A 57,671-nucleotide genomic window follows, 5' to 3' on the forward strand; every position below is an offset into this window, starting at 1 on the left:
AAAAGCGGTTGTTCCAAAAAATCTGCAAAGTTAGCTCCTACAAAGGATACACTAAACACCATGATACCCTTGCCTAAAGTAACAGCAAGTAAATAGGATTGAATATGCATCCTTGCTATGCCTGCGGCCATGTTGACCGCTACAAAGGGACCTACCGGAAGAATTCCAAGTATAAATACATAACTAAACCCATTACGCTGAATCCACCTCATCCCTTTCTGGACCTTCGGCTTCGAAGCCCATTTATCCAGATAACGAGAGCTGGATATTTTGCGTACCACAAGAAACGTTACCAGGCATCCGCTTACCAGACCGAACCAAGAATATATAAACCCGGGCCAGAAGCCATATACCGCAGCGTTGACACCAACAATTAGAGCTGTTGGTAGCGGTGGTATAAACGACTTTAGAAAGGTAAGAAGAATTCCGGGCAAAGGTCCGAATGATCTGAATTTCTCCAGAAACCACTCGAGATTTTCTTCTGTAAATAATGACATGATGTCCATCACATCGTGCAACCCATTTCACCCACTTTATTATTCAGTTAAACATAGTGTAACGGATTAGCGGCGATCATTCATTAATAATTGTTTACAGAATATCGACCATTATTGATTATTCAATAGAGGCTGAATTTGCTTCATATGATGCTGATCATGCCAGATGAAATCCTTCATGAACACGGCTGTTTGGAATGGATGACCGTCCGCATCCGTATATTCCTTATCATATTGATCGTCCGACAACGATTGAATGTGGTCTATCAGAGTTTGACGATTTGTCTTTGTTTGCTCTACCAGCTCTTGAATAGAGCAGGTTCGTCCGTACTGCTTGGCCTGCTCGTTAAACACATTATAATCCAAATGTTTAACTGTCAGTTCCTCTCCCTCGCTAACTTTACGAATGGCTTCTTCAAAGAAGTACTTATCCCATTTCATGATATGGCTAACGACATCGCGCACAGACCATTTTCCTTCTCCGAGCGGTTGATTCCAAAACTCCTCTTTCTGCTCTTCCAAAACCTTTATAAAATTAATCCATGCCGAGTACTGCTCTATGAGCTGATTTTTCTCATTCATATCCTGTAAGCCTCCAATAATCTTGTTATTTAAAAATGTTCTTAATTCATCATCACACCAATCGGATAACAAAAGCAGTTGTTGAAAAGGATCTCCTTCGATGCCAAGCAGCTTCGCAAATGCCGGTTCCGTTTTCACACCCGACTGTTTAAGGGAAATAATACTTTGACGTGCCTCATCACCGAGGATATTTAATATTCGGTGCTCCACCACCATATGCCTAAAGCCGTTCTGCAAGACAGTCGGAACTGGCTGGGCAAACAACTCAAAGAGCCAATCTTTATATGTAAATTGTACGACGAGGCTCTCTGCAGCCTCTGCCTTACCCGGTTCGCAAGAAAATTTTAAGGTAGATATACTTCCTAAACGTTCTGTTATCACTTCTTGGTATTCTTTAAAGTCTGAAACGCAGCATATGATATCCAGATCGCTCTCCGGCAGATCAATTCCAATCGGAATCGTTCCAACTAAAATAGGATCAAATTCCCGAAGTCTATCCATGATCTGCAATTCTGCCAACACGTCATACACAGCCTGTTGCCTGTAATTTCCATGCTTTAAATAGGAAAGATCTCTGAAATCCATAAGGGTATTTATAATACCAACACCTTTCATTTGACCATAAATCAGCAGCGGTTAAATTTGTTATCTCTCCGTCCAAGCTATTCTCACGTATCCAAGCTTCATTCCGACACGTTCCATATTACGATGGCTTGGGGATATAAATGAACACTGACTTACCACCATACGGCAGCTCTCCCTTGCAGCCTCTGCGATCCGTCTTCTGAGTAGTCCTTGCTGCAGCCCTTGCCGCCGGTATTCTGGTAACGTAGCGGCAAACGTTAAAGAAGCGATATCCCCCTTGACATACATTACGCCTGCTGCAGCCGGATTATCGTTGATATAAGCCATAAAAAATCTCCATCCCGGACGGTCATACAGCACTTCGTTGTTTCGTGCTACAGAGGGTATACCCTGCTGAGGCAATCCTGTTCCGATGCAGTGAACCATCGCGTATTTCTCAAACTCATCCCGCATTAGCGGTTTAATATCAATTGCAGCCCAATCGGATTCATCAGTCAGAGACTCCGGGTTAATATACATAGAAGTATGAAATCCGGACTGATACATTCCTTTATCAGCAAGCGTTTTCAACAGTTTCTGGTCAACCAGCGAAGGAACAACTTCGATCTGAAATTTACGATCTCTCGACCGGTAGAAGTACATTATGTCATCGATGTATGGGATATCTTCAGACCGTATCCCTTTTACCGTGTTAAATGATGGCCACGGCATACTCTTACTAAACAAACAAACTGCATGGCCAATACGCGTTATTTCAACGCCTTCCGGATTACCGTCCCGTTCCTCAATGGCCTTCATCCGATCTGTCATATAATCAACTTCAGATGACTCGATGTCAACGATTAACGGCTCTGATGGGAACGATGGAATCATAAAATATAAACGCCTCCTTGGTTTGATCATCAAATCTGCCAAATGAATCTACGGTATACTCTCAGAACGAAATATTCCGATAATCACTATTTTAGAACGCAGGTTCCCATAATTCAATAGTTATTTACAATTTCTTCATTCCATATAAAAAAGCACCCTGCCATCATGTTCATGAAAGCCGGGTGCTTCTGAAACTGTATTTATTTACCGTTCGTAGGAATGTCACATGAACCGTCTGTGCAAGCACCAGCGGCATTGTCATCATCATTCACGAGAATCAATGGCTTTTCTTCACCATAGGCTTTTTGTAGGGCATCCTTAAATACCTCCAACGGTTGAGCCCCTGATACGGCGTATTTGCCATCCAACACGAAGAATGGAACACCGCGAACCCCAATCCGGTTCGCTGCTTCTTCATCAGCCCGCACTTCTGCGGAAAATGCATCTCCAGCCAGTACGGCGGCGGCTTCATCACGGGATAGACCTATTTCCTCTGCCAAATCAGCCAGAAGATCTTTGTCCTCCAGATTACGTGTTTCTGTGAAATAGGCTTGGAAAAGCCGCTCGGTCATTTCTTTCATTTTGCCATGCTGTGATGCAAAGTGAATGAGCCGATGGGCGTCAAAGGAGTTTGCCGGAAGGATTTTATCCAGATGATAAGTAAGTCCATCTTGGGCAGCCTGTTTTGTAATATTATCGTTAGAAGCCTGAGCTTGTTCGATGCTCATGCCATATTTGGCAGCTAGTAGTTCGTTTATGGATACGCCCGGCTTATAAGAGGCATTCGGATCAAGTTCAAAACTGCGGTAAACAACCTCAACATCTTCTTTATGCGGAAAATCGTTAAGTGCCGTCTCAATACGGCGTTTTCCAATATAACAGAACGGACACATAATGTCCGACCAGATCTCAACCTTCATCAAACACAACCCCCTAAGGTAATAATTGCTACTTACTTATTGTAACTTACATTCGAGTTTTCCGCAAGTTTTTTACGTATCACGAGAATACAGAAGGAGATCTCTCCGGCGATTCCAGCCCGCTGCAGACCAATACCGACCACCTGCTGTGTTATCCGCTAAAACCATACATTGACACCTCAGTATACCTCGTTGCTTAAGCTGCTCAAGACAAGATGAAACTAATGCCGATCCGATTCCCTGCCCCCGATATGAACTCTTCACGGCAACATGATACAAGAAACCTCTTCTTCCATCATGGCCGCATAAGGCCGTTCCGACAATCTGACCTTCATCCTCACATACAAAGCTCAGTCCTTGATTTCGATCTAAAAATGCTCTAATTGAGGGCTCTGAATCGGATTCACTGATTACAACTCCTGCTGTATTTCTCCACAGATCCAGAATCTGTTCATAGTCTTCAATAACCAGATCTCTAAATAGATGCATTTAGTATCCTCCTAAAAGCAATACTTTACCCCGTAACCTGTTTCACTCCATGGCATTCAATAACTGCGGCTCCATGAGCCTGAATACCTCCGTTGTGATAGCCTTAGACAGCTTCTAATGTAGAATTTACGGTAAAGTCCGCTCTCCTCTTTCACAATCTACTTGAAATTTGAATAAATTTCTGATTGTCTTTCCCCGCACGATTCAGCCACACTGCAGTATTCCATAATTATACATCGGATAAGAAGCCGAGGGATACTAGAGAATTGGATTAGAGAAAAGGCAAGTCTGAATAACAAAAAAACACGATCCGCCATAGCCAAAAGGCCAGCTGACTCGTGTTGTAAATTTAGTTACCAAGTAGAGCAAGTTAGTACATCAAATGAGGTATAAGTACAAAAAAACAGACGGCTAAAGCCGCCTGTTCATTTGTACTTGCGCCAATCCATCCCACTATTTTCCAGCAGATGCTCAAAATCATTATCCAATCGTTTCTGCTCTGCTTTACGTGCTGCTTCCCGCTTGAGACGCTCTTCTTCAAGTCTCTTTGCTTCATCAGCTTTCAGAGAATCAGCCTGGGCTTTTAGGCGTTCGATCACCTGCGGATTTAACAAATCCTTAAGAGTTGCCGGCTTATCTGTAGATTCAGTTCTAGGCGTCTCTTTTCTACCCTTTTTTTTCGCCATATCGCATCACCTCGGTTCCTCATCATTATAACAGTTTCGACCTTTCACAGCATCCGGTCCTTATGTATCAAGCAAAAGCATAGCTAATATATACCATGATCAGGAGTCCTATTATAAACGAATAGGTTGAAGGACGCTCATACCCATGTCCGTGACTCTCAGGAATCAGTTCCTTATACACGATAAACATCATGGCCCCAGCTGCAAATGCTAATCCATAACCAATCAAAAATTCAATATAACTAGCTGCAAAATAACCAACGACAGCGGAAACAAGCTCCATCATTCCGGTTATGAACACGATCATAAATGCTTTGAATCTGCTCACTCGGGAGTTAATCAGGAATACGGCTAAGATGAGTCCCTCCGGCATATTTTGTGCTCCGATCGAGATTGCAACCATGGGCCCCAGTCCAACATTTTGACTCGCATAACTGAATCCCGTGCTAAGCCCTTCCGGAATGTTATGAAGGAACAAAGCAATAATGACCAGCAATGATGAAGAATCAAAAGACCGTATACGCGACTGGTTCTCCACATCGATGTGGGGAATGTTTTTTTCAATCAGATCCAAGACCACAATACCCAGCAGCAATCCGACTGTAAGCGGTATGATCCCGCCTTCCTGCAAGGATTGAGGCATTAGGCCAAAGGTCGAAGCAGAAACCATAATTCCTGCAGTAAAAGCGATGAGGATATCTTTCCATTTCTCGGACAATGTTTTTACGAATAATAACGGCACCGCTCCAAACACGGTTGCCATAGCTGAAATAAAGCTACCTATGAGAGCCGATTCCATATCATGCTGTCCCCTTTATTTTTCTGTGTTAATCGTCAACTTCTTGATGCTAGCTATCATTATATAAACATTGATTTGCGAATATGAAAATGGGAAGGACTTCCAACTAAACTGTAAAACGATAATCTGCTATACAAATTTGACAAAAAATCCGCCCCAACTGGAACGGATTTTCGAATAAATGTAGTATCTTTGTTCTTGTTTTACTTTATTCGTTCAACTGACTCACTACTTATATAAGTCCCCCTTATACACAACCTAGACTAAAGTCTAGGTTGTGTATTTACCCTCAGACGGAGGACACTCTTTTCAATTCGTGATATGCTCACTTTATTGAGTACATATGAAAGGAGATGATTTACATAATGAAACGAACCATTCTTGCGCCGCTGCTGATCTTACTGGGTGCCTATCTGTTATTCAATCAGGGAGGCATGATAAGTACAGGATCCATCTTCGCAACGTTTTGGCCTACACTGTTTGTCATTCCACTCGGACTGTTCTTCCATTGGATGTACTTTTCCATGGTTGGACGCAAAGGGGTCGGACTTCTTATTCCGGGAGGAATTCTGCTCACAGCGGGTATTGTCAGCCAAATTGCTTCCTTATTTGATAATTGGGGAACCATGTGGCCGGGATTCATTCTAGCCGTTGCTGCAGGCCTGTTCGAATTTTACTGGTTTGGCTCCCGCAACAAGTGGATGCTTATTCCGATCAATATTTTGACCGTGCTGTCGCTGTTATTCTTTGTCGTTTTCTCAATCGGACCGGTTCTGAGTTATTTGTCAATTGTACAGCCTTTAATTGCAATCTTGCTTGTCCTCGGCGGTGCTTGGCTAATCCTCGGACAAAAAAAGCACGGATAAATTGTTCTTACGCGCCAAATCGGGAACATATATTTTCGTTGCTATCCAAAAATACATAACAAACATAAAAGGAGAACCCGAGGGCTCTCCTTTTATGTTGACTATTAAGTTTGCTTTATAAGGGCGATCGATGGGACTTGAACCCACGAATGCCGGAGCCACAGACCGGTGCGTTAACCCCTTCGCCACGACCGCCATATCAATCAGTGATTTATAATTTAACATATGAGTAGGAATCTTTGCAAGTTGTAACTTTTTCCAATCCGCTTTTTCACTTACTTGTACCCATAACAACAGCTTCAAATTGTTGCTGGCTATCGTCATTAAAGGTATAGTCACATTAAAACAAACACATCCATTTCAACAAAGAACAAAGGCGGTTTAAGCATGATCTATCGATTAACATACTTATCAGATGATCTCCAAGTTAAAGGCTATTTATGCATGCCGACAAACTTTACGCATTACAAAGGTACCCCTCTGAAGCAATACATAAACCAGTCCGTTTCCGATATTTCAGGGGTCGAGATAATAGTGTCACCACTGGATATAGATGGAGAGGGTACGTCCACTCTTCAAAAAGACAAGCTCCCTCTCCTTATCTATTGCCGTGGGGGTATCGGTAAATATGGTGCCGTCAAACTGGATTGGCTTCGCCAATTCGCAGCTAGAGGATATGCTGTATTCGCTCCTGCCTATCGAGGAAATGAAGGAAGCCAAGGCCGGGACGAGTTCGGCGGTCGGGATGTCATGGATGTTCTGTCCGCAATGACTTGGCTTTCCAAGCTGTCATTTGTAGATACGGAGTCCATCTATATGCTCGGTTTCTCCCGGGGATCAATCAATGCAGCTAAAGCGGCCGCAGAAACTTCCGCGATATCCAAATTGATCCTTTGGAGCGGGGTATCGGACATGATGCTGACGTATGAGGAACGCATTGATCTCCGCAGAATGCTGAAGAGAGTGATCGGGGGCACACCAACAAAATATCCCGAGCGTTACCTTGAACGATCCCCTCTTCACTTTGCAGACAAAATTCAATGCCCTGTGCTTATCGTGCATGGTACCCTAGATGAACAAGTATCTGTCCGTCATGGACTTCAAATGTACGAGCGGCTATTTGAAACAAGAAAGGATGTAAGCTTGCATCTGTATGAAGACCTTGGGCACCACTTTCCTGCTGCCTGGCATGAGACTGCCGTTAACCGAATATTTGATTGGCTGGACAAGCCCGTTACCTCTTAAGTTAGGTCATAATCCAGTATTTACAGCTTCCGTCATGTATGTCTTTTAGCCTGCCCCCGTTGCTCTCAATAATGCGGCGGGATGCAGCATTATCCTCATCACATGTCAATAGTACCTCAGAGATTTGTTTCTCCTTGGCCTTATCCAGCAGCTCTTTCAACAGAAGCCTGCCATAGCCTTTGCTTCTCTCCGACGGACGGATAACATAACCGATATGACCACCATGTTCCAGCAGCTTGTCGGTTAAGTAATGTCTTAATTTTCCGTAGCCAACGGGTATTCCATTGACATATAACCAGTACAAGGTCTGAGGTACATAACCTTCAGGTAGATCCATACCTTGTGCCGTTTTATGATTACGCATAAGTTTAAACTGAAAATCTTCCAACTGCTCACTGTACAAACTGTTTACAAATCCATTTTCTCCGCTGCCGATTTCAAGGATCATTTCATAAATATCTCGGCTTTCAGCCGTATTTAGCTCTCTCAACTCCACAATGTATCATTCCTCCACCTGAAAAATAGAATCTACGATAACGGGCAGGTCATCCCGGACCGAGACAGCACCCAATACGGAACGGGCATGAACACCAGCTTCACCGAATACATCCATCAGAAGGTCTGAGTACCCGTTTAACACCTTGTGGTGTTCTTCGAAGCTGGATACTGCATTCACGAATCCTTGAATTTTCACAACCCTCTTTACCTTTTCCAGCGATCCAAGTATTTCCTTAAGTACAGCTAGCACTTCGATCCCAGCTTGACGTGCAAATTCGTATCCCTGTTCAGTTGTAAAAGCCTCTCCAAGCTTCCCACGTGGCTGCCCCGCAGGACCTTTGCCTGAAACAAACATAAGGCCGTTCACCGTTACAGCGTTTGCGTACTTCGCAGCAGGCCCGCTAGCTTCAGGAAGTGTTATACCGAGTACCGCCAATCGTTCATCGATAGAATCAACCATGCTAACCCCTCCTAATTCCTTGTTATCTGAAATCATTAGTGATACCAAGCTGTCATTTGCGGTCCATTGTATCATGAAAAAGCGCTTCTGTATGAACAAACACTTCCGTATAAAGAAACTTTTTCGTTGTGAGACGCTGCGTGTACGAACCGTCCCTCCAATCGCTGTTGTCTCCGGAGACAAAGCGTTTGCTTCCGAAGTAGTTTTCCTTTGGAAAACTTTTAGCCGACCGCTCTCGCTTCTCCGGGATCGCTTCGTCCACTCCGCTGATACGTGAATCAATGAACACGCGATGAAAGAAGCCTTCGATCCTGTAAAGTAACGGAGGTAGAAAGCCTGTAGGCTCAATACGACACAATGTATTACTAAAAAAACGTGCCGACCAAAGGTAAACCCTTGGCTGGCACGTTTTACTTCTGCTTTATAAAGTATTAAATATCAAATGAATAGCTCTTATATCGTTTCATATTCATGATGGCCTGCCATACATCCGGGGTCTCTGAGCCCGGAAACCAATAAGCGAATCCGGCAGTATGCCGATCTTCTACCATGCTGTGCTTCACTGATAAGGATCGAGCGTCCTCCGTCCAGATTTTGCGCTGCACTTCGCTACGTATATACCCCGCTTCATATTGTCCAACAACATCATTCCATACCATTGAAGCTGATTGCTGTCGTATTCGTCTTCCCTGCTCGATTAAACTGATATCCTCTGAGCCAACTGTTGGGTAAAATCTCCACTCCCGGGTATACAGCGGAAGAGCGATCACCGCCTTCGAAGCTGGAACTTGAGTCAAAAATTTATCCACTGCGGATGATAACCAAGGCAATGAAGAAACCGATCCGGCTTTCGGCGCTCCTCCCCAATGTTCGTCATACCCCATAAGCACCAAATAATCGGCGGATTTACCCAGGGCAGCATAATCAAAAGCGGCTGTCCAATCTGTTCCTAAGTCCGGAGAAACGTCGATCGAGGTCACAGCACCCCGGCGCCCTAGCTCGGCAGATAACTCACGAATAAAGGCTGTCAAATTATAGCGGTCCTCAGGCAGAACATTTTCAAAATCCACATTAATACCGTTTAGCTTATACTTCACCACATATCCAGCCAGTGTGTTCACCACGGAACGCCTTGAATTGGCATCACTCAGCATTTGATGGGTTGCTTCTGCATTAGAACGATTTCCCAGCATCCCCCACACCTTTCGGCCGTTAAGCTGAGCCCAATTAAGCAGCTTCTGGTCTGTCTTGTCAGAGACTGCCCCAGTGCTCTCGATATAATACCACCGAGGCACGAGTGTATTCAGGCCGGCTGTTTTGGCATAGGAGATATACTGCTCCGTAGATCCGTTGTACATCCATCCCATTTGGATACCGGACGCTAATGAGTTATATCCTGAGTCCAGAACATCCGATACATTACCGGAACGCAGAACACGGTCCAACAGCATGGCCGTTTCTTCTCTGGTAATAGCATCATATGGACGGAAGAATCCATCACTTCCCTGCATCCAACCTTTTGTTGTAGCAGTTCCCACCTCTGACCGTGCCCAGGACGCCAGATCCTCTGAATCTTTGTAACGGTCTGCCACAGCCATATCATCACGGCTGCTGTCCAGCTTCATGGCACGGACCATCATTACCGCCGCTTCCTGCCTAGACACGCGATCCATGGGATTAAATAGCCGCTCTCCTTTACCATTAACAATCCCGAGATTCGTTCCACTGTGAACCCATCCGTAATACCAAGCCTTTATCGGAACGTCCCGAAATGCAGGCAGATCATTCATTACCGGATTCATCCCCAAGAGCCTGCCAAGCATCGCCGTAAACTCTGCGCGTGTAACCTTGCCTCGCGGTAGAAAAGCCCCGGTTCCATCTCCGTCTACGATCCCTCTCTTGGCCAAGCGAAGAATGGCTTCTTTCGCATAACTTCCTGAGATATCATTAAATACGGGTTGACTCGGGGCTTGCTTAGCCTCTACAGGGGTGAATCCGCTTGGGATTAACATCAAACACACCATCAGAGACAATATATATTTTTTCACAAGTACGCCTCAATTCTTTCGTCAGATTCATTCACCAGCATATCAGACGAAAGATATTTCAGGCATTAATCATTTCTTGGTAATTTCCAGCTTTCATAACGACTATCTACGGCTTGCAGGCGAGAACGACCGTGCCAATCCCGTTGACTTTTAACATATTATCACATAGATTTTCAACACATCCCTCTCCAAACAACAGATGCCAGGAGCCAAGATCCGGAAGCTTAATTTCAGCCGCTGTTCTGCCAGCATAGTGAAGCACATACAAATGCTTCTCAGGATCTCCGTTCGCATGATCACGAATACTGTAAGCCACCGCATGCTCTGGTGCTTCTTCGAAGAACAGATGATTTCGTATCGCACCAGCATCTTTCATCCGGAAAGCTGGATGTTCCTTGCGAAGCTTGATGAGCTGGCGCATAAACAGCGTGCCGTCCTTGTGCTCGGCTGCCTGATCCCAGTTCAGCTGGTTCACTTCATCCCCAGATTTGTAACTGTTCTCTTCGCCACCTTTGGTACGGTAATATTCCTGCCCCGCATGAATGAATGAAATCCCTTGGCTGGTCAGAACCATAGAAGAAGCCAATCGGTGCATAGCGCGCCGGAGATCATCGCTTTCTCCCTCGGTGGACAGTACAATTTTATCCCACAGGGTATGATTGTCATGACATTCCACAAAGTTCACCGTCTGATCGGGCTCAACTGCGAATGAAGCAAATTCATCACTGTAGGAAATACCTGCAACAATTCCTTTCTTCACATGGGATTCGAAGGACTTTCCGGTGCTGATAAATCCTTTCTTATCAAAAACAAAAATATCTCCTTTTACAGCATCCCTGAATCCATCATTAAAATGTGCGATTCTTGGCATTTCCGCAGCTTGAAGCTGATTCGCCCGTTTCTCCTGTGCCAGCTCGGTTTCCATGTTCCAGCCTTCACCGATCATAATGATCGATGGATCGATCTTATCCAGCTGTCTGCGGATTTCGTTCATGGTATCTGTATCCATAAGCCCCATGAGATCAAAGCGGAAACCATCAATATGATATGCCTGAACCCAATGCAGTATTGAATCAACGATAAATTTGCGCATCATCGGTCTTTCGGTTGCATTATCATTTCCGCATCCGGAGCCGTTAGAGAACTTGCCTTCCGCTGTATAGCGAAGATAATAGCCGGGAACCAGCTTCGTAAAGTTCACAAGATACCCGTCATACACATGGTTGTACACGACATCCATAACAACCCGGATCCCTTCGTCATGGAACGTCTGGATCATCTGTTTCAACTCTCGGATACGGGTATCCGGCCGGTACGGATCGCTCGCATAAGATCCTTCTGGCACATTATAGTTCTTGGGATCATATCCCCAGTTATATTGCGGCTCATCCAAGCGCGTCTCATCTACACTTTCAGTAGCGTAATCATAGATAGGCAGTAGTTGAACATGTGTCACGCCAAGATCCTTGATATGGTCCAGCCCTGTAACAATTTGGTCCGTTCCGCGGGTTCCTTTCTCAGTCAGACCGAGATATTTCCCCTTATTCCGCACACCACTGCCAGCATGAATCGTATAATCCCGAATATGCAGCTCATAAATAATAGCGTCCACCGCATTCACAAAACTTGGTTTATCTGAGGTCCACCGATCAGGATGCGTTTCTGTAAGGTCCATAATTGCACCTCGGTCTCCATTTACGCCAACAGCTTTAGCATAAGGGTCAACAGCCTCATTCCACTGGTTTCCGATCCGAACAAGGTATGTATAATACTGTCCTGCCAAATCACCATCGATCTGAACGGTCCATGTGCCTTTCACATCACGATTCATAGGGATTTTTTTGCCGGAAGTGCTGTTCCAGTCCTCGTAGAGCATGAGAAAGGCCTCACTGGATGTAGGGGCCCATAAACGGAACTTTGAGCCGGCAAGCGAATAAGTAAGTCCAAGATCTTCACCATCATAATAAAAGGCTTTATCAAACTCCTTGGAGAATACCGAAATTCCTCCGGTTACGGAGAGATCTCCATAATCAATAATAACATTGCTTTCTTTCTGTACTGACATGCTGTCCACTCCTTATTTACGATTAAATTTCTTAAGATTGTTGTGTAGCTCATCATCACGAATCGAGCGATCGCCGTATCTGGCTTGTTCATACAGACTGATAAAACCTTCTGTCATGGACTCCTCCGCTTCTTTCCATGCTTTCAGATCCTGTTCGGTTTCTCTTGGTGTGCGGGACGGCTGCCATTTGTATCCTTCCCGTATTTTACGGGTCAGTATCCTTCTGTATATCTGTCTTATTTTTGCCGCATTGTCACCTGACTCATCGTTTTTATGAAAGGGTCTGTTAACACCCAGCCCTTTGAGCAAACGTTTGAACAGCTTGCTAGCCTTCTCATGCTCGATTTCTATTTCCTCGTCCTCGTAGCCCAATACTGCTACGTTCTGCGGCGAGCGAGACATCAAGCGGTTCAGCCAGGCAGACATTTGTCTGAGCAAGCCTGGAAGAGCTTTGGCGAAGCGGTACAGCAGGAATACAATCAAAGCTGCAGCCAAAATGTAAAAAGCGTAAAATGCGAGCTGCTCTATGAATTTAATCCATGCAGGCGGTGACGATATTTCTTCGGGGAAAGGCATGTTGTTCTCTCCCGGAAGATTCTGCTGAAGAGGTTCACTTTCTTCTGGAGATGTACTCAGAAGGCCCGAGATCCAGGACGCGATGCTTCTTCCTAACGCAGCCAGCCATTGCTGCAGTTGTGAGAAAAGAACGATCACACCAATGATCAGCAACAAAATAATTATCATCCCTCTGTTATACCTGAGCACACGCTGCTCAATAACTGGCACCTCTGATCCAGGAAGGGTCTGTTCTTCAACAGATTTGCGATTCACAATGAATAAGGTAACGATTAGTGCCAAAGCTCCAGCCAGTGTTAAGACAGATAAAAAAGGCTTAAATGAAACAATAAAGCTCAAGACGAAACTACTTACGCCATATACGATCAAGCCAATCAAGAAGTATTGTCCCGGAAACATGATGAACCAGCTGATCTGTTCCATTCGAGCTCCCCGATAGCACGCAACAATTAAACTGGGAACGGTTACGAGAAGAGCGAGTGAAGTACCAAGCAATGAAATAGATACCACAATGGCTAGAACGCAAGCCCACAATCCTGATTTTAGAAATGTGTTTAAATTGAACTGTCGACTGCCTGCAAAACCTGCAGCATATCCAAGAATGAGCACCACCGACCATATGATCATAAATGATTTCGGAAGAAGATACACCATCGGTATGTATAATACCGGAAAAAACAGTAAACATTCAACCATTCCCTGCCCAATAGCTCGAGGCAAATCCTGCAGCATGGATTTCATGATAATATCTCCTTCCTTGATAAACCTGACTCTTCAAGAAGAGTTACCTGAACACGGTGTCCCTCCTCTTTGAACCGGTTCAACATGGACTGCAAACGATCGTTCACATACGTGCTTAGCACTAAAATATCATGTGATCCCTCCAAACGATAAAGCTCTTGTTCCATATAATCATGAAAAGAGATCGCACGATTTAACTCCAACCTTGCGAGTGATTCATAAATAAGGTTCAGCTGTTCTCTCCCGCCAGAAATGGGTATGTCAATGAGTTCATTGGGCTCTTCTTCAAGACTTCCGTTAGAGCCTAAACCTAGCTCCATACCATGCGACAGAAGATGAGATGCAACACCTGCCGCTAAACGAATCCCGTATTCAACAGGTTCTGGCCGGGTTGCCTTACTCCACATGAGTTCATGATCTTCAATGTTCAAATAAAGTTTTATTCGGCAGTCTGCTGTTGCATCCCGCCTGTGAACCTGCAGAGATCCGCTCCGGGCACTGGCCTTCCAATGAATATTTTTCAAAGAATCACCATCCCGGTATTCCCTGATTCCTGAAATAAGAAACGGATCCTCCACAATCCATCTTCGAACGATCATATCTCCCATCCAGGTCTGGACCGGCAAACTCATTTCAGATACATCTAACGGCTCAGGATAAACTACCACCTTACCTTGAAGAGGAACGCTCCTCACAACGAAGTTACTTCCCAGAAGGTCACCGGAAGTCATCGACACGGTACCTAAACGGTAAATTCCTCGATGAGCTGCTGTCACGTAATGTCTTCTGACGATCTTAGTCCATGGCATCAGACTGAAAAAGCTTTTGTGGTTCTGGTTATACTGCCCTTCACTGATGTCCAGATTCTGTTGTCCCCGAAAGACAAGTCCCATCCGGAATTGAGATTCCACCCGAAGCCAGGGTACAGGAAGAACCTTGCGGTTCTCGATCGTTTCAATCAATTCCAGCGCCTCACCTTCAAAACATGATGAAACCTTAAATGATCGGTTATATGTAATCTTACTCAGAGCAAGACGTCGAAATAGGCCTGCCTGCATTGCAATGACAACGGCTGCAACAAGAAGTATCCAGTATGCTCCCATAAGTTTTCCTCCTATGGTAAGATACTTTCTTCTGACGGAACCGGTATCTCCTGCAGAATACGTAGGATTACCTCTTCTGCAGTCCCCACTCTGCCGCGTGTATGGGCAGTTCCCCGGAGGAGCATGCGATGTGCCCAGGCCGCAGGTGCCAACTGCTTAACGTCATCTGGTGTGACGAAATCCCGTCCCTGCAAAATAGCCTGTACCTGCGCCGCCTTAAGCAGAGCCTGACAGCCCCTCGGACTGACTCCGGAAGCCACAAGTTCATCCTTACGGGTTCGCTCGGCCAGGTCCACGATGTATTTCAGCACATCATCGCTAATAAATACTTTGGCAGCAGTCTCTCTCGCATGTAACAGTTCGTGGATAGAAGCTGCAGCTGTAAGCAGTTCAAGCGGCTGTGCCTCTTTAAAGCGCTTTAATATATGCACACTCTCTTCAGAGCTCGGATACCCCATACTGAGCTTAAACAGGAAACGGTCCAACTGGGCCTCCGGAAGCGGGAAAGTGCCTTGTTGTTCCAGCGGATTTTGGGTAGCAATGACAAGAAAAGGATTCTCCAGCATGTGGGTGACACCATCGATACTAATTTGACGTTCCTCCATACACTCAAGCAGACTGGACTGGGTACGCGGTGTTGCCCGGTTAATTTCATCAGCAAGCAAAATGTGAGTAAACAGTGGACCAGGACGGAATTCAAACTCGGAACTCTTCTGGTTAAAATAATAAATGCCGCTTAAATCGGACGGCAGCAGGTCGGGTGTAAACTGAACTCTTTTAAACGTGCAAGCGACCGATTTCGCCAGTGATTTAGCTAGCAATGTCTTGCCCGTGCCTGGTACATCCTCCAGTAGGACATGACCTGAAGTTACTAAAGCTATAAACAATTTATCTATCAAATCCTCTTTACCTACAATAACTTTACCGACGCTTTTCCGGACCTGTCCGGCCAACTCGCGAACTGCATTATAATCTGTGATAGGAACCACTCCTTATGTAGATCTGCTGTACAAGTATAAAATTCGGCATCTTGCTTAAAAAACCTGTTTATCCGATATCACTAGTTGATATGAAATTATAAAAAAACTCCAATTCCATCATGGAACCGGAGCTTTGAGTCATAGCTTCAGAAGCCAGGCATACACGGCTTCATTAAATTCATCAGGCCGTTCCAAATTTGGAAGATGACCACAATGGGGAAGACGAACCAATTCTGATTGCGAAATACCTTTCTGGAGCCTTTGGCAAGTTTTTATATTAAATTTCAGATCGTCACCGGGCTCGATAATAAGCGTTGGCATACGGATTTCTGATATTCGGGCTGCTGCTGGAGGGGATAAACTCTTGTTCAACTTCAAGTCCCATGTGTAGAAAGCTTCGTTAGTCCGAAAAATATCCATAAATCTTTTTCTTCTGTCAGCTTGCTTCGGAATAAAATACTTCCAGTACCGGTTTCGCTCAAATTGATCCGCAGCCGTATGTATACCTTTGCTTTTAACCGCAACGTAACTCTTAATACTTTCGAGCCGCATTCTCAGAGGTAGCTTGTTACCATTTACAGCTGGCCCAGCGAGCACTAGCGCTTTGACTCTGTCAGGATACGTGAGAGCAAAATCAATCGCTACACTGCCGCCAAAGGAAGCGCCAATTAGAATCGCTCTCTCAATCATATACTCGTCCAAAATATGCTTTAAATCATCTTCATAAGAAAAAGGTTCCGAAGGGATATCTGTATGTCCATAGCCGCGCTGGTCAAAAGCAATAACTCTGAAATACCGGGCAAAAAACGAAATCTGTTCTTCCCAAACATCAAGGTTCGTGTGTCCTCCATGCAGAAATACGACGGTTTCTCCCTGACCACTAACGGTCATTCTATAATTAGTTCCTTGGATGCTGCAAATTTCTGGCGAAATGCTCAAAGTCGCTCACTCCATCTTTATTCGAATTATAATTCATTCTGTCAATTCATCGGCTAGATCATCCTTATTCATCCGTTTCTCACGCTCATATTCCCTTCCCTCTACAGGAATATCTATATAATGTTTCACTTCAGGTTGCGGATCGTAGAATGGTTGAAGTAGTGCGTTCCATTCCTTATACTCAGGAGAATGACGGAGTCCGATCGAACGATCATGAATTGCATTCCAACGGATCAGCAATATATATTCATCTTTGTTCTCGATGCATTTATACAGTTCATGGCCTAGGTAACCTTGCATTTTGGAAATAATACCGTACGCGGAACGAAATACACTCTCAAAATCGTTTATAGCTCCTGGCTTGATATACAATGTGGCTGCTTCTAATATCATTTCGAGCCCCCGCTTTCATCTAGAAATATGTTTGTGCAGTATCCATGTATATGCTGATATAATAGGAAAGAATACTGAAACGGGGATGAAACAAGCATGGCATTTGGCATCTCGAAGAAAGAACTTAAAGAATGGAAAACAGCGGTGAGTCGAGGCGAAATCGCATATCTGACCCACTATTGGTACGATTCCAGATTTCCAGAGTACAAGACGGTAACCAAAGTCGGATGCTCCGATCTAGTCCGCCTGAGACAATGGTGTATGGATCATGACCTCGATCCCATATATATTCATAACCGCATGCCCTATCCACACTTTGACCTCATTGGCCCTAAACAGGCCGAGATCCTTCGTAAGGCTTCTCTGGACAGTCATGTGCGTCGTTTTAACCTCTGAATGACATCCGTGTGGTAAGAACGTTAAAAACCCACCAAGTATCATCTGCAAGGTGATGAAACTTGGTGGGTTTTATAATCCATATTATTACTTAAACGCTTCAATTTGTCTATCTTGAGTCTAACAAACTTTAAGTCGTAGCGGCATCGTCCATTTCCTTTAAAGCTTTGTGAATCCATATCGCAGTAGTCGCCCCATCACCCATCGCTACAGTTGTCTGTTCAGCGTGAACACCAAGATCGCCTGCGACCCATACATTCGTTACGTTGGTCATCTTGGATCTTGGATCAGCCTTTACATGTTTGTTATGCTCAAGCTCCGCTCCGAGCTGCGCTGCTAGTTCGGAATGAACCTTATTTCCGCCAAAAGAGATAAACCCCCGTTCTGCCGAAATCACCGTCCCATCTTCCAGCTTCACACCTTGGATCATTCCATCCCCTTGGCATTCCACCTTCGTGATTGTCTTCTCCACATACGCAATTCCTTTATTCTTTAACTGCCCAATCAAGTCATCATCAACAGCTGTTTTCTCGTGGTTGATATACGTTAAATCATCGGTTCTGTCACGTAGAAGAAGAGCCATGTCTGCACCAGACTTACCAGCTCCCAGTACGACAGTTTTGCGATTTTGGACCTCATAACCGTCGCAATCCGGACATACGTATACCGTACAGCCCAGCGTTGGCACAAGCCCCGGAATATCTGGAAAGCGATCTGTCAGGCCAGTGGCAAGCAAGATCGTCTTCGCGTTGTATTCTTTACCGCTCTCGCCGGTAAGCAAAAATGAGCTGTTCTTCACCTCTACCTTCTTCACCGTGTCATTTGCGAATTGTACTCCTACAGACTCGGCCTGCTGCCTCCCAAGAGAACGAAGCTCTTCTCCCGAAATCCCTTCTGGCCAGCCCAATATATTGTGATAATTCCGGCATAATGTCGACCGCCCACTTCCGTTGTCTATCACTAGAATATCGTGGGCACTATAGCGACCTAATTGAATGGCCGCCTGTAAACCGGCAATCCCTCCGCCGACTATAATACAATCATTCATGCAAAAACCTTCCTTTTTGAGAATCATTCTGTTTTTCAAAACAAGATCATTCTTTACTCCTCCGACTATTCTTTCCATAATTTCATATACATATAAAAACATCTATCGAGGTACCTCATAAAAGACAGACCGCATTTAGCGGTAGTTTCCTACAGCAACAATTGTCCGGCCGCTGCTCCAACAACAACGACAATCCAGGGTGGTGATTTCCAGAACATCAACATAACGAATAAGCCTGCAGCAATGATAAACTCCGATGGAGAGGTAATCGAGGATTTCCAGATGGGATCGTACAGTGCAGCGAATAAAATACCTACCACCGCCGCATTCATTCCAGATATAACTCCCTGCAGTCTAACGTTACTTCTAAACCGATTCCAGAAAGGCATAGCTCCTATGACCAATAGAAATCCTGGAAGAAAAACCGCCAGCACTGCGACAACAGCTCCTGGTACTCCGTTTATAAGTGCTCCTAAATAACCGGCAAACGTAAATAATGGTCCAGGCACAGCCTGAGTTGCCCCATACCCCGCTATAAAATCCTCTTTACTTATCCAACCGTTAAGCATCATCTCTGTTTCCAATAGTGGTAGGACGACATGTCCACCGCCAAATACAAGAGATCCGGTACGGTAGAAGCTGTCAACTATGGCAATCCACTCGTTTCCGCTTATCAGGCGTGCAGTAGGAAGAGCTACTAGCAAAATAACAAACAAAGTTAGACAGAGAATGCCCGTCTTGTGTCCTATCCGAAAAGACTTGAGCAAACCGGATACCGGCTGCTCCTGCCTGAATAGAATTAGTCCAACCATCCCCGTAGCTCCAATGACAGCAACTTGTATCCAAGGGGTCTGCCAGAGCAGTGCAGCAGCCATCGCACTAAATGCCATGCTTGCCTTGAGCCGTCCAACAGCCAACTTGCTGCCCATACCTGCAACGGCATGAGCAACAACCGCAACCGCGACAAGTTTCAATCCATGAAGCCAGCCGAACACACTGGCATCCAGGGTATGTATCATATAGGCAAAGGCAACGAGCAGCAGTACTGATGGTAAGGTGAATCCAACCCAAGCAATAATTGCACCCCAAATGCCTGCCCGCATGGCACCAATGCCGATTCCAACCTGACTGCTGGCCGGACCGGGAAGAAACTGACATAATGCGACGAGATCGGCGAACGATTTATCATCAATCCATTTTTTACGTGTTACATAGACTTCGTGAAAATACCCCAAGTGCGCAATAGGCCCCCCAAATGAGGTCATCCCTAGCTTTAATGAGGTCCACCAGACACTCCATAATTCGCGTCTCTGGCTCGGATTAGAGAAATTCGATTCTAGCTCTTCTGGTTGATTTAAGAACATTTCATCCCTCCTGTACCGTTTCTTGAACCACAATATAATAAATACTAAACATAAGATACAGGTTTGTGTTAACTATATGTAAAAAAAGAGAGCAGTCGCTTCATAGCGGACTGCTCTCTTGCTAACCGTAAATTGTACTTGATCTTCAATAAGCTATTTATTCTGATTTCTCCGTCGCGGCAGAAATATATCCCGGTTTTGCCGCACCGAAACCGAATATAAACAACATGATGACTATTCCTGTCAAGATCATCAACGGAACACTCCAGCCGTGTGTAAAATCATGCATGTAGCCGATCAGCATTGGACCTACGGCTGCAAGCAGGTAACCTAAAGACTGGGCCATACCGGATAAGGCCGCTGCTTCATGCGCCGTCCGGGTCCGAAGCGTGAAGAACATGAGCGACAAGCTAAAGTTCGCACCGCCGGAAATGCCGATCAGAATCACCCACAGCAAGTTCATGGATTGTATGCCCGATAACAGGCCCACATATCCTGCAAACATACATGCTGCAGAGACCAACACAAGAAGACGCTGATTGGGTCTGCGCCCTGCAAGCACAGGGATAATAAAGGAAAACGGTAAGCTAACGAATTGCAGAATAGAAAGCATCCATCCCGCAGCAGTGTAATCCATTCCCTGGCTGTGTAGTATTTCAGGCAGCCAGGAAATATTAACATAGAAGGTGAAAGATTGAAGTCCCATAAATAATGTGATCTGCCAAGCCTTCTTAGACTTCATTACACTTCCGCCTTTGGACACAGAACTAACTTTGCTTATGGAAGCTCGTCCGCGACGTTGCATGATCCATACGATGCTTGCCAGTACAGATAATGCCGACCACACCGCGAGCGATCCCTGCCAGCCCAGTTTCGGCTGTGAAGCCAGAGGTATACTTATTCCTGAGGCAATCGCTGCGAGCATATTCATCGACATGGAATAGGTTCCGGTCATCAGACCGATGCTGCGCGGGAAGTCTCTCTTAATGAGACTTGGAAGCAGAACATTGCCTACCGCAATAGCCATGCCGAGAAGTGCCGTTCCCAGCATCAGAGTCCATGGAGATGATATCGAGCGTACCCAGATGCCGACGGTCAAAACCATCATACTGAGTAGAAGTGCAGATTCAATCCCGAATCTTCTGGCTAATCCGGGTGCAATCGGAGACAGAATCGCAAATGCAAGAAGGGGAAGTGTCGTAAGCATTCCTGCCAATGCATTGGATATACCTGTATCATCACGAATAATTCCAATCAACGGACCTACAGATGTAATACCTGCCCGTAAATTAACCGCAACTAAAATAATTCCAACAAAAAGAAGCCACTTGCGTGTCTCCTGTTGTTGGTCAGGATCTATGGATGTATAACTTGATGCCATGATACAAACTCCTCACTCTAAATAAATATGTAAAAATAAACTTATCACAATTGTAAGCTATACAGCAACCACCTTACCAAGAGGAAAAACCGCATCTTTTCGATGCGGTTCTCCGTTAATGCTGTTATTGCTTGGTTTATCGCAGATTCAGAATACGGTCCGAGTTAACCAAGCATAAGACGGTCATCGGACAACTTATGTCCGCTGATCTGCTCAAACTCACCTAACAGTTGTTCCACTGTCAAGTGCTGTTTGCGCTCCTCGTTCACATCGAGGATGATCCGCCCCTTGTCCATCATAATCAGACGATTTCCAAGACGTATCGCCTGCTCCATATTGTGCGTTACCATAAGCGTTGTCAGCTTGAGTTCGCGAACAATGTCATCAGTTAGCTGGGTTATCAGCTCCGCGCGAGCAGGATCAAGCGCAGCGGTATGCTCATCCAGCAGCAAAATTTGCGGCTGAGTGAAAGTCGCCATGAGCAGGCTTAATGCCTGACGCTCACCGCCGGACAGCATGCCGACCTTTGCTCTCAAACGGTTTTCCAAGCCGATGCCGAGTCGCATCAGCTGCTCACGGAACATTTTTCGCTTGGCTGTAGTCACGCCTATTCTTAATCCACGAGGTTGTCCGCGGCGGTAGGCCATCGCCAGATTCTCTTCAATCGTCATATGTGGTGCTGTACCAGCCATTGGATCCTGAAACACACGCCCAATCCATCGGCTGCGCCTGAATTCCGGCAGGTGACCGATCGAATTCCCATCAATACTGACCTCACCTGCGTCAGGCTTCATCACTCCGGAAATAATATTCATCAGTGTGGATTTGCCTGCACCATTACTACCAATGACGGTTACGAAATCCCCGGGATTTAAATGAAGGTGAATGCCCATGAGAGCAATTTTTTCATCCACGGTACCCGGATTGAACAGCTTGGACACGTTATTCAATTGCAACATCAGAGCGCACCTCCCTCTGTCTTGCCTTGAGCTAGTAGCTGTGCGGAGCGCTTGCGTGCATGAGACCGCTGTTTCATGGATCTGCGAATTGTCGGAACGACCAGAGCAATAATGACAATGACCGCAGTGATTAACTTGAGATCAGAAGCTTCCAGCCATTCAATTTCGTAAGCGGCGGATACCACAATACGATAAATAATGGAGCCCATAATAACCGCTGCTGTTGTACGGAATACAGAACCTGTACCCAAGATTGCTTCTCCGATAATGACGGAAGCCAGACCAATAACAATCATTCCGATCCCTGCACCGATATCCGCAAAGCTTGACTGCTGCGCAACCGCTGCACCGGACAAGGCAACCAGCCCATTAGAAAGACTTAAACCCAACATCGTTGTCGTATCTGTATTCACCCCAAAGCTTCGGATCATCCGCTTGTTGTCACCCGTCGCCCGCAAAGATAAACCGAGATCAGTACGGAAAAATGCATCCAGCAGCAGTTTACCAACAATCACAATAACAGCCATAAGTAAGATCGGGTCAAGTGTCGAAAATATTGTATTTTCTCCACTTAGAGATACATTGGGCTTGCCCAAAATCCTCATGTTAATAGAATAGAGAGCAATCATCATAATAATGCCGGACAATAGTCCATTGATTTTCCCTTTTGTATGCAGTAGGCCGGTACAAGCACCTGCAAGCATCCCTCCGGTGAAAGCGCCTAATGTTGCGAGCCAAGGAGAAACTCCGTTTGTGATCAGGATTGCAGCAATAGCGCCGCCCATCGTAAAGCTGCCATCAACAGTCAAATCAGGGAAATCCAAAATTCTAAATGTTATATACACGCCAAGTGCCATAAGAGCGTATAACAGACCTAATTCGATGGGACCATCCAATTTACTCAGGAATTCAATCATGTCATGCCCTCCTATATGATTAAGCAAGGCGCGGGCAGTCATGTCCGCGCCTTACTGCTACTGAATGATGTTATTATCCGGGTCTTTGACTTCCTGCTTCATGGCGTCTGTTACTTCAATTCCGTAATCAGCTGCTGCCTTGGCATTCAGAATCAAATCCAATTTATCCGGGATCGTAATATTCATATCCGCCGGTTTCTTTCCATTCTTCAGTATTTCTACAGCCATTTGACCTACTTGATACCCATGGTCATAATATTTGAATCCTACTGTGGCGAAAGCCCCCTTCTCGACCGTGTCCCGGTCACTGGAGAAAAACGGAATTTTGTTGGCTTTAGCCGTCTGGATAATCGTGTCTGCGCCGCTTACAACGTTATTATCGAGAGTTATATAAAAAGCATCCACCTTGCCAACAAGCGACTCCGCAGCTTGTTTGACTTCCGAGGTATTCGTTACAGCAGCCTTGACCAACTCGATGCCATGTTCCTTCAAAGCTTCCTCAGCTGTCTTGGACATAACCACAGCGTTCGGTTCTCCTTCATTTATAATGAGACCGACCTTCTTCACGTTAGAAAAATGAGTGCTGATAAATTTCATAAGCTGTTTCGTAGCATCAGGATTCGTATCCGATGCTCCGGAGACGTTGCCGCCCGGCTTTTCCAGATCACTCACCAGCTTGGCGTCAAGCGGATCCGTTACCGCCGCAAATAATACGGGAGTTTCCTTCACTTTATCTGCAATCACCTGAGCCGAAGGTGTAGCAATCGCGATGATCAGGTCATTCTTGGAATCCTTCAGCTTTTGCCCGATTGAAAGGTTATTGGTGGAATCGTTTTGAGCATTGTTATAGTCCAATTTCAAGGTGTCAGGCTCGGAAATTCCTCCGTCTTTAAGCGCTGCCATAATTCCTTCGCGAGTAGCATCGAGCGATGGATGCTCAACATATTGCGAAATCGCAATTTTAAACTGCTTCTTCTCTGTGTCGCCACCGGAGCCGGTTGATGGAGTACCTGCATCCGGCTTGCTTCCGCAACCGGCAGCTGTCAGCAATAGCGCGGACAATGTCAACGATAACCACATTTTTTTCTTCAATGGAAATTAACCCCTCTCTTTATCGAGACATTTGATGATCGACACAAAGCGACACCGCTGAAACGCTTTGATCGATAAAAGTGTTAAAGCAAAAAAATATATTTTTGAACAACGGTTTATTATGCATATTTTATATGCAGGTTGCAGGTTACGTCAATTGTGATTTTTGATTAAATAAGTAAAAACATCCTCAGCTCTGCCGAAGATGTTCTCTCATCATTAAAAATAATAATATCATCGGTTCATAAAAATGATTTACCTTTAAGTGCTGCGAGCCACCCATCTGCCATTAAAGCGTGCCCGGCCGGTGTAGGATGGACTCCATCCGGGGCATAATACGTCATATCATGCTGTGCACTTGCTGACGCGAACAACCCGTCTAGTGGTACATACAGTGTATTAAACTCACGGGCCAATTCACGCACCGCTTGAATCTTTGGATCCAAATCTTCGCGCCAATGCTTCTTCTCTTCGGTGACAGGAAGCAAGAAAGGCTCCATCAGAATGATTTTTGCACCGGTTTTTTCACGGGTTTGGACCAAAAGCTCTCTGTATCCTTCATAGTAAGCTTGTGTTGAAGTGGGTTCTCCACGGTGGTATCTCCAACCCACTTCATTAATACCTACCAAAATCGATACCCACGAAGGGTTCAGATTAATACAATCTTCATCCCAGCGAGACCTTAAATCAACTACACGATTGCCGCTGATCCCGCGATTAAGAAAGCGTATTCTTTTTTCCGGATACTTCAAACCAAGCTTACCTGCAACCATTAATGCATAACCGCTTCCAAGACTTCCGGGATCACTGTAATTCCTGCCGCAATCGGTAATGCTGTCTCCCTGGAACAATAATACCTTTTCTTCATCCTTATGTAGCATCTATGCACACTCCTCAAGAAACGAAAAATTCGACTCGAAACGTTAGCCTATTTAATGTTCACTTGTAACATTGGGAGTCCATAAGCCTATCATATACGCTATTTCCTGCTCTTCCAACCCCCTTGCGACGAAATATTATTACCTTTAAAGTCTGCATAAATACTGCCAAACTTTCTATACATTAAAGTTGACTAAATGACAAGAATTCACTACAATTTTATAAGTATGCTCTTAACCGAAATCCCAAAAAGAACAGGTGATCATTCATGACTGAACAACAACAGTCCTATCAAATTTTATTATATTATAAATTCGTCCATATCTCGGATCCCGAAGCCTTTAAGAGCGAGCATTTGCAGTACTGCAAGGATCTCGAACTCAAAGGCCGTATTCTTGTCTCTTCTGAAGGCATTAACGGTACGGTATCCGGTACGGTTGAACAGACGGAACAGTATATGCGGGACATGATATCCAATCCACTGTTTGCAGATATGGTATTCAAGGTTGACCCTTCCGAGGGACATGCATTCCGCAAAATGTTCGTCCGACACCGGAAAGAACTCGTTACATTCCGAGTGGATGATGAATTAGATCCGAATGAGATTAGCGGTAAACGCCTCTCCCCACAACAATTTTTCGAGCAGCTCCAGCAGGACGATGTCATTGTTCTCGACGGCCGCACAGACTACGAATATGATATCGGTCATTTCAGAAACGCCATCCGTCCGGATGTTGAATCGTTCCGTGAGTTCCCTGAGTGGATTCGTGAAAATATGAGTCAGTATAAAGACAAGACCATTCTTACTTACTGCACCGGCGGTATCCGGTGTGAGAAGCTTACTGGGTTCATGTTGAAAGAAGGTTTCCAAGACGTCGCTCAGCTGGATGGTGGTATCGTAACCTACGGTAAAGATCCTGAAATTCAAGGGCGTCTCTTTGACGGTAAATGTTATGTATTTGACGAGCGTATATCCGTGCCGATCAATCATACGGATGAAGATATTATTGTAGGTAAATGCCATCATTGCGGTGAGCCGGAAGACCGCTACATTAACTGTGCCAATGATGCTTGTCATCTGCAGCACATCTGCTGTGAAAAATGTGAAGAGCTGCACCAAGGCTTCTGCTCTGATACGTGTGAAGAAACCGTTGCTGCAGGATAATATATTTGACACTTAAACACAAACGGCATGCCGCTTATTAAAGCGAGCATGCCGTTTTGTTATAAACGTCCTGTAGACGATTAATTATCATGAAAGACAGCCAGTTCGGATTCAATGGCAGCTTTGATTTTGTCCACGCATTCTTCAGTTGATTTACCGAATACGCGTTTACCATTAACCAGAGCATAAGGTCGAAGCTTGCACAGACCGCAAAGGTTCATGCAATCCGCGCGAAGAACCGCAATTTCAGGATACAGTTCTTCTAAGTGCTCCAGATCCAAGGTGCTCATCAAGTTGCTGTCGCACACTTCCACTACAACGATACCCATCATGATTTTGATCACCTGAATTCTAGTATAGAAATACGTCAGTTTATTATGAGGAATTCAGATGCTTTTGTCAATGTATCTCATGAGACGCTACGAATAAAGGTGATCCCTAAGATAACATCACACCTTAAATACAGCCGGTTTAACACACACTGGTTTGGATTTCTCTGTTGTCTTTCCAGTAAACTGTAGCGTCCCATTCTCAGGGTCAACTGTGAACAATACTAGATTGTTACCATCACGGTTCGCCACAATCATAAACTTACCTTCAGGCATCAAAGAGAAATGACGCGGGTGTCCTCCCTCTGTGGAGATATACTGTATCGGGCTTAGCTCACCGGAGCTTGCATCTACGGAAAAGACCACAATACTGTCATGCCCCCGGTTGGAACCGTAAACGGTACGTCCATCTTCTGAAACGGCAATCTCCGCACAATAGCTTTCGCCAGTAAAATCAGCAGGTAATGTAGAGATCGTTTGAATCGTCTCCAGTCGTCCCTCTTCTGACACATAACGGAATGCCGTAACTGTTGAATTCAATTCATTAATTACATAAGCATATTTACCACTTGGATGAAAAGCAAGATGGCGCGGACCTGATCCCAGCGAAAGCTGAGTCTCCCCATGAAACTCTAGCTTGTTATCAGTTTTATTGATTTGGTATGCGATAATTTTGTCTAGACCCAGGTCTTGAACAAATATGTATTTACCATCGGGACTGAAAAAAGCTGAATGCGCTCTAGGTTGCTGTTCTGCATCAGTACGGTGTCCTTCGTGGTACTGCTCATCCAACAGCCTATCTGCCACACCGTTGTCATCCAAGGACAATAAACTCACCCGACCTCCGTGATAGCTTGATACGATCAGGTACTTATCTTCCAAATCCCTCTGAATATGACACGTTGAACTACTGCTTCCGTGAATGCGGCTTAATTGATTCAATCGCCCTGATGAAGGATCGATATCAAACGTCACCACTTCACCGACTTTTCCTCCGTTCTCTGATACCTCTCCAATCGCATATAAACGGTTTGTCACCGTATCCACATTGAGGAAAGTAGGATTCTTTATTCCTGAACTTTGATCCAGCAGCTGTAATTCACCACTGACTTGATCAAATGAATAAACACAAATACCGTTCTCACCAGTTTCTGCATATGAGCCCGTAAATACCAACGTCCGGCTAACCTTAGCTGTTTCCATTGTTATACCTCTCCTTTCACACTGCCATCTTGAGATGGGCATGTACACTTCTTTACTCATGTTACACTTCCCGGTTCGAAGAAATCAATCCCGCTTTTTCCATATTACCATTCAATTGCGTGGCAGCTGTCACTGTTTCTAGCCAACAAAAAGGCTGCCCGACAGAAATCTGCAGGACAGCCTTTAACAGTAGTTCATTAACCTTCCAACAAGAGAGATTCCGGATCTTCAAGCAGTTCCTTCACGGTTACAAGGAAACGTACCGCTTCTGCCCCATCAACGATACGGTGATCGTAAGAAAGTGCGATGTACATCATCGGACGATTCTCGGAACGTTCCGCATCTATAGCCACAGGACGAAGCTGGATCTTATGCATACCCAGAATACCAACTTGTGGAGTGTTCAAAATTGGAGTTGAGAGGAGCGAGCCGAAAACACCGCCGTTCGTAATCGTAAAGGTTCCACCTTGCAGTTCAGACAGAGATAACGTATTACTGCGTGCCTTGCCTGCGAGATCAACGATCTCCTTCTCGATCTCAGCAAAGCCCAAGCGATCGGCGTCACGAACAACAGGTACAACCAAACCTTCTTTAGCCGAAACTGCAATACCGATATCATAAAATTTCTTAAGAATGATATCCTCGCCATCAATTTCTGCATTTAGCAGCGGATAACGCTTCAACGCTCCTACTACTGCCTTGGTGAAGAAGGACATAAACCCTAAACTTACATCATGCTTTTCCTTGAAAGCGTCTTTCCGGCGCTTACGAACGTCCAGAATGGCGGTCATGTCAACTTCGTTAAATGTAGTCAGCATGGCTGCTGTATGCTGAGCTTCAACTAGACGGTTAGCGATCGTCTGACGGCGACGAGACATACGCTGGCGCTCTGTCGGCTTGGCAGGGTTCTCAGCCGGAGCCGATGAAGCCACTGCTGGTGCTACAGACTTGCTCTCAGTCGCTGCTGTCTTGCTTCCGCCATTAGAGTGGTTTTTCACATCTTCATGGTAGATACGACCGATTGGGTCGCGGCCCTGTACCTGGTCCAGATCAATCCCGCGCTCACGCGCTAGTTTACGTGCGGCAGGTGAAGCCGGCGGTGTTGAACCGTCTCCGCTTTCTGCCGGAGGTGCTGGCGATTTAGGCTGCTCTACTGGAGCAGCTTCACTTTCTGCTTGTGCAGGTGCCGGAGCCTCAGCTGCCTTTGGTGCTGCTGGCTCGTTACCTACTCCTTCTTCTGGGGATATTTGACCGATGACTTCACCGATCGTTACGTTGTCCCCTTCCTGGCGAAGGATTTTTTGCACAACACCACTTGCCTCCGCACTGATTTCAAGATTGACTTTATCCGTTTCTAACTCGAGCAGAACATCACCGATGTTAACGCTATCCCCTTCTTTGACATGCCATTTAAATATCGTTCCTTCGGTGATAGATTCGCCCATAGCTGGTACAGTTATTTCGTTCACAGCCGCTTACCTCCCCAATGAGATATGTTGATTTATAGTTTTGCGATTAAGGGCAAAAGAAATGATTGTTTGTTGTTCGTACACGTGTACATCCTGATACCCGCTCGCCGGGCTTGAACGTTCTGGACGCCCGCTGTAACGAACCTCAGTACCCTTCGGTGCGATTTCGCGAATTCTCGGTTCCATGTAACTCCATGCACCCATGTTCTGTGGCTCTTCCTGAACCCAGAGGATTTCCTTCACATTCGGATACCGCTTCATAATCCGGGTAATTTCCTCTTTCGGGAACGGATACAATTGCTCTACACGAAGCACATGCAGCCAGGAATGATCCTCATCTTTCTTCTTATCGATCGCTTCTTCCAGATCTACAGCTACTTTACCAGAGCACAGTACGAGACGTTCAACCTTTTTCGGCGATTGTCCAAGTCCAGGTTGCTCAATAACTTCTTGGAAGGAGCCTTCACTGAATGAGGTTACCGGTGATCCTACCCGCGGATTCCGAATTAAGCTCTTCGGAGCCATCAGTACAAGCGGACGGGCATCTTCGGTATTCACGATAGAAGCCTGTCTGCGAAGCAGATGGAAATATTGAGCTGAACTTGTCAGATTTGCAACAGTCCAGTTGTCTTCACCGCCAAGCTGCAGGAATCTTTCAAGTCTGGCACTGGAGTGCTCAGGGCCCTGTCCCTCATAACCGTGCGGAAGCATCATCACGAGACTGGATTTCTGTCTCCATTTGGAACGTCCAGATGTGATGAACTGGTCAATGATAACCTGGGCACAGTTCGTGAAGTCACCATACTGGGCCTCCCAGATCACCAATGTTTCAGGCGAGTATACGTTATATCCGTACTCAAAGCCCAATACCGAAGCCTCGGAAAGCGGACTGTTGTGTATAGCAAATGAAGCTTTGGCATGTGACAATTGGTGCAGCGGACAGAACGTTGTTCCATCAACTGAATCATGCAGAACAAGGTTACGGTGTGCAAACGTGGCACGTTCCGCATCTTGTCCCGTAATTCGAATCGGCTGCCCATCAGCAAGGATGGAGGCAAACGCCAACGTTTCGGCATGTCCCCAATCTACTTTCTCACCATCTTGAAGCGCAGTGCTGCGGCGTTCAAGAATACGTTGAAGTTTAGGATAAACTGTAAATCCTTCAGGCCATTGAAGAAGCTCGGCATTTATGGCACGGAGCGTTTCTGCCGATACACTTGTGTTAGCCTTCGGCTTACTGTTATCGCCGGTCGGGTTCATACTCAGAAGCACATGATCCACTGGCTCTTTCGACTTGACGCTGTCATAAGCATCCTTCAAACCATTTTGAACTTTTGCCTTTAATTCACCAGCATCTGTTTGAGTCATGACTTTTCCACCAACAAGCTTTTTCATATACAGGTTGGCAACGGTGTCATGCTGTTTAACTTTTTGGTAAATGAGCGGCTGAGTCGTTTCCGGATCATCTGTCTCGTTATGGCCGTATCTGCGGTAACCGACGAGGTCAATCAGGAAATCCTTCTTGAACTTGTTGCGGTATTCGCTTGCAAGACGAGCAGCAGCGATACATGCCTCCGGATCATCAGCGTTCACGTGAATAATCGGGATTTCATAACCTTTAGCGAGGTCACTGGCGTAAAATGTGGAACGTGAATCCTTGCCTTCTGTTGTAAAGCCGATACGGTTGTTTACGATGATATGAATCGTACCGCCGTTACGGAATCCAGGAAGCTTATTGAAGTTGAGCGTCTCTGCTACAATTCCTTCACCAGGGAATGCAGAATCACCATGAATCAGAATCGTCGCTGCTTTGTTAACGTCCTGCTTCGGGTATCCTGGTCTACTACGGTCTTCTTGGGCTGCACGAGCAAACCCTTCAACGACCGGATTAACAAACTCGAGGTGACTCGGGTTATTCGCAAGTGTAATACGAACTTCATGCGCATCTTCTTCCTTAAGGAAGCGATCTGCTCCAAGGTGGTACTTCACGTCGCCGGTCCAACCGTAATTAATTCCCATGGATCCTTCAGAAGGTACCAGGTGTTTGTTAGGCGAGTTCAGGAACTCCGAGAAAATTTTACTGTAAGATTTGCCCAGAACATGAGCAAGCACATTCAGACGTCCCCGGTGAGCCATACCCATCAAAATAGATCTGACATCCGCATGGGCCATTTCCCGTACGATCTCATCCAGCATAGGGATGAGTGCATCGTTACCTTCAATAGAGAAGCGCTTTGCACCCACAAACGTGCGATGCAAAAATTCTTCGAATTGCTCCGCTTCAAGCAATCTCTTCAGCAGGTGTTTCTTCTCGTTCCCATTCAACGGTGCCGGGTTGGTACCTGATTCGGCCTGGCTGTTCAGCCAATTCCGCTCTTCCTCTTCATGTACATGACTAAACTCATAGGCGATCGTTCCTGTATATATCTGATGCAGCCTTTGGATCGCCTCCCACCCATTCTTCACATCGTCGGGAGCTTCTTCCCAAACGATTTCTGCAGGCAGGGCTGTCAAATCCGCTTGGCTAAGCTGGTACGTTTCAGGTTGAAGAAGACGTGTGTCTACCTTCGTTCCGATACCAATCGGATCAATGTCTGCGGCAAGATGACCGTAAGTTCTGATGTTCCACACCAGCTTACCGGCATTCACGCCCTTTTTCAGTAGATTGCGGTCAAATGTACCGCCGGATACCTGCGTATCCGCTTTCTTTTCTTTGTTTGGCAAAGATGGAGGAGATCCCCAGCTGGCAAACAGTTCACGATATGCCGGCTCCACGGATTGTGGATCTTTTAGAAACTTTTCATACTGGTCTTGAATGTACCCTAAATTTGGACCGTGATATTTCTGCCATGGTCCCTCTGTCATTCTGTCAAGGGTCTTCATCGCTGACTCCCTCCGTCAGATTATTTTGATAGTTCATGGACGGAAATTCTTCTTACAAATTCATTATAATACACTTAACCACCATACCGAAAATAGCCTTTTTATATAATTATCATCTCATAAACAGATCAATTTGCGTCAATTTCGTGACGGTTCTGTTATCAAAGAGCAAACAAACCCTTCCGCTTTACATTAAAAGGATAAATAACCATCAATTAATGTTTATTTACCATTCCATCTGTCTGATAGGAACAGGACCGGTGTCCAATCCAAGAAGTTCCATTAACTGCTTCGCGTTGGCTGCAGCATCCCCACCCGAATTATTGTTAAAGATCAGCCAGCATTCCTTCGTAGAATGTAGCAAAGTGAACAAATTTTGTTTCCATTCTTCCAACTCCTCAGCGCTGTAACGGTACAAATATCGTACCTCACGCCAATTGGCCTCTCCACTTGCATGCCAACCAGAGGCATTACGTCCGTGAAGACGGATCATCGTTGCATACCCCTGCGTCGGTTCAAGCACGATGGGAATAGAGCCGATCCCCGCTTCCGGTTCGTCGGCAATGCTGTGAATCCAACCCTCATCCCGCATGAACTGCAGCGTCTTCTCCCTGTATTCTGATACAAACCAGCTCTGATTGCGGAATTCGAGCGCGACCGGAAAGCCGTCCATCCATTCCCGAGTACGCTTTAGAATTTCGACATGCTTTCGCTCGCAGTCAAACCAAGGCGGATACTGGAACAAAACCGTCTTTAGCTTTTCTTGCTGCATTAACACGTTCACTGATTCTTTAAAGACCTCAAACATCGTTTTCATATCCGAATAAGGATTTTTGCCGCGCGAGTGACCTGTCATACCTTGATAGGCTTTGACAATAAAGCCAAAATCATCCGGGGTCTGTGCACTCCATTTATCCATCCGGTCCGGGGCCGGAATCGCATAGAACGAATTATCCATCTCGATAATAGGAAAGTGCCGTGTATATGCCCTCAACTTCTCTGCCGCCTTGGTGCCCTCTTCGTAAAGATCATCATGATCTCCCCACCCAGACAATCCAATACGGATCCGGTTGCCAATGGATTCCTCTCTCGGCATCATTATCCTCTCCATATCAACTAGGTATTAGAACAACCGTCTTTCGTTATTAACCTTTTTTTTGCGCATTCAAAAGTCAGAGCTTCCAGACGATAGCTCCATTCTCTTCTGCCTTTTTCACAATAATCTCGCACAAACGATGTGTTTCCAGTGCTTCTTCCATAGACGGCTCTTGCCGGACCTCTCCCGTAACACTTTTGAGAAAGCGTGCGATGATGTCATCAAACCCGCGCCGCTTCAATACCGGCTCCCAATCTCCAAATGCTCGGTGTTTCTCTTCTCCTTGGCTGAAATGAATTGTAGTATTAAGATCCCGGATCATGTGCTTCTGACCCGAACTGATGACTTCCAGCCGCTCTTCTGTAATTCCGCTATCCCGGTTCATGAACCCGATAGATGTATAATCATCTCCTTCAAGTTTGATCATCACTTGAACCAACATTCCATCCTGAATCTTTGGAGAAACAGAGACATCACGAACGGTCCCAGGAGATAAATATGAGATCGTATCTACCACATGGATAAAGTCGTCAAATATGAAACGACGCGCGTAATCCGGTTGATGAATACGGTTTTTTTCCATATAAATATAAGTTCGATCTTTCACCTCTTTAAGCGCAGACACCATTGGAGCGAACCTGCGGTTGAATCCGGTCATGAGTACACAATTCTTTTGGTGCGCCAGCTCTGTTAAAGTTTTGGCTTGTTCGTATGTATATGCAATTGGCTTGTCCACATAGACATGGATGCCTGCATTCAGCAATGATTCAATGATTGCTGGATGTGATTCGGTCGATGTATGCACAAAAGCCGCATCAATTCCTGTCTCTATCAGCTGCTCGATCGTTTTGGTAGTCTGAGTGATTCGGTATTTTTCTTTCATTTGTTCCAGAACAGATTCATTTCTTGTTGATAGTACCCAATCCACTCCATGAATTCCCGCCATAATCGGAAGGTACGCTTTTTGAGCAATATCTCCAAGTCCAATGATTCCCACTTTCATGTATAATGCCCCCTTATAAGCTGAATAAGTATCTTTCTTCTATTATAAACAATCATTATAGAAAACAAAAAAACACACCTCAGAAGAAGGCATGTTTTCAAGAACTATTAGCAAGATAACAGCTGCGTATTTATAAATCGTCGTTTTTACCTGGAACCACCATGATGTGATCCCAAATAAACTTTTTCTCCTGCTCACTTAATGATGTCTTCTCAATTAATAAATGAATTCGTTCTTCCAGATGACCTACCAGATTCAAAAACCGGTCTATATCCGGCAAACGTTCTGTCGCCATATGTTATCCCCGCTTTCCGTTGAACTGAGTGAAGAATCTGGATGATTCGTATAATTCACTTTTAGCACTGATACTACCAAGCATACACGAGAATCGTTAAGTAAACATCAAATGTACATCATAATATGTGTTAATTTTTATAACTACACAAAGATACGTGGCTTGTTAGCTTCATATTTATTTCCAACATCGGGTTTTACCACTATAAAGGTCTGAATATAATAGGTACGAGTTTACATGTACAAGCTATTTCGTTCGGATGGGAGAGAACACAATGAGTCTTTTTCTAAGTTATATCTTTCTGGGACTTTCTTTATCCGCCCCAGTTGGTCCGATAAATGCCGCCCAACTGGACAAGGGGCTGAAAAAGGGATTTTGGCACGCTTGGTTATTCGGTCTGGGCGCTGTGATGGCCGACATCCTGTATATGGTTCTTGTATATATGGGTGTTGTTCACTTTCTGAGTACCCCGTTCATGCAAACCTTTCTTTGGCTATTCGGGGCTTTCGTTCTGATCTATACTGGCATCGAAAGTGTCGTTAGCGCCGGTAAAGTAACGATAAGCTCAAACAAAAAGGAGGATTCCCTGTTGTCATCGGTGTCGTCCGGTTTTCTCATGTCTCTATCCAATCCAATGACAATCTTGTTCTGGCTTGGAATATACGGTTCTGTTCTAGTGAAGACAGCTTCAGATTATGGTACGGGTGATCTTCTACTATACAGTGCTGCTGTAATCTTTGGTGTTCTAATCTGGGACTTTCTTATGGCAGCCATGGCTAGTACTTTCCGTAAATATTTGAGTAATCGCGGGATCACATTCATTTCGATTATTTCCGGGCTTTCCTTGATCGGTTTCGGCATTTATTTTGGCTTTAGAGCAATCAAATTGCTATTCTTTTAAGCATTGCTCTAAATGTGACCTGTACTAGCGAATCGGTTTAGCACGAAGCTTTGAACGTTTCCGTTCTTTCTGATCAGGGTTCTCTTTCTCCTCTTTCCGCCACACCGACTGCATAAACAGCACTACAGCAGTTATAATCGCAATAAAGCCAAGACTGATCCAAAATCCAGGACGACTGGTTTCATGAAACAAGGTTCCGCTGACAGCAAGCAGAATCAGAAGCATACCGATATACCTTTTAATTTGACCCCAAACGGTCAATTCCAGATTCCTCCCAGCCGAAATCAGAATAAAAAACCAGTTATAAAGCAGCATTAATCCTGCCGCTGTCGTTAAATACTCATAAATCTTTCCAGGCATAAGCAGGGATAAAACAATCGAAGCAACGAGTCCCGCAGCTGTAAGCCCTAATGCATACATCGGAGTCTGTCGTTTAAACATTTTCCGGGAAAACAGTGTAGGCGCATCATGATCCTCAGACAAGGAGATGAGCACCGTCGTTACTGCATACAGAGAAGCCACCATGGTCGAGAAACCGGCAATAATCAATACCGCATTAAAAACATGAGGCACAAATGGCAGATTGTACGAACTTAACGCGAAGATAAACGGGCTTTTTGTGGTAGGAAACTTGTTCCAGGGAGCCATCGTTACGACTGCAGCAAGCGACAGCACATAGATAATTGCCAAAATCAAAATCATCACCCTGCCTGACTTAGGCGCCTCTTTCGGATCCTTAAGTCTTACTGCCATTACCCCCATAACCTCGATGCCGCCAAAAGCGTAAAAAGCAAAGATAAGTGATGACCATAAACCTAATCCTCCGGTCGGAAAGAACAAGGAACCAGTCACAGGAGCTTTCGGTTGAATTCCACCTTTAAGCCATCCCATCAATGCCACAGCTGCGATCACAAGGAACATCACAATCGCTGCAATTTTAATAACAGCAAGGATATTTTCCAGACGGTCAAAGCCTTTATTCCCGATCCAAATGACGAATAATCCCAAAACAGCATACCCCGTAGCAAACAACCACATGGGTATGTCTGGAAACCAGAATTGTGAAAATATCGAAAGAGCGGTCATTTGGCTGCCCATAATTAACACTTCTGAGCACCAATACATCCATCCTGTCGAAAAGCCGGCCCATCGCCCATGGGCCTTTTTGGCGTATGTACGGAAAGATCCCTTTTGCGGATCCTCTGCCGTCATGCGTGCCAAAACGTCAAACACGATGAACGTACCGAGTGCTGCCAGCACAAAAGAGATCAAAACCGCCGGACCGCCCAGTTTAATTCCAAAAGCTGATCCAAGAAAATAGCCTGTTCCGATCGTTGAGGCTACACCAAGCAGCGACAACTGCCACCATTTTAAATTTTGTTCACTTTTATCTCCTGACTTTTTTGAAGCTGAAGCGCTGATGTTAATCCCCCCCTTTGTTAACAATGTCCAGATTAGAACAAACTGCTCCGTTTCATTATGTGCTGACAGCTATGTGCATAATCCCCCCTTCAATCTTGAAAATTATCCTTAATAACCTGATTTTGGGGCGTATAATTTGCTTGCTGGCCGGGGTATTCCAATATTAGTTTTCATAACATGCTTTGAATGATGGAACACAAAAAAGAGCGGGCAATGACGCCCGCTCTTTCGTATGATTCTACAACAATTTCTTGATATCATCCTTAATAGACTCAGCCTGCGTTCCAAACACAACCTGTACAGCACCTTGACCGAGACGCATAACCCCGGAAGCACCCAGCTTTTTAAGCTCAGCGTCCTTGACAGCCTTGTCGTCTTTAACCACGAGACGCAGACGGGTAATACAAGCATCGATACTCGTAATGTTCTCTGCTCCACCGATGTTTGTAAGAACTTTAGCCGCTTTCGATTCCGCAGATACAGGAGTAGCGTTACCTTTATCCGCATCCATTTCTGTCTCATCCTCATCATCTTCACGCCCTGGAGTCTTCAGGTTTAACTTAACGATGATGATCCGGAAAAGGAAGTAATACAATACCCCGAAGGCCAGACCGACAGGAATGAGCAGCCATGCATTAGTGGACAGCTTCAGATATAAGAGATAGTCGATCAGACCGGCCGAGAAGGCGAACCCTAAATGGACATCCAGCAAGTACATGATTAGACCCGAAAGACCGGTCAATATCGCATGTACAACGTATAGTAAAGGAGCAAGGAACATGAAGGTGAATTCGAGCGGCTCTGTAATACCGGTTAGGAACGAAGCAACAGCTGAACCGATAACGATGGAGCCAACAAGTTTACGTTTGGATGGCTTTGCCGTATGAATGAAAGCAAGTGCTGCTGCTGGCATGGCAAACATCATAATCGGGAAAAATCCACTCATAAACATACCTGCCGATTTGTCTCCTTGCATGAATCGGGTCAAGTCACCTTGAACAACCTGACCAGCAGCATTCGTGAAGTCACCAATTTGGAACCAGGCAATCGAGTTAAGCACATGGTGTAAACCAAGCGGAATTAAGAGACGGTTAGCGGTACCAAATAAAAATGCTCCAATACCGCCTAGGCTTACAATCCAGTTACCGAAGTCAGCAATAGCAAGCTGTATCGGGTACCAGATCATTCCGACCAGAACTGCTAAAACCATCGTACTTGCAGCCGTAACGATCGGTACGAACCGTTTTCCAGCAAAAAAGCCGAGCCAATCAGGCATTTTAATTTTGTGGTACTTACTATATAAATACGCAGACCATATACCGACTAAGATACCGCCAAGCACTCCCATGTTCAGCTTTACATCATCTGCAATAAAAGGCATTTGCAGCGGCACTTTGTCCATTACTCTGACCAGCACCAAATAACCAATTAAAGCGGATAACGCGGCAACCGCATCTCCAGCGAAACCGATTGCAACACCGATTGCGAAGATGATCGGCAAATTTTCCAAAATCGCTAATGCACCCGAAGTCATAAATGGTGTTACATATTGATTAAGGAACTCACCGACTACACCTAGAGGAATATCTTTCTGATAGTCGATCATACCAAGACCTTGCAAAATACCTGCTGCAGGCAGTGTAGCCACAGGCAGCATGAGGGACTTACCAAGCTTTTGTAATTTTGCCAGCATGTCAATCATCCTTTCAATTTCAATAATTTAGCATATGACTGAAAACGTTTACATAATGCATCGAATGAATAACCTTTTTGTTCCTTTACTCCGGTTAAACAATCCTATCTAAGGACGACCCCCTCCTTGTTATGGGAAGTGTATTTAACATTTCAAGGCCGCATGTCTCTAGCTGTCATAACCCCCGGCAGTCCACAAAAAAAGCCAAGAAGAACGATGACTACATAAAGTAGTCACACTATCTTCTTGGCTCATGCCCAAATTCATGGTAACACGCCTTAAAACGTATTCATTTGATGTTGTTATCTTAATTCAGTATCTCAGGATTGTCAACAACAAAAAAAACTAATTAGGAATTAAGGGTGATGCTAAGCACGGAATCTGATCCGGCAGTCACACTTCCTGTATGTCCTTCAACATCAGAAGCCAACTCATCGGCATTCGTGACAATCACCGGCGTTACAATCGGATATCCTGCAGCCTTAATGGTGTCAATGTCAAACTCGATCAAAGTCTGACCGGCTTTAACAGAATCCCCAACACTGACATGACTCGTATATCCTTCACCCTTCAATCCTACCGTATTAATCCCAATATGGAACAGATACTGCAGTCCTGTAGCTTTCTCCTCAAGCATAACGGCATGCTTGGTTTTGATTACATGCGCAACGGTGCCGTCAAAAGGAGCAACCAGACGTCCTTCCGACGGTTCAATTGCGATACCTTTACCCATATGTCCTGCGGCAAATGCTTCATCTGGTACTTGAGACAGAGGTACAGCTTGACCAGTAAGAGGGGCTTTAACCTCGACTTTATTTACGGTTTTCTTTTTCCAACGTTCAAACATTAAAATTCCTCCTTAGCTTGGCTGCTTTGTTGTGTACGTCCTCTAAACAATCGGTATAAGTGCATGGCCAAGAAGCATACCTCAGCTTCCGGAATAGGACTGCCAAGATCTTGTTCCATAACTTCAGCAAGATGTTTGGCCAGCCCGTATTCACTAGTAAATTTACTTTTGATCTGCTCCGCAAACGGGTTATCCACGTTGACAGATTGGTTTAATATTCGGTCAACGGAGAACCGCAAATGCATGAGGAGCCGAACATGGTCCATACTGCCATTTTTAAATTGTATCCCGCGGTCCTGCTCGATGATATTTACAAGGCGTCCCACCATATTGGAAGCTTTAACTAGCTGACCAACGGGAACATGACTTACAGCTGAATACACATGGTACGTAAGAAAGCCTACCTCATCTTCCGGAACCTCTATGTTAAAAGCCCGGCCAATCATTTCTGCGGCCTTCAATGCTATTTCATATTCTTTTGGAAAGCTGATCTTGGTCTCCTCCAGAAACGGATTAATAATATCCATCCCTTTTCGGATACGGTAAATCGTAAACTGAATATGACTAGGCAGCGCAAGATACACTTTGTCATTCAGTTTACCCGGAAATTCTGTAGTGATGCTGTTTAAAATTTCATCAGTAATTTCGAGCACTTTAGGATCGAAATCCTCCAGCAGATGATGATACTGACTCCACTGTTCCCGATCTTCCAGCTTAAACAGCTTCTCGATGCGGGGATCATCCGAAGTGATCGCATCACCCGTCTTGGTCCCGAATCCGATTCCTTTGCCAAGTATTACATACTCGAGTTCTTTTTTGCCGCCTTGAACCATTACGACGTTATTGCCGATAACCCGGATGACCTTAAACGTTTCCGTCCCGCTCATACGCATCCCCCTTTCTTATAAGCTTAAACCGATTTTGGCAGAAGGATTCACTAAAAATAGAAAAGCCAAGAAAAGGCCTTAAGAAAAAGGCTCTCCTTGGCTCATGCCCGCAAACGGTAACACGCCACTTCAATGTGGATGATATAAATCCATCATAATCCATATCAATAACACCGTCAACTTATCGTCGTTAAGCAAGCACTTCCCACTCTTTTTTGTTAAAAGTCACAAAATGCCCTTCTTCATATTGGAAATAAATGTCTTTCGATAATGCTGTTGCCGTAACTTTTGTTTCTATTCATGTTTAACATCCATCAACGATACCTGTATTGCTGCGATTACATCGCTCAACTGTACTGGCTTGCTGAAATAACCACTCGCACCCGCCGCTAAGCATTTATCCTTGTCTTCCTTCATCGCCTTTGCTGTTAATACAATGATGGGCAGAGATTGTAGTACAGGATTCTCACGAATCCTTTTCATCGTTTCATATCCGTCCATTTCAGGCATCATAATGTCCAAAAGCACGACATCAATATTTTGTTCCATGTCAAGTATTTCAAGGCATTCATAACCGTTTTGAGCGGTTAGCACCTTCATATTCCTTTTCTCGAACGCATTCGTAAGCCCATAAACATTACGAATATCGTCATCGACAAGTAATACCGTTACTCCCTCCAGTTGGAGGGTTTCATCCCATTCCTGAACATCATCCTCAAGCAGTGAATTAATGTTCCAACGAGGATTCTTCTCTATTGTTGCTGCAACCTCCGGAACGACAAACAAGCTCTCATTATGATCTCCATCGGTATTCGCAGGAAGATAAAGAGTAAACTTGCTACCTACTCTTTCCTTGCTCTCAACTGAGATATGACCACCCAATAATCTCGCAAGCTGCAAGGATATGGACAAGCCCAGACCTGTACCGCCAAATTTGCGTGCCGTAGCCCCATCTCCCTGACGGAATGCTTCGAAGATCGGTTTCAAATTCTCATCTGATATTCCAATCCCTGTATCTTCGACCGTAAAAGTAATCATCTCTTTCTCTGAACAATAATCATCTTTATTCATGGAATCCACTTTGCCAATAGATAGCTTCACTTTACCCTCATCGGTAAATTTAATAGCGTTCGACAACAGATTACGTATTATCTGATGCAGCCTCATCCCGTCACTGTATATGATGTCAGGAACAGTTGGATCCATTTCGATCTCAAAGCGAAGCTGTTTACTTTCCGCTGACTTGTCAAAATATCCTCGCATGATTTCTGGAAGCTCCGTCAGATTGACCAAATCCACTTCGATCACCATTTTTCCTGCCTCCACCTTCGACAGATCCAAAATATCATTGATCAAATTCAGCAGTTCGCTACCCGATTTATGAATAACAGACGCATAGTTCCGTTCTTCCTCCGTTAAATGCCCCTCTTTGTTCTCTGATAAAATCTGCGACAGAATCAGCATACTGTTGAGCGGCGTACGAAGCTCATGTGACATGTTGGCCAGAAACTGCGATTTATACGTCGAGCTTTGCTCTACCTGCTCTGCGTATTTTTCCAATTCCTTCGCGGCTTGTTCTGCAGCATCTTTTTGCGCTTCCAGTCGTTCATTCAACACTTGTGATTCGGACGCATGCATTTGGAGTTCCTCCGTCTGCGCCTGAAGCTCTTCTGTCTGTGCCTGTAACTCTTCCGACTGGACCTGCAGCTCTTCGTTCAAAGCCTGGGATTCACGGTACAGCTGCTGTATTTCCATTTTGTTCAACATGGAATTCAGTGCAACTCCGAGCACCTGAAGGAGCTGCTCCAGAAGCTGTCTCTTTTCATCATCCATAGGTTTGAACATCGCCAGTTCGATCACGCTCAGCACTCTACCCTCAAACATAACAGGTGCAACTACCAAGCTGGAGGGCTCTGCATCTCCCAGACCGGACTCGATACGCACATAGTTCGGTGGTATATCGTCAAACTGAATGATCCGCTTCTCAATCATGCACTGACCAACAAGTCCCTCTCCCGGGGAAAAACGATCACGCACCTTGTCCCACGGTTCACCGTCCGGATCAGCAAAGGCTGCAGCCTTAACCAGCTCAGTATCATTTCGGTTAATAAAAAGTGCTGCGTAAGGTACGCTCATCACTCCGGCAGCTTTATGAATAAAGAATCGAGATAATGTATCCAGCCGGTCTGCGCTTTGGAGCAGTGTAGACATGACGGTAACCTGATCTTTAACCCAGGCTTGACGGCTAACATTGGTCAATAGCTTATTCGTATTCTCAGCCAGATCGAGTACTTCATCACGGGTGTTCACCTTGATTCTCCGGCTAAGATTGCCACCATCGGCAACTCCGTCCGCTATACTCGAGATCATCTCGGTTACCTGGCGAATAGGCCTAACGATGCTCTTGGATATAACAATCGCTGCAAGAATTGTTGCTAACGCAACTGCTGCCCAGAGTGAATACATGCTGATCAGCAGATTGGTATTGCTATTTTTCATGTCATCGATACGCTGCGAGGTCAACTGTCTTTCTGCGTCACGAAACTCGGTGAACTGGCTGCGGATCATATTCATCGCTTGCTGGCCGGGATCATCAATAAAAAATTGCAGTGCTTCTTCATCCTGCCCTGCCTGCTTAATTCGAACCGCTGGCTGACCAGCAACCTCAATCCATTTATTAATGTTATCCTTAATGTTAGACAGGTTGGTCAATTGAGTCGCATTATCTGCGATTAACTGATGTAACTTGTTATAATTCATCTCCCATGTCGACAAGGCCATTTCGAATGGCTCCAGATACACAGGGTCTCCGGTAATGACAAATCCACGCTGCCCGGTCTCCAGTTCAAGCATGTTTTTTTCGATTTCATGGGTTAGACTGTTAACTTCAATATCATGTTGTTCAATGAAATCAGCTTCCTGCTGGAGAGAAGTCAGGCGACCGGAAACAACCCACAGAAACACACCAAGACACAATAGAACAAGCACATATCCAAAAATAATCTTGGTGCGGATTTTTATTTTCAGGCTGTTAGGCAAACTGCTAACCTCCCTGTTACTTCGAATTCTTTCTTATACAATATAGTAATTGTAATGAAAATGGTTTACAAGGTAAAACATGCTCCCTGTCCCTCTTCGTGACTTTTGTCGTAGGCCATCACACACAATTCCAGGACAAAACTCGTCAAAATTCGTGAGATAAAGAAATGTAGCTTCTGAAGCAGATTACTGGGCATTCCTGCATAGAATAAGACAAACTGTCTGAAATATAACGGAAAGGCGGTTGTCTGATATGGTCTATTCACCTCTGAGCCGTGCTAACAGTCTCAATCATAGAATCGTATGGAATTTATCACAGCACACCCGAACAACCACCATTGGATCACAATCGGATCTGACTTCAGCGATGATTCCTTTAATGAATTTCATGTCAATGACCGACCAGGTATTGAATCGCGGACAACGGGTCTCCCCCCATTGGCATCCGGATTCCAATGAACTCTGTTATGTCATAAACGGGGAGTTCTCTGTAACGGTTATTGAGCCACTGTCTGAAAGCCATCAAGCGTTCGTGCTTGTTCCCGGCTGTGCTGTTTATATACCTGCCGGATGGTATCATGACATGACGTCACTTAGTGATGATGCCCGCCTGATCTCCATTTACAGCACGGACGAGCCCCACATCATCGAAGCGTTAGTTGCATGGAGCATGATCAATAAGGAAGAACATAAAATGAATGACTTACCTGTACAACCCGTGTTCAACCTAGGTATACTTCACGAAAAAGCCCCTGACCAAACTAGCACAAACCGCGAAAGGAATAAAAAAGACTCAAAAAAAGCAGCTGTTCCTTCTCCGCCCCTCCTCACCTTCAAGTCGTGAAGAATAACAAAACCACGATTCACCGCTATGGGCGAATCGTGGTTTTTATGTAAGTCTTCACGAAAAGTTATAAAATCTGATTTAATCGATGTAAAATTGCTGTTCCGGACGAATTCTTTTCTTGAGCAATGCAAGATCTGCTTCCAGCTTAACGACGACTTCTTCAACCGCTGTCGGATCAATAACTGGTCGTTCCGGTTCAGGCCTTACTCCTGCTTTCAGATCACGAATGATGATCTGCTGTTCCTGCCACTTGTCCATTAGATCGGAGATCGTAGCGTAGAAGCGTTCATAGTCCTTTATAACATCGTCCAGGAACGAATCAACCTCTTCTGCATCATAACCCCGTAATTTATTAGAAAAATCTTTTTCATGGATAGACAAAGCGTCCAGTTGAATGCCCAGCTGTCGGAAAAGCTTCTTTTGTTTATCCAATCGGCGTTTCATGTGTTCATCCATTGTCGTATACCTCCAAATATTGGTACATCACCTAATTCTGGTTCTTCTCCTTTCTTTTTTTATATCATACTCAAGGTCGTTATTAAAACCGTTTGACGTTTTTTTGGAGAAAGTTCCAAAATGATTTGAATACCTTATAATCCATAAACGAATTTGAGAGATTCCTATATCTGAGATGAAAAGAGCCGGGCCGATAAATCATCGGTACCGGCTTTTTTCATGAATCCGAATCCTTACGGATATTGGTTGCAAAGAATTCATAAGCACGGTATTCTTCGCCTCTTTTCTTACTTTTGTATTTCTCAGACATTTGTGAAATTTCTTGAAAAAAGTAACGTGCCTCTTCATCTGACATATAGAGGGTATCATTGATCATACTCGCATAGGGTTTATCTGTGCTTTTGACCTGCTTAAAAAAACGCTCTTTATTTTGTTCATACAACTCTGATAATAGCTTATAAGTTTCAGACCTCATCATTTCATTGGCCGATGGTTCATTATTGGTGTCTTTCCGCTTGATTTCAATCGTCCCTGAAAAAGGCAAATAGTATTTGGCCATAATGCCATTGATCTCTTTGGTCGATACGATTTGCACCAGCCCGATTTTCTCCAACTTTTTCACATGATAATGAACTTTAGCAGGCACTTCCCCCAGCTCATCAGCTACTTCCTTTACAGTCGCTGCCCGGTCCAATTTATAAAAAGCATTTAATATTTGCAGCCGATAGGGATCCGAATAAACCTTAATTTCTTCCAGCGTTGTTAGAACTTTCGTTTCCACATCCGAACACCTCAGTTTCACGATTCAACGTATATTATTCCATTATAGGCCGGATAGGAACAAAATACAAAGTTCTACTAAATAGCACGAAAGCTTTTCTTACCAAAAAGGAAAAATACCGGAATGATCACAAGTAGGCCCATTACCAAATAAAGAATCTGTGGTGAACTATGTTTGGCTGCCAATCCGGTCAGGAAACTGCCAAGAGGCATTGCAGCGGTGCACATCACAGCAAGCAGTGATCCAATACGCCCGAGCATCTCCCGTGGCGTTACTTCCATTAAATAAGTAGAAACAGGAGTACTCGCCAATGTAACTGCAAAACCTGTTATGAGGAAACTTACCGAGGCCACCTCCATCTGGAAGTAAGGCAAAACTGCAGGCAGACTCATTAACGCATATCCAGTGCCAAGCAGCAATGTACCCGTCAGAATCAACGAGCTTTTTCTAAATTTACTCCCGTAATTACCCATCCAAATTCCGCCGGCAATCATCCCTAACATAAGAGCGGTCCCCAGCACACTCATTCCTCCGGCTCCACCGCCCAGCGTTTCCCGTACGTATATTGGCTGCAGTACGTTAAGTGGAGTCAGGCAAAAATTAATAAACGTTGCCAGAAAAGTTGTTGTTAGAAGAAGAGAATGTTTGCGTATAAAGGAAAGTGCTTCTTTCATATCTCCCAGTACACTTTTGGGTTGTGGCTGTTGTGACGTTTCTTGATCTAATACACGTTTTTCATCTGCCTCCGGATTTGGGATAAAACCGATAATGACAGCAGACAGGATAAACGTCAGTGCGTCAATGGCGATCGTACCGGCTATACCAATGAAAGCAATAAGAGCTCCCGCAATTGAAATGCCGATAAGTTCAGAGGTTTTGCTGACAGAAGAGGAGAAAGAATTGCCTGCTAACAGTTTTTCTTTCGGAAGGAGTCTGGGAACAAGTGACACTTCGGCAGGCCGCGAGAAGCATTCCAGTGTTGAGTTCATAAATGTAAACAGAAACAAATGCCATACCTGGATTTGGTCTGTTGCGTACATAAGCGCTGTCAGCGTTACAATGACACCTCGACCGGTATACGTGACGATGAGAACCAGCTTTTTAGACCATCGATCTACAAACACACCTGTGAACAAACTGAAGATCAAGCCAGGCAGATAATTAAAAGCAAATAGTGATCCCATTAACAGCTCTGACCCTGTTAATGTATATACCATCCAACTGTAAGCGATGGAATCAATCGAATCCCCGAATCTGGATATGATTTGTGCCAACATATACATCATATAAGGCCTGATCTTGATCAACTGCCGAAATCCTTGTTTTTCAATGACGGCTGCGTTTTGCATGTCACTTCTCCTCTTCGATAAAATATTTATAACGTTAAAATTATTTTTACGTTAATTTTATTTTAACGATTTTCCTTCACATTGCAATAGGCAAAAAAAATAAACCTCCATTTAATTTTGGCGGTTTATTTCGCAAGTTTCACTCAAGTTCCCTAATTAATAATGCTTGATAAACGATCAAGGTTGTCCAATTACGATTCGTGTTGATGTGCGTGCAGATTCACGACAAGCGTCAATCACCCTCATGTTGTAAATGCTATCTTCCGGACTAAACGGAAGGGGAACGCCATCCAGTACTGCCGCAGCCATCGCATCCGCCTGAAGTGCAAAATGATTATGGGCTCCAAGCTTCTCTTCTCGGGTTCCTTTAGCAGTGTGTATTAATATTTGAGCCTGATCCTCCATTCGCTCCCATCCGAATGCAGATGGCAATTCGATTCTTCCTTCCGTCCCGGAAATCTCTAAACAGCATCGCGAGTAAGTCCACATACCGCATTCAAAAGTCAACCCAAGGCCATTATCGAACTCCAGCAGCCCATGTGCCATCATATCGACTCCATCATGATCTTCGGAAAAAGATGCTTGTGCGGTAATTGCCTTTGGCTCCATCCCATATATCATCCGAGCCGCTGAGATCGGGTAACAACCCACATCATAAATCGAACCTCCACCCATCTCTCTGCTGTACCTTACATTATTCTTGTCTGCCGCATTGTTGAACGTAAAGCTGCCATGTATACCGCGGATTTCCCCAATCTCGCCACGATCGATGAGTTCTCGAACACGAGCATGCTTAGGATGATAACGGTACATAAACGCCTCGGCAAAAACAACCTTGTGCTCACGTGCAGCATCAACCATTTGACGCACATCCACTTCATTAAGAGCAGCAGGCTTCTCACATAACACATGCTTACCAGCTTTAATCGCCTTGATCGACCAAGGCTTGTGCAAATGATTAGGCAGCGGTATATAGATTGCATCAATTTCAGGATCATCGAGCAATTCTTCATAGGAACCATAAGCTGTTGGAATATCGAACTGTTCGGCAACTTCTGCAGCTTTTTTCTTATCTCGGCTGGCGATGGCGGCTGCTTCACAGCGTTCTGATTTTAGTATGCCAGGTATCATAGAATTTCTAGCGATTTTTGCTGTACTCATAATACCAAAACGCAGTTTATTACCCATGAAGTGATTCCTCCTTTGGTCTCCTTAATAATTATCTATTACCGCTTTATTAAGTATACCTAAACACCGATCAAGATCACTTTTCACTTGTTTTTTGTAAAGCTTGGCTTTTTCGACCCCATCATCGGTAAAATGATAAAGTACGATTTCCTGAAAATCGACTCTCGGGTCACTGCCCTTTAATTGCTTCGTCCGATAAAAAACACCCTCCTGTACCAGCTCATGAAGCGCCCGGTAAATCTCGCTCTGCGGGGGTGAATAACCGTATTTTTTAAATTCTTGCCGCATTTCTTCCAGCATCTGATACCCGTATCCCCGCTGCTGCTCAACCATCGTAATAAGATATACTTTGATAAATGCCCTTTGAGCGACCATAAAAGCCATCCTGCCGCCTCCTTCCTTGAAATCTTGAATTCGCTTTATATACCATTATAAGCTACCGTTTCCCATTTTGCACAACAGGGGAAAACCTGCTCCTTTTAACAGGTTGGTGTATGTAGATAGGGAATAAGTATAGATTTGAGGTGATCGTATCTAAGTATGATGATCGAAAGGTTTATTATTGTGAATTTTTCATATGTTGAAATTATATAATATTTAGGGATTCATATAGAAAAACCGCCGAAAAGGCGGTTTTGTTGGTTCATTTTGTTAGTTGCTCAATTAGTTGGTTGATTCAGGAAACCGGTATATTGTCAGTTGTCCTCATCTCTTGAGATTACATTTTCACCGATGTGTTTAATTCTCGTTTGGCTACCGCCTGTTTCCGACCTCTTCCGCCTGGTACTCCTGCCAGCCATTTACCAAATGGCATCAGTGCGAACAACCGCGCGCCCATATAAGCCAGTGCTACGCTAATAATCCACGAGGAGATGATCCGGATTAATGATGGCGTTGAAACCATAAGACTCTCATCTAGCAAATAACTAATGCGCAGTGTCAGTAAATGCATAAGGTAAGCGCCGAAAGAGTAGAGACCCAGACTGGATAATACAGCATTAACAGATCTTCCGGCTCTCCGGCATATCCATCCTGCGAGATCATACATCGCCAGAATAGAGCTGATAAGGAACAACGCCATCCATGGTCTTAGGAGTGACAGCGAGTAGAACGTAATCCGCGCTCCATCCGCCAGACGGATCTCATTTATTCCTTGCATCAGAAGAAAACCGAACATGAATACAAAGACGGTCCAATACACAGGTCTTGTCCGATGAATCCATTTAGACCACATCTCCGGATTCATTCCCGCAGCAGCTCCCAAAATAAAATAGAACGAGAAATTCAGTGCGTTTCGGTCGGCATAGGCTGTAAATAATTCACTCCATACAGGAATATGAAGTCCGCCCATAAAGCGACCAATATCAGAGATGTAAGCTGTCATAACAATAAACAGTACACCCGTTGCAACTAAAAGCATCACATTGACACGGTGTGTTAACCGGTTGGATATACCGCGTATTATTGAACGGTACACCGGGTAGAGAAGATAAAATTGAAACAGCATGATAATATACCACAGGTGTGAACTTGCCTTTCCTGTAATGAGCATACTTCCCAGTTCAGTCCATCCCTCTATAGAATCTAGATGGAGTCTCCCATTAATCGCAACATGAATGATGGTCCAGATGGCAAACGGTATATAAATATCACTAATACGTCTTTTGACGAAGTTACCATATTGAAGTTGTCCCGAATCATTATAGAAAAGAACCATTCCTGTAATAAAAATAAATGCAGGAACGGCAAATTTGGAAGCCATAAGCAGTACAGCCATCAAAATGCCGTCAGACTCTATCATCCCTTCAGCCACCGAATAATGGGCAATCGAGTGCTGCATAACGACAGCCAGGAACGCCATTCCTCGAAGACGTTCAATTTCTAGTATTCTCTCTTTCCGCATTCCTTCTCTCTCTCCGATCCTATTAAACTGTCATCCCATTATAAATGAAAGAGATGCAGTAACGACATACGTCATTTATTCCAGAGCTGCCAATTTTGCCGCTTACAGTAAAAAGTCCGGTTCCTGGCAGGAACCGGACCAAAACCGTTATTGTTCTATAAGCCCATTGTACAAAATTACAAAATCGATCCTGCAATCATCGGATAATACTCAACTAGCCGTAAATACCTTATCCTTTTCCAATCATTAGATCAACATATTCAAGTTTCGTTGTATAACCTGGACGTTAAGTTATACACAGGACTTACCTCCCATGTTTCATATGGAACAAAACACTCCGCTTTCATTGCGTCAAGCGTACGAGATTTTTGTTGCGGACGGGTTATGTACTGGTCTATATTAGATTCGTTTAATTCAATATACCTAGCTTCTTTAATTTCTTCTGGTTGAATTTTTATCTCTCCACTAACGTACTCTGCTTTAAAAACAACCGATAGTACCTGCTTCGTAGTATTATAATACACACCTGTTATACCAATTGGACGAATTACAATTCCAGTCTCCTCTAGAAACTCCCTACAAACTGCTATATCTAAAGCTTCTCCTACTTCAACATTTCCCCCTGGCATTTCCCACGTATCGGAACGCCAGTGAGTCTTAAGCAATAGAACATTACCTTTTTCATTCATCACTAAAGCAGAAACGGAAACAGTGTGTTTTGGATGTTCATTTTCCATTCAAAATCCTCCATACAAGCAGAATTTATTATCATCGTCATACTACATCTTCGCTCGCGTCCGGTTTGTAGGTATCGCCTGAAGGGGGTCATCGGGCCAGTAATGCTTCGGATAACGCCCTTTCAGATCTTTTTTCACTTCAAAATAACCGCTGCTCCAGAAGCTGGACAAGTCTGAGGTCACCTGAACTGGCCTTTGGGCCGGAGACAGCAGGTGGATGGTTAACGGAACTCTTCCGCCCGCAATACGCGGCGTTTCCGGCAAACCAAACATTTCTTGAAGCCGAACAGCTAAGAAGGGGTTCAATGGATCCTGATAGTCTACAGGTATGGAGGAGCCGCTAGGCACTTTGATATGTGTCGGTGCCTCCTTGTGAAGCTGCTGACGCTGCTCCCAGGTCAAAAGATTCTCGAGAAGCACTACTGTCTGCATCCGCTGCAACGTATGACGGCTACGGGCACCTTCTAAGTATGGTTCCAGCCATTCCTCAAGGGTGTTCATCAGCCCCTCTTCCGAAACGTCCGGCCAATCGGAGTGATGACGTTTCATAAATGACATACGTTGTCTCATCTGGACCGCCTGTTTGTTCCATGAAAGAAGTGACAGACCTTCTTTGCGGATGCCTTCTAGTACTGCTGTTGAAATCTCTTCATCCGTAGGCTGAGCGTAAACCTGCTCTTTAACCATAATGGCTCCGAGCGTTCTCTTTATCCGTGCACGAACAGCACCTGCCGATGAGTCCCATATTACTTCTTTCATATCAACCATGTCATCACCATGATAACGGCCGATGACATCATAATCTAACCATGCAGCCAATTGAATACTGCCCTCCGCCCCTTTGTCATCCACCGTAGCTGCAACAATATATTCCGCCCTGCTTAAATGCTGTACCGATTTCAATACGGCGCCCCGTCCGCTGCGAAGCAAAAAGCTGCCATCTCCGCGATTTTTAGCAATCCGGTCGGGGTAGGCAAAGGAAAGCAGCAGTCCGCACAAAGTAACGTCCAGCTTGCTCTCTCTATTAAGATGAAGCTGTTGAGACAAATGACGGATCTCCTGGATCAAACGCTTCACGGTACCTTCTTTGACGTCCATTCCACCATGTGCAGTTATCTGACCCTGTTCCATTAACAACAACCGTTCGACTCTCGTCCTCACATCACAGTCAACGGCAGCTTCGCTGCTGCTGATGAGGTCCCTCTCTTGTAGAAGTACCGCAAGCCTGCAGGCCAATGCACCATGCCCAAGCTCTTTGCCTATCAGGAGCATATGAGACAGTCTAGGGTGCAATCCTAGCTCAGCCATCTTGCGGCCATGGGATGTGACTGATCCACCAGCATCCAATGCTCCCAGCTGCTGCAACAATTCCCGTCCCTGCTGAAAAACGGCAGACGGTGGTGTATCCAACCACGACAGTTCCTCCGGCTCTCTTACTCCCCACGCAGCCAGTTCAAGGGCCAAGGGTGCCAGATCGGATTGTCGGATATCCGGAGTGTTCGTTTCGGACAGATGCATGTGCTCCACCTCAGTCCATACCCGGTAGCATCTCCCAGGAGCAAGTCTGCCCGCCCGCCCACGGCGTTGATCGGCTGACGCCTTCGACACCCGGCGGGTAATCAGCTGTGGCAGGCCTGTTCTTGGCGAGAATACTTCCGTTCGCATAAACCCGCTGTCCACAACGATACGGATGCCTTCCAATGTCAGACTACTCTCTGCTATGGAAGTTGACAGCACAATCCTCCGACCCCCTCCACTGTCCAGCCGTATCGCTTCGTCCTGCTTGACTGAAGACAACTGGCCATATAGCTCACGTATGATGATATTTCGAGGCAATCCGGCACTTTCGAGTTCTTGAGCTGTACGACGGATTTCCCGCATCCCCGGTAAAAAGACCAGTACATCTCCTTCGCCTTCGGAAAGCGCACGACAAATAACAGCAGCAACCCCCTGTTCTAACGGTTGTGATGAAGGTACGGGCGCATATATGGTCTCGACTGGATAGGTTCTTCCGGCACAACGGATCACCGGTGCATCACCAAGAAGAGCTGCGACCGGTTCAGCTTCCAATGTAGCCGACATAACAAGCAGCTTTAAATCATTGCGAAGTACTGATTGAGTCTCTTGAGCTAATGCCAGCCCTGTGTCTGCGTGAATACTTCTTTCGTGAAACTCATCAAAAATAATCATACCGATACCAGACAGCTCCGGGTCACTTTGCAGCATCCGGGTAAGGATGCCTTCGGTAACGACCTCAATCTTCGTCTCCGCGCTTACCCGGCTGTCCATGCGTACACGATACCCGACGGTTTTTCCGACCGGTTCACCGAGGGATGACGCCATATATGAAGCGGCTGAGCGGGCTGCGAGCCTTCGGGGTTCCAGCATAATGATCTTTTTCCCCTCCAGCCATGGTTCATCCAGGAACGCAAGCGGTGTTTGGGTCGTTTTCCCCGCTCCCGGCTCGGCGATCAGAACAGCTGAATCCTGTTCTCGAAACGTCTTTTTTAGCATCGGTAATACTTGTTGAATAGGAAGCTCATTTATGTTCATACATCTATTCCTGTCATTTGGATTTCATTCTTTTTATTATAAGGTACAACGATGGGCCGTCAATCTAGGAGGTAGTGGAAAGGCGTCACATTCATGCGTGCAGTTATGAATCAAAAAGCGCCTCAAGCTTACCGTTTAATCAGGTACGCGCGGGCGCTTGTTTGTTTTTTGATCGTTACTAGTGATCAGTGCCGGTAACTTTATTATGTCAGACGATCCTTTATCTGTGATTCATACTGCTGAAAAGCTCCACTTGTCCCCAATCCTCGCTTCTCCATCAGCATTTGCAGTCGCAGGCTCTTCTCATTGAACAGCTTTTTGTGCTGCTCCTTTTCCCCTTCACTGCTGCATGCGTTCATGAGGTCAAATAGTCTGACACATTCCTTGCGCAAACTGACCTCCTCCGGCACGAATCCGGCATTTTTCAACATACGGTAGGACATCCGGAGATCCTCTGGAATATGCGACAGATCATCCACGGGCAGCGGCTTGCCTGCATATGCCGAATTATCGAATTCACCGTTTCGGACGGCTTCCTCAATCTTTTGTTCAGCCAACCGGGCAAACATACTCATGGTTGAAGCCTCCTCAATCATTTTTATTTCTATCATAAATGATTACGGTATCAAAAGGAAATAAGCTGTTATTCCAGAGAGGACAAGGGAAGCTCAACGTTGAAAACCGCTCCCTTCCCTTCTTCGCTTTGAACAGATACGAAGCCACCACACAGCTCCACCACCCGCTTGACAATAGCCAGCCCCAAACCATTACCTTCCTGGCTATGGGAACCTTCTGCCTGGTAAAATTGTTCAAATATACGCTTCAGCGCAGTCTCCGAAATTCCACTGCCTTCATCTCTAATCTGTATGCGGATGACATCGCCCATGTGGCTTAACATCACCGTAATTATGCCGCCGGTGTAAGAAAATTTGATGGCGTTGCCAATCAGATTGATCCAGATTTGCTGGATCAATTCCTCGTCTCCCCAATAATCGATTTTCTGCAGATGTAGATCAAATTCCAGCTCTTTTTCTTGCCACTCCCTCTCCAGCAGTAAAATGGTTTTTCTGATCTGCTCATCTAAGGAGAACGATGTTCGCTGGGTGATCATGGACTGATTCTCCACACGTGACAGCTTTAAAATGTTGGAAGACAGCTTGCTGAGCCGTTCCGTTTCCTCGATGATCACATCCGTATACTCTTGGAACTTCTCCTTTGGTAAGGATTCGGTTTTCAGCAGCTGGGCAAATCCATGAATGGATGAGATCGGCGTCTTGAATTCATGGGAGACACTGTTTACGAAATCCTTGCGAAGGTACTCAATATGCTTCAGCTCCTGCACCATCTGATTGAAGTACTGGGCGAGCATAGCCACCTCATCCTTACCGGAATAAGGGACCTGTACAGTGAACTTCCCTTTGGCCACCTCACGGGTGGCTGCCGTAAGCTTCTTCAGGGGCTGGGTGATCTTCCGGACGGAAATCAGTATCATGATAGAACCAATAGCTACACACACAAGTAAGGTTATCACCACCAGCTTTTCGATGGTGTTGAAATGCGCAGCGACATATGGGATCAGCAGCACATAATACTTCTCAATCTTGAATAAGGTTGCATGAATCTTCCGATCTTCCCGCTCGACCATCACATAAACGCTGTCCCCGTTTTCCAACATTTTTTGTTTCGACTCATCTATTTCTACTGGAATGTCCTGAACCTTTACGTAGTGATCCATCTGATAAAATGAGCTGCTGCTCAACCGGATAATCTCTTCCGCGCTTAAGTCAGTTTGGTCAGCCAGTTGCTTAATTAACCGGGACTCTGTCATCAGTTGAGTCTCCAGATCATTCACAACTCTGTCGAAATAATAATTGACGAAGTTAATAATGGCCAGCTGACAGGCTCCAAGCATAATTCCTACAAAAATAAGCATCAATTTCAAGCGGATAGAGGTGAATCCGAGCTTTTTCATGTCATCTTCTCCGCTTTATATCCCAATCCTCGCACGGTTATGATACGAAATGGACTCATCGGCTCCAGCTTTTCCCGTAATCGCTTAACATGGACATCCACCGTCCGCTCATCGGCTTCCGAATTTAAGCCCCAGATTTCGTCCATCAGCTGCTGCCGGGTGAAAATTTTGCCTGGGTAGCTCAACAATTTGAACAGCAAGTAGAACTCCTTCTTAGGCAGTTCAATGCTGGCTTCATTCACCGTTACCGTGAGCGTATTGTAGTCGAGAATGCTATTGCCGATCACAATCCGGTGTTCATTAGCGATTTTCGCCCGTCTTAGCAGCGCTGCAACACGGAGCAGCATTTCATTCAAATCCAGTGGTTTCACCATATAGTCGTCCGTCCCGGCCATAAAACCGCGTTTCTTGTCTTCGAAATCCTCCCTAGCGGTCACCATCAGAATGGGAAAATAGTAATTCGCATTCCTTAGCATCTGGGTTAATTCATAACCGTCTGTCTCCGGCATCATGATGTCGCTTATCATCAGGTCCACTTGGCTGCTTTCCAAAAGGCGTAGCGCCTCTTTACTGTTGGCAGCCTGTAGGGCCTGGTAGTTATGCTGTTCCAGAGAAGCAGCGATAAGTTTTCTAAGATTCTTGTCGTCCTCTACCACAAGTACTTGAATCATACATTTCTCCATTCTGCAGCTTCCGGCTGTTGCCATCTTCTACCCGCTTTTACACGTTACGCTGAACATCAATCAGAATGTCTCTCGATTCGCGATGAATAGATCCGCAAGCCAACTCCCCTGGTCTTCACCGTATTATCACATACCATAATGTGCTTATGGAAGACCACAAAACACAAGGAGTCAACACCGTCCGATGGCTGTGACAGTCATTTAAGCTATAAGATGAAAGAAGTTCCAATCAGCCAACAAAAAGACGAAAAGGATAAGAAGTACTGCTGCTGCTGTTTGAAATATTTTCTGGCCTTTGGATTGCGGATGTTGTCTACCTTTTAGAATGGACATTACAAGCAGCAGTACTGCAAGTGCTGCCAATATCCAGTTCATTTTTATTTCAACATTCATTTGATTAGCAGTCACATTTTGATTGCTGATGACGTTCAAGAGCAAGAACATGACGTTTAATACCAAGGCGGTTCCACATACCATAGCGGCTGCGAATAACCGCTTCGCTGTACTTAAAGACGATATTCCTTTTCTCTTCCGTAGGAACCAACGAATGAGCATTACAAGCGGGGCAATCAGAAAGAATACAATAGTGATTGAGGCAATGACAAGATAGGTAATTAATGCCGGGACAGAACGGCTTGGCTCGAGCGGAAGTACATCCGTCGCTTTCCCTTTGCTCAACCGTACCACTTTTCCATCTGACATTTCAGCATACAAGTAAGGCGCAAGTTTATGAATAGAAGGATCATCTGTTTTATCTAGCATGAATACATATGGACTGGTTTGTTTATACTCACCCGACATCCCCATCACGGTTAAGATGAGATCATGCTCGCCCTTTGCTTCTAGCTTAATTAACCCCAAGTAAGTCATAATTTCCTGAATCGTACTAAAAGTATTACCTGAAAGCACATAATGTCCGGCCACTTCACTTGACAGTGGCAAGTTACTACTAGGCGTCAGCATTTCCTTTGCTTTGTCCTGAAGCAGAAGGTCAATCACGCCAGAGATAATACCTTGTTCGATTTCAGCGTTGGTTAATACGACAATGCCAAGCTTTTCTTCAGGAACAACAACGAAATTGCTTGAAAAGCCTATCGTATTTCCACTGTGTCCAACGGCGTGAGGTTGTGCCTTGTATTCCCAAAACCCATGTGCATTGGAGAGAATCCCCTGATGTGGTGTATAGCTTTGGGTCAGCATGGTTTGCAGCGTCTGCGGCTTCGCGAACAAGGGGCTGTCCGTAGACGTGAGGGCTATAGCGAACTTTCCCAGATCTTCCGCCGTTCCCTTCATGGCTCCCGCAGGATATAAAGGGACATAATAACGTGCCCTAGGTTCAAAATCCCCCTTCCCTTTCGTTGCAATCGCATAGCCTACTGCTGCTGAATCCAGTAAATCAAGATGATCGGCCAACTTTGGATGGCCGGAGCTATGATTCATCCCCAAAGGACGTAAAATCCGGTTCATCTCATAATCGGAAAAACGTTCTCCACTTATCTTCTCCACCACCAATCCGGCAAGTGCTGTAGCGAAATTGGAGTAGGCAATGACTTTCCCAGGTTCAAATATTTGCTCTGGTTGGGGAGATA

54 protein-coding genes and 1 tRNA gene (2 of these 55 running past the window's edge) are annotated in these 57,671 nt (G+C 45.0%); 6 read left to right on the top strand and 49 right to left on the bottom strand.

Annotated features, from left to right (window positions below; all coding sequences use genetic code 11):
• The 7 genes from MNQ98_RS18765 to MNQ98_RS18795 all read right to left on the bottom strand — a co-directional run.
• Window positions 1-497, bottom strand: the 5' portion of a protein-coding gene (locus tag MNQ98_RS18765; RefSeq protein ID WP_241929628.1) for a TVP38/TMEM64 family protein. It extends 118 nt beyond the left edge of the window; 497 of the gene's 615 nt are visible here — the first part of the coding sequence; its start codon is at window positions 495-497; its stop codon lies beyond the left edge, outside the window.
• A 111-nt stretch (window positions 498-608) separates the two neighbouring features.
• Window positions 609-1,601 carry a DUF4269 domain-containing protein gene (locus MNQ98_RS18770; RefSeq protein WP_241929629.1) on the bottom strand — a complete coding sequence of 331 codons (993 nt, stop codon included), beginning with the start codon at window positions 1,599-1,601 and terminating at the stop codon, window positions 609-611.
• Window positions 1,602-1,724: 123 nt separating this feature from the next.
• Window positions 1,725-2,537: a GNAT family N-acetyltransferase gene (locus tag MNQ98_RS18775; protein WP_241929630.1), complete on the bottom strand. Its 813-nt coding sequence runs from the start codon at window positions 2,535-2,537 to the stop codon at window positions 1,725-1,727.
• Between the two features lie 200 nt (window positions 2,538-2,737).
• The gene (locus MNQ98_RS18780; RefSeq protein WP_241929631.1) at window positions 2,738-3,457 is read right to left on the bottom strand and encodes a DsbA family oxidoreductase; all 720 of its coding nucleotides are present in this window, start codon (window positions 3,455-3,457) and stop codon (window positions 2,738-2,740) included.
• 72 nt (window positions 3,458-3,529) lie between these two features.
• A complete protein-coding gene (locus MNQ98_RS18785; protein ID WP_241929632.1) occupies window positions 3,530-3,946 on the bottom strand; it encodes a GNAT family N-acetyltransferase in 417 nt (138 codons plus the stop codon).
• A gap of 425 nt (window positions 3,947-4,371) precedes the next feature.
• On the bottom strand, window positions 4,372-4,632 hold the full coding sequence (locus MNQ98_RS18790; protein WP_208919158.1) for a YqkE family protein: 261 nt from the start codon (window positions 4,630-4,632) through the stop codon (window positions 4,372-4,374).
• A gap of 67 nt (window positions 4,633-4,699) precedes the next feature.
• Window positions 4,700-5,431, bottom strand: coding sequence for a ZIP family metal transporter (locus tag MNQ98_RS18795; RefSeq protein WP_208919156.1), 732 nt, complete (start codon window positions 5,429-5,431; stop codon window positions 4,700-4,702).
• Between the two features lie 362 nt (window positions 5,432-5,793).
• On the opposite strand from MNQ98_RS18795, the gene MNQ98_RS18800 reads away from it, so the two are divergent.
• Window positions 5,794-6,297: a hypothetical protein gene (locus MNQ98_RS18800; protein ID WP_241933970.1), complete on the top strand. Its 504-nt coding sequence runs from the start codon at window positions 5,794-5,796 to the stop codon at window positions 6,295-6,297.
• Between the two features lie 122 nt (window positions 6,298-6,419).
• Here MNQ98_RS18800 and MNQ98_RS18805 read toward each other — a convergent pair.
• Window positions 6,420-6,492, bottom strand: a tRNA-His gene (locus tag MNQ98_RS18805).
• 192 nt (window positions 6,493-6,684) lie between these two features.
• On the opposite strand from MNQ98_RS18805, the gene MNQ98_RS18810 reads away from it, so the two are divergent.
• The gene (locus tag MNQ98_RS18810) at window positions 6,685-7,542 is read left to right on the top strand and encodes an alpha/beta hydrolase family protein (protein WP_241929633.1); all 858 of its coding nucleotides are present in this window, start codon (window positions 6,685-6,687) and stop codon (window positions 7,540-7,542) included.
• A 1-nt stretch (window position 7,543) separates the two neighbouring features.
• Here the strand turns inward: MNQ98_RS18810 and MNQ98_RS18815 are convergent, their stop codons facing one another.
• The 10 genes from MNQ98_RS18815 to MNQ98_RS18860 all read right to left on the bottom strand — a co-directional run bounded on the left by MNQ98_RS18815 (window position 7,544) and on the right by MNQ98_RS18860 (window position 17,345).
• A complete protein-coding gene (locus tag MNQ98_RS18815) occupies window positions 7,544-8,038 on the bottom strand; it encodes a GNAT family N-acetyltransferase (RefSeq protein WP_347272222.1) in 495 nt (164 codons plus the stop codon).
• A gap of 6 nt (window positions 8,039-8,044) precedes the next feature.
• Entirely contained in the window at window positions 8,045-8,500 is a 456-nt protein-coding gene (locus tag MNQ98_RS18820) for a RidA family protein (RefSeq protein ID WP_241929634.1), read from the bottom strand.
• Between the two features lie 52 nt (window positions 8,501-8,552).
• Window positions 8,553-8,789 (bottom strand): hypothetical protein, encoded by a 237-nt coding sequence (locus tag MNQ98_RS18825; RefSeq protein WP_241929635.1) that lies wholly within the window; start codon window positions 8,787-8,789, stop codon window positions 8,553-8,555.
• Window positions 8,790-8,931: 142 nt separating this feature from the next.
• A complete protein-coding gene (locus tag MNQ98_RS18830) occupies window positions 8,932-10,548 on the bottom strand; it encodes an S-layer homology domain-containing protein (RefSeq protein ID WP_241929636.1) in 1,617 nt (538 codons plus the stop codon).
• Window positions 10,549-10,654: 106 nt separating this feature from the next.
• The gene (pulA, locus tag MNQ98_RS18835) at window positions 10,655-12,613 is read right to left on the bottom strand and encodes a type I pullulanase (protein WP_241929637.1); all 1,959 of its coding nucleotides are present in this window, start codon (window positions 12,611-12,613) and stop codon (window positions 10,655-10,657) included.
• 12 nt (window positions 12,614-12,625) lie between these two features.
• Window positions 12,626-13,930 (bottom strand): DUF4129 domain-containing protein, encoded by a 1,305-nt coding sequence (locus tag MNQ98_RS18840; protein WP_241929638.1) that lies wholly within the window; start codon window positions 13,928-13,930, stop codon window positions 12,626-12,628.
• Entirely contained in the window at window positions 13,927-15,033 is a 1,107-nt protein-coding gene (locus tag MNQ98_RS18845; RefSeq protein WP_241929639.1) for a DUF58 domain-containing protein, read from the bottom strand. The genes MNQ98_RS18840 and MNQ98_RS18845 overlap by 4 nt, the downstream gene beginning before the upstream one ends.
• 11 nt (window positions 15,034-15,044) lie before the next feature.
• Window positions 15,045-16,022, bottom strand: coding sequence for an AAA family ATPase (locus tag MNQ98_RS18850; RefSeq protein WP_241929640.1), 978 nt, complete (start codon window positions 16,020-16,022; stop codon window positions 15,045-15,047).
• Between the two features lie 129 nt (window positions 16,023-16,151).
• Window positions 16,152-16,952 carry an alpha/beta fold hydrolase gene (locus MNQ98_RS18855; protein WP_241929641.1) on the bottom strand — a complete coding sequence of 267 codons (801 nt, stop codon included), beginning with the start codon at window positions 16,950-16,952 and terminating at the stop codon, window positions 16,152-16,154.
• 33 nt (window positions 16,953-16,985) lie between these two features.
• The gene (locus tag MNQ98_RS18860) at window positions 16,986-17,345 is read right to left on the bottom strand and encodes an antibiotic biosynthesis monooxygenase family protein (protein ID WP_241929642.1); all 360 of its coding nucleotides are present in this window, start codon (window positions 17,343-17,345) and stop codon (window positions 16,986-16,988) included.
• Between the two features lie 96 nt (window positions 17,346-17,441).
• Here MNQ98_RS18860 and MNQ98_RS18865 point away from each other — a divergent pair, with 96 nt between their 5' ends.
• Window positions 17,442-17,741 (top strand): hypothetical protein, encoded by a 300-nt coding sequence (locus MNQ98_RS18865; protein WP_241929643.1) that lies wholly within the window; start codon window positions 17,442-17,444, stop codon window positions 17,739-17,741.
• 130 nt (window positions 17,742-17,871) lie between these two features.
• Here MNQ98_RS18865 and MNQ98_RS18870 read toward each other — a convergent pair whose 3' ends face one another.
• The 7 genes from MNQ98_RS18870 to MNQ98_RS18900 form a co-directional block, all read right to left on the bottom strand.
• The gene (locus MNQ98_RS18870) at window positions 17,872-18,789 is read right to left on the bottom strand and encodes an NAD(P)/FAD-dependent oxidoreductase (protein ID WP_241929644.1); all 918 of its coding nucleotides are present in this window, start codon (window positions 18,787-18,789) and stop codon (window positions 17,872-17,874) included.
• Between the two features lie 149 nt (window positions 18,790-18,938).
• Window positions 18,939-20,153: a chromate efflux transporter gene (chrA, locus tag MNQ98_RS18875; RefSeq protein WP_241929645.1), complete on the bottom strand. Its 1,215-nt coding sequence runs from the start codon at window positions 20,151-20,153 to the stop codon at window positions 18,939-18,941.
• Window positions 20,154-20,310: 157 nt separating this feature from the next.
• Window positions 20,311-21,534: a CynX/NimT family MFS transporter gene (locus MNQ98_RS18880; RefSeq protein ID WP_241929646.1), complete on the bottom strand. Its 1,224-nt coding sequence runs from the start codon at window positions 21,532-21,534 to the stop codon at window positions 20,311-20,313.
• A gap of 164 nt (window positions 21,535-21,698) precedes the next feature.
• Entirely contained in the window at window positions 21,699-22,493 is a 795-nt protein-coding gene (locus MNQ98_RS18885) for an ABC transporter ATP-binding protein (protein WP_241929647.1), read from the bottom strand.
• Window positions 22,493-23,410 carry an ABC transporter permease gene (locus tag MNQ98_RS18890; protein WP_241929648.1) on the bottom strand — a complete coding sequence of 306 codons (918 nt, stop codon included), beginning with the start codon at window positions 23,408-23,410 and terminating at the stop codon, window positions 22,493-22,495. The genes MNQ98_RS18885 and MNQ98_RS18890 overlap by 1 nt, the downstream gene beginning before the upstream one ends.
• A gap of 57 nt (window positions 23,411-23,467) precedes the next feature.
• Window positions 23,468-24,502 carry an ABC transporter substrate-binding protein gene (locus tag MNQ98_RS18895; protein WP_241929649.1) on the bottom strand — a complete coding sequence of 345 codons (1,035 nt, stop codon included), beginning with the start codon at window positions 24,500-24,502 and terminating at the stop codon, window positions 23,468-23,470.
• A 242-nt stretch (window positions 24,503-24,744) separates the two neighbouring features.
• Window positions 24,745-25,383, bottom strand: a complete 639-nt coding sequence (locus MNQ98_RS18900) for an SGNH/GDSL hydrolase family protein (protein WP_241929650.1) — start codon at window positions 25,381-25,383, stop codon at window positions 24,745-24,747.
• A gap of 266 nt (window positions 25,384-25,649) precedes the next feature.
• Here MNQ98_RS18900 and trhO point away from each other — a divergent pair, with 266 nt between their 5' ends.
• Entirely contained in the window at window positions 25,650-26,546 is an 897-nt protein-coding gene (trhO, locus tag MNQ98_RS18905; protein WP_241929651.1) for an oxygen-dependent tRNA uridine(34) hydroxylase TrhO, read from the top strand.
• Between the two features lie 80 nt (window positions 26,547-26,626).
• Here the strand turns inward: trhO and MNQ98_RS18910 are convergent, their stop codons facing one another.
• The 7 genes from MNQ98_RS18910 to MNQ98_RS18940 all read right to left on the bottom strand — a co-directional run bounded on the left by MNQ98_RS18910 (window position 26,627) and on the right by MNQ98_RS18940 (window position 34,824).
• On the bottom strand, window positions 26,627-26,875 hold the full coding sequence (locus MNQ98_RS18910; RefSeq protein ID WP_241933972.1) for a YuzB family protein: 249 nt from the start codon (window positions 26,873-26,875) through the stop codon (window positions 26,627-26,629).
• 120 nt (window positions 26,876-26,995) lie between these two features.
• Window positions 26,996-28,078 (bottom strand): lactonase family protein, encoded by a 1,083-nt coding sequence (locus MNQ98_RS18915; RefSeq protein ID WP_241929652.1) that lies wholly within the window; start codon window positions 28,076-28,078, stop codon window positions 26,996-26,998.
• Between the two features lie 197 nt (window positions 28,079-28,275).
• Window positions 28,276-29,547, bottom strand: coding sequence for a 2-oxoglutarate dehydrogenase complex dihydrolipoyllysine-residue succinyltransferase (gene odhB / locus MNQ98_RS18920; RefSeq protein ID WP_241929653.1), 1,272 nt, complete (start codon window positions 29,545-29,547; stop codon window positions 28,276-28,278).
• A 6-nt stretch (window positions 29,548-29,553) separates the two neighbouring features.
• Complete coding sequence (locus MNQ98_RS18925; protein ID WP_241929654.1) at window positions 29,554-32,430, bottom strand: 2-oxoglutarate dehydrogenase E1 component; 2,877 nt, start codon at window positions 32,428-32,430, stop codon at window positions 29,554-29,556.
• Between the two features lie 226 nt (window positions 32,431-32,656).
• A complete protein-coding gene (locus tag MNQ98_RS18930; protein WP_241933973.1) occupies window positions 32,657-33,526 on the bottom strand; it encodes a DUF72 domain-containing protein in 870 nt (289 codons plus the stop codon).
• Window positions 33,527-33,602: 76 nt separating this feature from the next.
• A complete protein-coding gene (locus MNQ98_RS18935; RefSeq protein WP_241929655.1) occupies window positions 33,603-34,529 on the bottom strand; it encodes a Gfo/Idh/MocA family protein in 927 nt (308 codons plus the stop codon).
• Between the two features lie 130 nt (window positions 34,530-34,659).
• On the bottom strand, window positions 34,660-34,824 hold the full coding sequence (locus tag MNQ98_RS18940) for a hypothetical protein (protein WP_208919081.1): 165 nt from the start codon (window positions 34,822-34,824) through the stop codon (window positions 34,660-34,662).
• 274 nt (window positions 34,825-35,098) lie between these two features.
• On the opposite strand from MNQ98_RS18940, the gene MNQ98_RS18945 reads away from it, so the two are divergent.
• Entirely contained in the window at window positions 35,099-35,725 is a 627-nt protein-coding gene (locus tag MNQ98_RS18945; protein WP_208919079.1) for a LysE family translocator, read from the top strand.
• A gap of 24 nt (window positions 35,726-35,749) precedes the next feature.
• Here MNQ98_RS18945 and MNQ98_RS18950 read toward each other — a convergent pair whose 3' ends face one another.
• The 5 genes from MNQ98_RS18950 to MNQ98_RS18970 form a co-directional block, all read right to left on the bottom strand.
• Window positions 35,750-37,147, bottom strand: a complete 1,398-nt coding sequence (locus tag MNQ98_RS18950) for an amino acid permease (protein WP_241933974.1) — start codon at window positions 37,145-37,147, stop codon at window positions 35,750-35,752.
• Window positions 37,148-37,385: 238 nt separating this feature from the next.
• The gene (gene nagE / locus MNQ98_RS18955) at window positions 37,386-38,840 is read right to left on the bottom strand and encodes an N-acetylglucosamine-specific PTS transporter subunit IIBC (RefSeq protein WP_241929656.1); all 1,455 of its coding nucleotides are present in this window, start codon (window positions 38,838-38,840) and stop codon (window positions 37,386-37,388) included.
• 349 nt (window positions 38,841-39,189) lie between these two features.
• Window positions 39,190-39,687: a PTS sugar transporter subunit IIA gene (locus tag MNQ98_RS18960; RefSeq protein WP_241929657.1), complete on the bottom strand. Its 498-nt coding sequence runs from the start codon at window positions 39,685-39,687 to the stop codon at window positions 39,190-39,192.
• Complete coding sequence (locus MNQ98_RS18965) at window positions 39,687-40,574, bottom strand: PRD domain-containing protein (RefSeq protein WP_241929658.1); 888 nt, start codon at window positions 40,572-40,574, stop codon at window positions 39,687-39,689. Before MNQ98_RS18965 ends, MNQ98_RS18960 begins: the two co-directional genes overlap by 1 nt.
• A 294-nt stretch (window positions 40,575-40,868) precedes the next feature.
• The gene (locus MNQ98_RS18970; protein ID WP_241929659.1) at window positions 40,869-43,613 is read right to left on the bottom strand and encodes a CHASE3 domain-containing protein; all 2,745 of its coding nucleotides are present in this window, start codon (window positions 43,611-43,613) and stop codon (window positions 40,869-40,871) included.
• A 253-nt stretch (window positions 43,614-43,866) separates the two neighbouring features.
• On the opposite strand from MNQ98_RS18970, the gene MNQ98_RS18975 reads away from it, so the two are divergent.
• Window positions 43,867-44,457 carry a cupin domain-containing protein gene (locus MNQ98_RS18975; RefSeq protein WP_241929660.1) on the top strand — a complete coding sequence of 197 codons (591 nt, stop codon included), beginning with the start codon at window positions 43,867-43,869 and terminating at the stop codon, window positions 44,455-44,457.
• Between the two features lie 81 nt (window positions 44,458-44,538).
• Here the strand turns inward: MNQ98_RS18975 and MNQ98_RS18980 are convergent, their stop codons facing one another.
• The 12 genes from MNQ98_RS18980 to MNQ98_RS19035 all read right to left on the bottom strand — a co-directional run.
• Window positions 44,539-44,916 carry a DivIVA domain-containing protein gene (locus MNQ98_RS18980; RefSeq protein WP_208919067.1) on the bottom strand — a complete coding sequence of 126 codons (378 nt, stop codon included), beginning with the start codon at window positions 44,914-44,916 and terminating at the stop codon, window positions 44,539-44,541.
• 217 nt (window positions 44,917-45,133) lie between these two features.
• Window positions 45,134-45,697 carry an ArsR/SmtB family transcription factor gene (locus MNQ98_RS18985; protein WP_241929661.1) on the bottom strand — a complete coding sequence of 188 codons (564 nt, stop codon included), beginning with the start codon at window positions 45,695-45,697 and terminating at the stop codon, window positions 45,134-45,136.
• A gap of 77 nt (window positions 45,698-45,774) precedes the next feature.
• Window positions 45,775-47,046 (bottom strand): MFS transporter, encoded by a 1,272-nt coding sequence (locus MNQ98_RS18990; protein ID WP_241929662.1) that lies wholly within the window; start codon window positions 47,044-47,046, stop codon window positions 45,775-45,777.
• A gap of 177 nt (window positions 47,047-47,223) precedes the next feature.
• Window positions 47,224-48,234, bottom strand: coding sequence for a Gfo/Idh/MocA family protein (locus MNQ98_RS18995; protein WP_241929663.1), 1,011 nt, complete (start codon window positions 48,232-48,234; stop codon window positions 47,224-47,226).
• Window positions 48,235-48,258: 24 nt separating this feature from the next.
• The gene (locus MNQ98_RS19000) at window positions 48,259-48,618 is read right to left on the bottom strand and encodes a replication termination protein (protein ID WP_208919058.1); all 360 of its coding nucleotides are present in this window, start codon (window positions 48,616-48,618) and stop codon (window positions 48,259-48,261) included.
• A 334-nt stretch (window positions 48,619-48,952) separates the two neighbouring features.
• Window positions 48,953-50,137: an acyltransferase gene (locus tag MNQ98_RS19005; RefSeq protein ID WP_241929664.1), complete on the bottom strand. Its 1,185-nt coding sequence runs from the start codon at window positions 50,135-50,137 to the stop codon at window positions 48,953-48,955.
• Between the two features lie 260 nt (window positions 50,138-50,397).
• Window positions 50,398-50,874 (bottom strand): NUDIX hydrolase, encoded by a 477-nt coding sequence (locus tag MNQ98_RS19010; RefSeq protein ID WP_241929665.1) that lies wholly within the window; start codon window positions 50,872-50,874, stop codon window positions 50,398-50,400.
• 42 nt (window positions 50,875-50,916) lie between these two features.
• Entirely contained in the window at window positions 50,917-53,427 is a 2,511-nt protein-coding gene (gene hrpB / locus MNQ98_RS19015; RefSeq protein WP_241929666.1) for an ATP-dependent helicase HrpB, read from the bottom strand.
• 203 nt (window positions 53,428-53,630) lie between these two features.
• Window positions 53,631-54,002 carry a DnaJ family domain-containing protein gene (locus MNQ98_RS19020; RefSeq protein WP_241929667.1) on the bottom strand — a complete coding sequence of 124 codons (372 nt, stop codon included), beginning with the start codon at window positions 54,000-54,002 and terminating at the stop codon, window positions 53,631-53,633.
• A gap of 68 nt (window positions 54,003-54,070) precedes the next feature.
• Window positions 54,071-55,399 (bottom strand): HAMP domain-containing sensor histidine kinase, encoded by a 1,329-nt coding sequence (locus MNQ98_RS19025; protein ID WP_241929668.1) that lies wholly within the window; start codon window positions 55,397-55,399, stop codon window positions 54,071-54,073.
• Window positions 55,396-56,070, bottom strand: a complete 675-nt coding sequence (locus MNQ98_RS19030; RefSeq protein ID WP_241929669.1) for a response regulator transcription factor — start codon at window positions 56,068-56,070, stop codon at window positions 55,396-55,398. The genes MNQ98_RS19025 and MNQ98_RS19030 overlap by 4 nt, the downstream gene beginning before the upstream one ends.
• A gap of 213 nt (window positions 56,071-56,283) precedes the next feature.
• A protein-coding gene (locus MNQ98_RS19035; protein WP_241929670.1) for a serine hydrolase domain-containing protein crosses the window boundary here: on the bottom strand, window positions 56,284-57,671 show its 3' portion. It continues 556 nt past the right edge of the window; the window shows 1,388 of its 1,944 coding nt (coding positions 557-1,944); its start codon lies beyond the right edge, outside the window; its stop codon occupies window positions 56,284-56,286.

The organism is Paenibacillus sp. N3/727 (genome assembly GCF_022637315.1).
In the GTDB taxonomy this organism is placed as follows: domain Bacteria; phylum Bacillota; class Bacilli; order Paenibacillales; family Paenibacillaceae; genus Paenibacillus_AQ; species Paenibacillus_AQ uliginis.

Bases quoted from the DNA above. Each gene is read 5' to 3' on its own strand.
- MNQ98_RS18775 (WP_241929630.1), bottom strand. From the start codon at position 2,537: ATGATTCCATCGTTCCCATCAGAGCCGTTAATCGTTGACATCGAGTCA.
- MNQ98_RS18780 (WP_241929631.1), bottom strand. From the start codon at position 3,457: ATGAAGGTTGAGATCTGGTCGGACATTATGTGTCCGTTCTGTTATATT.
- MNQ98_RS18785 (WP_241929632.1), bottom strand. From the start codon at position 3,946: ATGCATCTATTTAGAGATCTGGTTATTGAAGACTATGAACAGATTCTG.
- MNQ98_RS18790 (WP_208919158.1), bottom strand. From the start codon at position 4,632: ATGGCGAAAAAAAAGGGTAGAAAAGAGACGCCTAGAACTGAATCTACA.
- MNQ98_RS18795 (WP_208919156.1), bottom strand. From the start codon at position 5,431: ATGGAATCGGCTCTCATAGGTAGCTTTATTTCAGCTATGGCAACCGTG.
- MNQ98_RS18810 (WP_241929633.1), top strand. From the start codon at position 6,685: ATGATCTATCGATTAACATACTTATCAGATGATCTCCAAGTTAAAGGC.
- MNQ98_RS18820 (WP_241929634.1), bottom strand. From the start codon at position 8,500: ATGGTTGATTCTATCGATGAACGATTGGCGGTACTCGGTATAACACTT.
- pulA (WP_241929637.1), bottom strand. From the start codon at position 12,613: ATGTCAGTACAGAAAGAAAGCAATGTTATTATTGATTATGGAGATCTC.
- MNQ98_RS18840 (WP_241929638.1), bottom strand. From the start codon at position 13,930: ATGAAATCCATGCTGCAGGATTTGCCTCGAGCTATTGGGCAGGGAATG.
- MNQ98_RS18845 (WP_241929639.1), bottom strand. From the start codon at position 15,033: ATGGGAGCATACTGGATACTTCTTGTTGCAGCCGTTGTCATTGCAATG.
- MNQ98_RS18860 (WP_241929642.1), bottom strand. From the start codon at position 17,345: ATGATATTAGAAGCAGCCACATTGTATATCAAGCCAGGAGCTATAAAC.
- MNQ98_RS18865 (WP_241929643.1), top strand. From the start codon at position 17,442: ATGGCATTTGGCATCTCGAAGAAAGAACTTAAAGAATGGAAAACAGCG.
- MNQ98_RS18870 (WP_241929644.1), bottom strand. From the start codon at position 18,789: ATGAATGATTGTATTATAGTCGGCGGAGGGATTGCCGGTTTACAGGCG.
- chrA (WP_241929645.1), bottom strand. From the start codon at position 20,153: ATGTTCTTAAATCAACCAGAAGAGCTAGAATCGAATTTCTCTAATCCG.
- MNQ98_RS18880 (WP_241929646.1), bottom strand. From the start codon at position 21,534: ATGGCATCAAGTTATACATCCATAGATCCTGACCAACAACAGGAGACA.
- MNQ98_RS18885 (WP_241929647.1), bottom strand. From the start codon at position 22,493: ATGTTGCAATTGAATAACGTGTCCAAGCTGTTCAATCCGGGTACCGTG.
- MNQ98_RS18890 (WP_241929648.1), bottom strand. From the start codon at position 23,410: ATGATTGAATTCCTGAGTAAATTGGATGGTCCCATCGAATTAGGTCTG.
- MNQ98_RS18900 (WP_241929650.1), bottom strand. From the start codon at position 25,383: ATGCTACATAAGGATGAAGAAAAGGTATTATTGTTCCAGGGAGACAGC.
- trhO (WP_241929651.1), top strand. From the start codon at position 25,650: ATGACTGAACAACAACAGTCCTATCAAATTTTATTATATTATAAATTC.
- MNQ98_RS18910 (WP_241933972.1), bottom strand. From the start codon at position 26,875: ATGGGTATCGTTGTAGTGGAAGTGTGCGACAGCAACTTGATGAGCACC.
- MNQ98_RS18915 (WP_241929652.1), bottom strand. From the start codon at position 28,078: ATGGAAACAGCTAAGGTTAGCCGGACGTTGGTATTTACGGGCTCATAT.
- MNQ98_RS18925 (WP_241929654.1), bottom strand. From the start codon at position 32,430: ATGAAGACCCTTGACAGAATGACAGAGGGACCATGGCAGAAATATCAC.
- MNQ98_RS18930 (WP_241933973.1), bottom strand. From the start codon at position 33,526: ATGCCGAGAGAGGAATCCATTGGCAACCGGATCCGTATTGGATTGTCT.
- MNQ98_RS18935 (WP_241929655.1), bottom strand. From the start codon at position 34,529: ATGAAAGTGGGAATCATTGGACTTGGAGATATTGCTCAAAAAGCGTAC.
- MNQ98_RS18940 (WP_208919081.1), bottom strand. From the start codon at position 34,824: ATGGCGACAGAACGTTTGCCGGATATAGACCGGTTTTTGAATCTGGTA.
- MNQ98_RS18945 (WP_208919079.1), top strand. From the start codon at position 35,099: ATGAGTCTTTTTCTAAGTTATATCTTTCTGGGACTTTCTTTATCCGCC.
- nagE (WP_241929656.1), bottom strand. From the start codon at position 38,840: ATGCTGGCAAAATTACAAAAGCTTGGTAAGTCCCTCATGCTGCCTGTG.
- MNQ98_RS18960 (WP_241929657.1), bottom strand. From the start codon at position 39,687: ATGTTTGAACGTTGGAAAAAGAAAACCGTAAATAAAGTCGAGGTTAAA.
- MNQ98_RS18965 (WP_241929658.1), bottom strand. From the start codon at position 40,574: ATGAGCGGGACGGAAACGTTTAAGGTCATCCGGGTTATCGGCAATAAC.
- MNQ98_RS18975 (WP_241929660.1), top strand. From the start codon at position 43,867: ATGGTCTATTCACCTCTGAGCCGTGCTAACAGTCTCAATCATAGAATC.
- MNQ98_RS18980 (WP_208919067.1), bottom strand. From the start codon at position 44,916: ATGGATGAACACATGAAACGCCGATTGGATAAACAAAAGAAGCTTTTC.
- MNQ98_RS18990 (WP_241929662.1), bottom strand. From the start codon at position 47,046: ATGCAAAACGCAGCCGTCATTGAAAAACAAGGATTTCGGCAGTTGATC.
- MNQ98_RS18995 (WP_241929663.1), bottom strand. From the start codon at position 48,234: ATGGGTAATAAACTGCGTTTTGGTATTATGAGTACAGCAAAAATCGCT.
- MNQ98_RS19000 (WP_208919058.1), bottom strand. From the start codon at position 48,618: ATGGCTTTTATGGTCGCTCAAAGGGCATTTATCAAAGTATATCTTATT.
- MNQ98_RS19005 (WP_241929664.1), bottom strand. From the start codon at position 50,137: ATGCGGAAAGAGAGAATACTAGAAATTGAACGTCTTCGAGGAATGGCG.
- MNQ98_RS19010 (WP_241929665.1), bottom strand. From the start codon at position 50,874: ATGGAAAATGAACATCCAAAACACACTGTTTCCGTTTCTGCTTTAGTG.
- hrpB (WP_241929666.1), bottom strand. From the start codon at position 53,427: ATGAACATAAATGAGCTTCCTATTCAACAAGTATTACCGATGCTAAAA.
- MNQ98_RS19020 (WP_241929667.1), bottom strand. From the start codon at position 54,002: ATGAGTATGTTTGCCCGGTTGGCTGAACAAAAGATTGAGGAAGCCGTC.
- MNQ98_RS19025 (WP_241929668.1), bottom strand. From the start codon at position 55,399: ATGAAAAAGCTCGGATTCACCTCTATCCGCTTGAAATTGATGCTTATT.
- MNQ98_RS19030 (WP_241929669.1), bottom strand. From the start codon at position 56,070: ATGATTCAAGTACTTGTGGTAGAGGACGACAAGAATCTTAGAAAACTT.